Genomic DNA, 42,799 nt, shown 5'->3' with positions numbered 1-42,799 from the left:
GGGGGGGCGCGCCCCGGGGCGCCGCGGCGTGGGCCCCCCGCCGGCCGGGGGGGGGCGCCCCCCCCCGGGGGGGGGCGGCGGCGGGGGGGGGGGCCCCCCCCGGGGGGGCCCCCCCCCCGGCCCCTCGGTCGTTCCCGGGTCGGTGGGTACGGCCCCGGCCCCTCGGTCGTTCCCGGGTCGGCCCATCAGGCCATGCCGTGACCGTGTACCGGCCGGGCAGGCTCGCCGCCGAGCGGATCTCGCGGCGGAAGCGCAGGAACGTCTCCTCCTCGCCCATGTCCGGCAGCGCGGTGACGAGTTTGACCGCCACGTCCCGCTGCATGCGCCGGTCGAGGGCGCTCCACACCTGTCCCATCCCGCCGCGCCCGAGCCGGGTCTCCAGCTCGTACCGCCCGTCAAGCACCGTCCCCCGCATCGTGCCCCTCCCCGATGGCCCCTCAGGCTCCATGCGCCCTGGGCCCCAGTACGGGTGGCAGGGTGGGGGGTATGCGTGCCGCCCGGCTGATCAAGATGGTCCTGTTGCTCCAGTCCCGCCCTTCGATGACGGCGGCCGAACTGGCCGAGGAGTTGGAGGTGTCCGAGCGGACCGTCACCCGTGACGCCCTCGCACTCTCGGAGGCCGGGGTTCCGGTGTACGCGGACCGGGGCAGGGCCGGCGGGTACCGGCTCATCGGCGGGTACCGCACACGGCTTACGGGCCTGGCGCGCGGGGAGGCCGAGGCGCTGTTCCTGTCCGGACTGCCGGGCGCGCTGCGGGACATGGGCCTGGAGGACGCGGCGTCGGCGGCCCGGCTCAAGGTGTCGGCGGCGCTGCTGCCCTCGCTGCGTCACGCCCCGGACTCGGTGGCGCAGCGCTTTCTGCTGGACGCGCCGGGCTGGTACCAGGAGCCGGAGACACCGGAGTTGCTGCCGCCGGTCGCGGAGGCGGTCTGGGACGACCGGACGATCGCCGCCCGCTACCGGCGGGGCGACCGTGAGGTGGAGCGGGAGCTCGCGCCGTACGGCCTCGTCCTGAAGGCGGGCGTCTGGTACCTGTGCGCGCGGTCCGGCACGGCCTTCCGCACCTACCGGGTGGACCGCTTCGCGGCGGTGGCCGTGGGCGAGGAGCGGTTCGTACGGGACGAGGGTTTCGACCTGGAGGCCTTCTGGGCCGAGCGTTCGGCGGAGTTCGCCCGTTCGCTGCTGCGGGCGGAGGTGGTGGTGCGCCTGTCCGAGGCGGGGGCGCGGCACCTGCCGTACGTGACGGACCGGATGGCGGCCGAGGAGGCGTTGGCGGGCGGGGAGCCGGCGCCGGACGGCCGGGTGACCGTGACGCTCCGGGTCGAGAACGAGGAGGTGGCGTTCGGGCAGCTGCTCGGGTTGGGACCGGAGGCGGAGGTACTGGCCCCGGACTCGCTCCGCGCGCGGTTCGCGGAGGCGGCCCGGGGCCTGGCGGAGCTCTACCGGTAGTCCTCCACGGACGCGTTCTCGTCCGTCTCCTTGGCGATGATGAAGCCCCAGCCGTCCGGCCGTGACCCGTCGGCGTCCGTGAAGTCGTACTCCTTCGCCAGCTGCCCGCTGGAGAGCGACTGTCCGTTCCAGCGCGCCCGGTCGGGGTCGGCGGCGAGGGCGGCGACGGCCCGGCCGACGTAGACCGGGGACTCGGCGACGGCGAAGTCGGGCAGCTTCTCGGTCGCGTCCCGCCAGTTCTCCTCGGTCACTCCGAAGTGGTCGAGCATCTGCTCCGAGCGGAGCCAGCCCGGGGTGATCGACACCGCCGTGCCGCCCACCGGCTTCAGGTCGTGCGAGAGCGCGAACGCCATCCGGATCGGGGCGTTCTTCGCGAGGTCGTAGTAGATGTTCTCCCGGTACCGGGTGCCGTTGTACTCGGCCGTCCCGTCCGTGACCTCCACGACAAGGCCGCCCGGGTTGCGGATCAGCAGCGGCATCGCGGCCGCGCTGGTGACGAGGTGGGTCTTCACGCCGAGCTCCAGCATCCGCAGCCCGTCGGCGAACTCCATCTCCCAGATCTTCTTGCCGAACCCGGCGATGACCAGGTGCTCGCCGCCCCAGACGTCGTTGACCAGGACGTCCAGCCGGCCCTGTTCGCGGTCGATCCGGTCGACGAGCGCCCTGACCTGATCGACCTCCAGGTGGTCGGTGGGTACGGCGATGCCCTCGCCTCCGGCTGCCGTCACCAGTTCGGCGGTCTCCTCGATGGTCTCGGTCGCCCGGCCGACCTCGCTGAGCTTCTCGCGGGTGGTGCGGCCGGTGACGTACACGGTCGCGCCGGCGGCCCCGAGCTGGACGGCGATGGCCCGTCCGGCTCCTCGGGTGGCGCCCGCGACCAGGCAGATCCGTCCGTGCAGCGGCTTCGTCTCAGTCGTCATGGGAACCAGCGTGGCAGGAAAATACGACACCTTCTGTCCGGATTGATTTCGTGGTTTCCGGGTGCGTCGCCTCCTCCGAGCCACGATGCTGGTCCCGTGATGGACGAGACCGAGTTCTGGCAGATCATCGACGCCACCCGCGAGGAAGCCGAGGGCGACCCCGAGGAGCAGGCGGATCTGCTCGTGGAACGGCTGACCCGGCTGGACCCCGACTCCGTGCTCGACTACGCACGCCATTTCGAGGCCCGCTACAACCGCGCGTACCTCTGGGATCTCTGGGGCGCGGCGGCCGTGCTGTTCGACGGCGCGGGGGACGAGACCTTCGACTCGTTCCGCTGCTGGCTCATCGGCCAGGGCCGGGAGGTGTACGAGGGCGCGGTGCACGACCCGGACGCGCTGGCGGAGCTGCTCGGCGACTTCGACATGGAGATCGACGGGGACGGGGAGGAGATCGGCTTCGCGGCGGACGAGGCGTACGAGCGGCTGACCGGCGCCGAGACCCCCGACCTGGGCATCCCCGTGCCGGGCGGGGAGCCGCTCGGCACCCCCTTCGACCTGGCGGACGACGACACGCTCGCGAGCCGCTTCCCCCGGCTGTGGGAGCGGTTCGGAGCGGGGTAGGGCGAGGGCGGCGGTCGGTGCCGTCCGTCAGAAGTGCGTTCCGCCGTCGACGCGGATCTCGGTGCCGGTGATGAACTTCCCGTCCTCGCTCGCCAGCATGGCGACGACACCCGCGACGGTCTCCGGTCCCGCGAAGCCCTGGCCGAGGGCGGGGGCGAGCTTCGCGAAGAGGGTCCAGTCGGTGTCCTCGGGCAGGCCGGGGCCGACGCTCTGACGGCTGGCGCCTGAGCCGTCGGTCATGCCGGAGGAGATGGAGCCGGGCTGGACGGCGGTGAAGCGGATGCCCTGCTTGGCGTACTCGGCGGCGAGCGCGTGGGTCATGGACTGGATGCCGCCCTTGCTGGCCGCGTAGGCCGCCATGTAGGGGTGGGCGAACATCGCGGAGGTGGAGGAGAAGTTCACGACGGCGGAGCCGTCGCCCTCCAGGAGGGCCGGGATCGCCTCGCGGATCACGAGGAAGGTGCCGGTGAGGTTGGTCCGTATCACCTGCTCGAAGGAGTCGAGGCTCGTCTCGTGGGTGTGCGAGGAGCGCAGCACCCCGGCCGCGTTGACCAGGACGTCCAGGCCACCGAGCGCCTCGACGGCGGCGCTGACACCGGCGCGTACGGAGGCCTCGTCCGCGACGTCCACGACGACGGTGGAGAGGCGCTCGGCCGCGTCGCCCGCCTTGGCGACGGTGTCCTTGAGGCCGTCCTCGCTGATGTCGGCGGCGACGACCCGGCCGCCCTCGGCGAGCACGCGGAGCACGGTGGCCTGGCCGATGCCGGAGCCGCCGCCGGTGATGAGGGCGCGGCGTCCTTCGTAACGGGTCAGCTGGTTCATGGCGGCCACCTTTCAGGTCGGTTTCTGGTCGAGCGGTGTGCGGAACGCTGCCACCGTACGCTCAGGTGGCACGTTTTGCCATAGTTGCACGTCGTGCGCTTCTGGCGGGCGCGGGCGTACGCTTCGTACGGTGAGCACCAAGCCCGAGGGCGCCACGCCCCCCACCCGGACGCTGACGGAGCGCCGCAAGGCAGCGACGCAGCTGGACATCGCGCGCGCCGCCGCCGAGCTCTTCACCGAGCGCGGCCCCGACGGCACCACGGCAGAGGACATCGCCCTGCGGGCCGGGGTCGCGCTGCGCACCTTCTACCGGTACTTCCGCTCCAAACAGGACGCCGTGGCCCCGCTGCTCGCGGGCGGCGCCGACCGCTGGCGGGAGACCCTCGCCGCGACGGAGCCGGGCGCGGGCCTGCCCGAGGCCCTGGAGCGCTCGATCGCCGCGTCGCTGACCCCGGCGGACGAGGCGGGCGAGGAGGGCCTGCGCTGGACGCGCGGTCTGCTGCGGGCGGCCGCCGAGGACCCCGCGCTGCGGGCCGTCTGGTACCGGGTCAACCAGGAGTCCGAGGAGCGGCTGCGCGAGGTCGTCGCCGGGCTCGCGGGGCCGGACGCCGACCCGCTGGAGGTACGGCTCGCGGCGGCGGCGGCCACCGACGCCATCAGGATCGCCCTGGAAGCCTGGGCGGAGACGGACGCACCGGCGCGCGGCGAGGGGGCGCCGGCGGAGCTGGCGGTCCGATGCCTGCGCGAACTGATGGGCGGGATGATGCTGTTGCACCCGCGGACAGTTGATCAGGGGGTCAGCGACCGGCCCATGAGCACGTCGTCCACGGACACGCCGTCGAACAGGAACTCGCCCGGCAGTACGCCCTCGACCGCGAAGCCCTCGGAGGCGTAGAGCGCCCGGGCCGGGGCGTTGTGGCCCAGGACCCGAAGGGTGATCCGGGCGGCACCGTCCGCGCGCGCCTTGTCCATCGCGGCCCGCAGCAGCGCCCGCGCCACACCCCGGCCCCGGGCCGACCCGGCCACGACGAGGCCCTGGATCTGGCGTACGTGCGCGTTGGACGCGAGCGGGGTCGGCGGCACCACCCGGACATAGCCGACGACGGTTCCGCCGCGCACCGCGACGAGATAGTCCTCGGGCCGGTGGCGCTCGTCGAAGAAGGGCTCGTACGGCGGGACGGGCGCGGGCAGCACCGCGTGGAGGGTCGACCAGGTGTCCCGGTCGAGCGCGCCGAGGGCGTCCTCGTCGCCGCCCGCGGCCTGGCGTATCAGCGTCTCCGACACCTTCATGACAGTCACTGTGTCATGTGTACGACCGGGGAGGGCAGGATGGCCCCATGCAGCGTTCCGCCACCCGCAAGCGTGTCGCCGTCACCGGGGCCTCCGGGCTCATCGGCTCGGCCCTCGTCCGCTCCCTGCGCGCCGACGGCCATGACGTCCTCCGGCTCGTCCGCCGCCCGGCCCGGACGGCCGACGAGGTCGAGTGGGACCCCAAGCGGCTGTACGTCGACGCCGCCGGGCTCGTCGGCGTGGACTCCGTCGTACACCTGGCGGGCGCCGGGGTCGGCGAGCGCCGGTGGAACGAGGCGTACAAGCAGGAGATCCGGGACAGCCGGGTGCTCGGGACGACGGCCATCTCCCAGGCCCTCGCCTCGCTCGCGCAGCCGCCCGAGAGCCTGGTGTGCGGCACGGCGCTCGGGTGGTACGGGGACACCGGCAGCCGCGCGGTCGACGAGAGCGCCCCCTCGGGCACGGGTTTCCTGCCCGAGGTCTGCGTGGAGTGGGAGGCGGCGGCCGCCCCCGCCGAGGAGGCGGGCATCCGGGTCACGTACGCCCGCACCGGCCTGGTGGTGGCGCGCGAGGGCGGGGCGTGGGGACGGCTCTTCCCGGTCTTCCGTGCCGGGCTCGGCGGGCGGATGGGCGACGGCCGCCAGTACTGGTCGTTCATCTCCCTCCACGACGAGGTGGCGGCGCTGCGCCACCTCGCCGACACCCCGTCGCTCTCGGGCCCGGTGAACCTGACGGCTCCCGATCCGGTCACCAACCGCGAGGTGACGGCGGCGATGGGCCGGGTCCTGCGCCGCCCGACCCTGTTCACGGTGCCCGCACCGGCCCTGAAGGTGGTGCTCGGGGACTTCGCCCAGGATGTGCTGGGCAGTCAGCGGGTGCTGCCGGGGCGGCTGTTGGAGACCGGTTTCGACTTCGCGTTCCCGACGATCGAGGACTCGATCAGGGCGGCGGCGGGCTGAGCGAGGCGGTGGCCGTTCGGGCGGCGGCGGACTGAGTGCGGCGCCGCCCGCACAGGCGGCGACGGCTGAACGCGGCGGTGGTCGCACAGGCGGCGACCGGCTGAACGAGGCACTGGTCGCTCCCCTTTGGCCCGCCGGCCACCGCGCCCCTGCGCTCCCCCGTGCCGCACGCACCCCCGGTGCGCGCGGCTGGCACCCGCGGGGGTGCTGCCTAGGCTCGACCCGAACCGCGAACTCGGGCATTCCGGGGGCCCGTTGGGGGCATAGGCCTCCCACCGGCCGCGCCGACCTGGGGAGGGGCACGTGCTCAGCAGCGCAGACAGCGCAAGGACCGCACAGCGTACGGACGTCGTGGAGGCCGCGGAGGCCGTCGACGTCGTCATCGTGGGAGCCGGGGTCGCGGGGCTCGCGGCCGCCCACCGGCTGACCGGCGCGGGGCTCTCCGTCGCCGTCCTGGAGGCGGAGTTCCGGATCGGGGGCCGGATGGCGACCGAGGCCGTCGACGGGTTCCTGCTCGACCGGGTCGGGCCGGTGCTCACCCTGTCGCAGGAGGAACTGCGGGCCACCCCGGGGCTGGACGGCCTCGTGCTGCGCCCGTTCGCACCGGGGGTGCTCGTGCACAGCGACGGCCGGTACGCGCGGTGGGGCGCTCCGCATCCGCGGCGGGCCGTCGGAACGGCCAGGAGTGGGGGGTCCCGGAGCGTGGGGGGAGCATTCAGTGTGGCGCGCGCCCTCGCGAGCGCCCCCCGTCATCCGGCGGCCTCGCTCGACCAGGCGCGGCTCGGCGCCTCCCTGGTCCGGCTCGCCGCGACGCCGACGCAGCGTCTCCTGGCCCGGCCGGAGCGGACCGCGCGGGAGGCCCTCACCGCCCGGCTGCCCGCCAGGACCGTGCAGGGGGTGTTGCGGCCGCTGCTCGCGGCGCTCCTCGGCGACCCGGACCTCGGGGTGTCGAGCCGCCACGCGGACCTGGCGCTCCGTGCGTTCGCCCGGGGCTGGGCGGCTGTCCCCGAGGGGGGTTCGGGGGCGCTGCCGGAGCGGCTCGCCGCCGCGCTGCCGCCGGGGACGGTCCGTACCGGTGTACGGGTCACGGAGGCGTCCATCGCGCGGGTCACGACGGCGGAGCACGGGGTGTTCCGGTGCCGTTCGGTGGTGCTCGCCACGGGGGCGCGGACGGCGGCCGCGCTGCTTCCGGGCCTGCGGACGCCTGCCTTCCACGCCGTGACGGTGCTGCACCACACGGCGCCCGTGGCGCCCACCGGGGACCCGACGCTGCTCCTGGAGGCCGACCCGGGCGGGCCGGTGGCGCACACCGCTGTGATGAGCGCGGTCGACCCGCGGCGCGCGCCGGAGGGACGGGCGCTGATCACCTCGACGGTGCTGGGAACGCCGCCGGACGACACGGAGCGGCGGGTCCGCAAGCACCTCGCGACGCTGTACGGCACGTCGACGGACGAGTGGGAGCTGCTCGGGCTGCGTCACACGCGGGACGCGTTCCCGGCGATGACGCCGCCACACGACGCGGACCGCTCGGTCCGGCTGCTGTCGGGCCTCTACGTCTGCGGCGACCACCGCGCGACGAGCACGCTCCAGGGGACCCTCACGTCGGGCACTCGCGCCGCGCAGGCGCTCCTGAGGGACCTGGGCGTACGCGTAGGCCGGGAGGAGAGCCCGTACAGCGAGGCGGCGTGACCCCACACGGGCCTCACGCGGCCCCGCCGGACCAGGAGGCCCGCCGCCGGGTTGTGGGCATCTGTTCCGCTGGGGCGGCACGGGTGGGCACAACCCACGACGGCGCCGCACCCGTGGTGCACGTTCAGGCCCAGGAGCCTAGGCCCGGCAAGGGGGCGCCGTCCCGTGTGCCCACCCGTCCCGCCCTGCGGGACGATTGCCCACACGGTGGGGGGGGGCGGGCGGGCGCGGGCCCAGGCGGGGCACAGCGGGGCCCCCGACCGCAGGCCTAGCGGGCGGCCACAGCGGGCCCCCGGGTCCGGTGCGGCGCGGGCCCGGGGGCCGCGCGGTGGCGGCCCGCCCTGGCCTCGGGCCCCGAGGGCAGGGGCCGTCAGCCGATGGCTGCTACGCGGTCTCGGTACGTGCGGGCCGCCGCCGCGTCGCGGTACGGCTCCAGGCGTCGTTCGAAGTCGCGTACGTACTCCACCGCCCGCGCCGACCTCATCTCCGACGCCTGCTGCGCCGCCTCCGCCCCCAGCGCGCACGCCTGGTCGAGTTCGCCGAGGGCGAGCCGGGACGTGGCCAGGACGACCCGGCAGAAGAGCCGGCTGCGGGCGAAGCCGGGCGCGCGCAGCTGGAGGGCACGTTCGGCGTGCTGGGCGGCGGAGCGGTACTGCTGGAGGTCCCGGTGGCAGTGCCCGAGCTCGTCGGCGAGCTGGGCCTCGTCGAACATCCGGGCCCAGTACGGCACCTCGTCCCCGGGCCGCGCCGCTTCGAGCGCCCGCTCGGCCCGTACGAGCGAGGCGCTGCACACGCGCGCCTCGCCGAGGACCGCGTGCCCCCGCGCCTCCACCGCGTGCAGCATCGCCTGAACAACGGGCGGCGCCGCGGGCCCCACGCCCTGCTGGGCGACCCGCGCGAGCTGCACGGCCTCCCTGCCGTGGCCGAGGTAGACGGCCTGGCAGCTCATGGTGAGGAGCACGTACGAGCCGTAGGCCCGGTCCCCGGCGGCCTGGGCGAGACGCAGCGCCTGGACGAAGTAGCGCTGGGCGAGACCGTGGGCGGCGATGTCGTACGACGTCCAGCCCGCGAGCCGGGTGAGGTCGGCCGCGGCGGCGAAGAGGCGCCGCCCCACCGCCTCCCCGTACGTGCCGCGCAGCATCGGCTCGGTCTCGTGCTCCAGGTACCGGACGAGGGCCTGACGGGCGTGGCCACCGCCGTAGGCGTGGTCGAGGGTGCGGAAGAGTTCGGCGACCGAGCGGAGGGCCGCGATGTCGCCGCTGGAGACCCGCTGACCGGGCCCCCGGTCCGTACCGCGCTGCCGTGGCACGGAGAAGCGACCCTGCGCCGGAACCCGGAGGTCGTGGGGGGCCCGGGGGTCGTGGGACGCCCGGAGGTCGTGGGAGGCCCGGGCGTCGTGCGGGCCACGCGCGTCGTGGGAGGCCCGGGGGTCATGCGGGACCCGCGTGTCGTGCGGCGCCCGGGGGTCGTGCGAGACGCGCGTGTCGTGCGGTGCCCGGGGGTCGTGCGAGCCCCGCGAGTCGTGCGTCGGCCGTGCCTCCGCGCTCACGCTCATACGCGCCGTCGCCGGCGACGGCGACGTCCGAGGACCCGGCGGCGCCTCCCCGCGTGCCACCCGGTCGTCGGCCCGGCCGATCAGCCAGTCGCGGCTGGGGACGACCAGGCCCGCCGGCGTGAAGGCGATCTTGCGGAGTTCGGCATGGCTGCCGGAGTCCTTGCGCCACAGGCCGCTGACGATGTCGACCGCTTCCTCGGGGGTCGCGGCGAACTCCAGCCCCGCGTACACGGGCGCGCAGGCGTCCAGGCCGAGGTCCTGGGCGGAGAGACGGCGGCCGAGACGCCGGGTGAAGACCTCGGCGATGAGCGCGGGCGTGGTGCCGCGCGGCTGCTGCCCGCGGAGCCAGCGGGTCACGGAGGTCTTGTCGTACCGCAGGTCGAGACCGTGTTCGAGGCCGAGCTGGTCCACCCGTCTCGCGAGCCCCGCATGGGAGAACCCGGCTTCGGCGATGAGCGCGGCGAGCTGGCGGTTCGGGATGCGCTGCGGTGGTCGTTCCGTCATCAGCTGTGCGGTCTCCTGCCTTCCGGGTCCGGGCGGCAGCCCCGTCGGACCCTCATGGAACGGCGCGAATTTAGCGGTCCTCACGGCCCGTACCGCCACCTTCGCCCCACATTCATCCGATCGTGTGAGGATTGACGGCACCGCTGACGTAGGCGCCCCCGTCCACCTGCCGGAGGGGTGTCCCCGCCACCGCCGTACAGTGGCATGGGCGCGAATGACGCATCGGTGCCGAGCCGGCCCGGGATGATCCCCGGTCCCCGGCCCCGGCGCCCAGGAGGAGGCATGGCCGTGAGTGAGCTGCGATTCGTCCGCCTTGGGTTCGGCGAGGAAGCCGTCGACTACCAGGTGGCCTGGGACAAGCAGCGCGAGGTGCACGCCGCGCGGTTCGCGGACGAGATCGACGACACCTGCCTGCTCCTCGAGCATCCGCCGGTCTACACGGCCGGCCGGCGTACGGCGGAGAGCGAGCGCCCGCTCGACGGGACGCCGGTGGTGGACGTCGACCGCGGCGGCAAGATCACCTGGCACGGCCCCGGCCAGCTCGTCGGCTACCCGATCATGAAGCTGCCCCGCCCGGTGGACGTCGTCGCGCACGTCCGCCGCCTGGAGGACGCGCTGATCCGCACGGCCGCCGAGTTCGGCGTGGAGACCAGTCGGGTCGAGGGCCGCAGCGGGGTCTGGGTCCTCGGTGACCCGGTGGAGCAGCGCCCCGCGCTCGGCGGACTCTCGCTCGACTTCGACCCGCGTCTGAACGACGAGGAGTTCGACCCGCGCCTGAACGGCCCCGAGTACGCTCCGTCCAACGCCGGCCAGCGCCGCGAGGACCGCAAGCTCGCCGCCATCGGCATCCGGGTCGCCAAGGGCGTCACGATGCACGGCTTCGCACTCAACGTGAACCCGGACAACGCGTGGTTCGACCGGATCATCCCGTGCGGCATCCGCGACGCGGGCGTGACCTCGCTCGCCAACGAGCTGGGCCGGGACGTCTCGATCGCGGACGTGCTGCCCGTGGTGGAGCGCCACCTGCGGGAGGTGCTCGAACAGGCGGACCTGAAGCCGCGCGAGATCGAGCGTCCGGTGGAGACGGCCTCGGCCTGAGGAACGCCCTGAAGGAATGCGGGGCGCTGGCCAGAGGTTGGCCAGACGTAGTAAGGCATGGGAAGCAACGGCGTACCCTGGTGTGCGCCGAAGAATCGAAGCTACAGGAGCCGATGTGTCCGCAGTCGCACCCGACGGACGCAAGATGCTGCGCCTGGAGGTCCGGAACGCCCAGACCCCCATCGAGCGCAAGCCCGAGTGGATCAAGACCCGGGCGAAGATGGGGCCCGAGTACACGAAGATGCAGGGCCTCGTGAAGAGCGAGGGTCTGCACACGGTCTGCCAGGAGGCGGGCTGTCCCAACATCTTCGAGTGCTGGGAGGACCGCGAGGCGACCTTCCTCATCGGCGGTGACCAGTGCACCCGGCGCTGTGACTTCTGCCAGATCGACACGGGCAAGCCCGAGGCCCTCGACCGTGACGAGCCGCGCCGCGTGGGCGAGTCCGTCGTCACGATGGACCTGAACTACGCCACCATCACGGGCGTCGCGCGCGACGACCTGGAGGACGGCGGCGCCTGGCTGTACGCGGAGACCGTGCGCCAGATCCACCAGCAGACGGCTGAGCGCGCCGAGGGCCGTACGAAGGTCGAGCTGCTCGCGCCCGACTTCAACGCGGTGCCGGAGCTCCTGGCGGAGGTCTTCGCCTCCCGCCCCGAGGTCTTCGCGCACAACGTGGAGACGGTGCCGCGGATCTTCAAGCGGATCCGTCCCGGTTTCCGTTACGAGCGTTCGCTCGACGTCATCACCCAGGCGCGGGACTACGGTCTGATCACGAAGTCGAACCTGATCCTCGGCATGGGCGAGACCCGCGAGGAGGTCAGCGAGGCGCTCCAGCAGCTGCACGACGCGGGCTGCGAGCTGATCACGATCACCCAGTACCTGCGCCCCTCGGTCCGGCACCACCCGGTGGAGCGCTGGGTGAAGCCGCAGGAGTTCGTGGAGCTGAAGGAGGAGGCCGACGAGATCGGCTTCTCCGGCGTGATGTCGGGCCCACTGGTCCGTTCCTCGTACCGCGCGGGGCGTCTGTACAAGCAGGCGATGGAGAAGCGCAGCCGAGCTGAAGCGTAGGTTGCGGGTCCGCCCGAGGAACGAGGGCGGGCACGCGGCCGGAGCGGTAGCGAGGCGGAGCTCGACCAGAAGATCGGAGAAGCGCGGTGCCGTGGACAACGCCACCCAGGCTGTGTGAATCCGAGCACAAGTAGTTACCGGTCAGTAGTGGCCGGATCCGGCGCGGCCCGTACGCTCCCGCAGCTCAGCGGGGACGCACGGGCCGCGTCGGCGTCCGGGGTACGGCCGCTCGGCCGCATCAACCTTTCATCAGTGTTGACCACCGGGTCACGCCCTGGTAACACCAATCTGTGAGCCTGGTTTCACTCACCGCCACCTCCTGCTCACACCCCCGCCTCGTCTCACCCGCAATCGAGGGAGGACCCCGCCCATGCCGGCCGCATCGACGCACGTCCGCGTCACCGCGATCCCGTCCGTCACCGACGCCCTGAAGGCCGTGGAGGCACTGCTCCTCGGCGCCGGGCAGCGCACCGCACGGCGCAACGCCTGGAATTCCGTCCTGGAGGACCGGCGCCGCGCCAAGGACCGGGTCGAGGCCCAGCACGTGATGGAGGTCGCGTCGGGCCGGACTTCCCGGGCCACGTAAACTTCAGGACATGGCGAGGAAGGCAAACACGGGCAGCGCTGACGCTGCGAACCAGGGGCGGCTCAAGCAGATCGCCCTCACGTACAAGATGACCCGAAAGGCCGACCCTAAGGTCGGACTTGTCGTCGCAGGCGTGGGCATCGTCGTACTCGGTGTCCTCCTCGCGATCGGCTTCCTGATCGGGCACCCGGTCTACCTGGGCATCCTGGGCTTCGTCCTGGCGCTCCTGGCGGCGGCCATCGTGTTCGGGCGGCGCGCCGAGCGCGCGGCCTTCGGACAGATGGAGGGACAGCCGGGCGCGGCGGCGGCGGTCCTGCAGAACGTCGGGCGCGGCTGGACGACGACCCCCGCGGTCGCGATGAACCGCAGCCAGGACGTCGTCCACCGGGCGGTCGGCCGGGCCGGCATCGTCCTGGTGGCCGAGGGCAACCCGAATCGGCTCAAGCCGCTGCTGGCGGCTGAGAAGAAGCGGATGAGCCGCGTCGTGGTGGACGTGCCGGTGCACGACATCATCGTCGGCGACGGCGAGGGCCAGGTGCCGCTGAAGAAGGTCCGTACGACCATGCTCAAGTTGCCTCGGGTGCTCACCGGCCCGCAGGTGACGGCGGCCAACGACCGGCTGCGGGCGATGGGCGACCTGATGAGCAACATGCCGCTGCCGAAGGGTCCGATGCCGAAGGGCATGCGGATGCCGCGGGGCGGAAAGATGCGCTGACGCGCCCGACCGACTACATGAGAAGGGCCCCGGACCACACGGTCCGGGGCCCTTCTCGCGTACGGGGTGCTCAGATGCGGACCTGGACGGCGCCGGAGAGGCGGTCGTGGAGGCCGCGCCCGTCACGGTCCCAGATGAGGGCCGGGATCGCCAGGCAGACGAGCAGGGAGCGGAGCGCCACGCGCGGCAGGCCGAGGCGGCCGCCGCGCACCGAGACGACCCCGAGGCCGAAGAGTCGCTTGCCGGGCGTCGAGCCGATGGTGCCGACCGTCAGCACGCTCAGGACCAGGAGGATGCCGAGGGCCCAGTTGCCCGTCGCCTGGTTGTAGCCGTCGGTGATCAGGCCGTATGCGATCAACGTACAGAGGGCCCAGTCGACGGCGAGGGCGCCGAGGCGCCGCCCGGGGCGGGCGATGGAACCGGGGCCCTCCTCGGGCAGCCCCAGCTGCTGACCGCGGTAGCCGAAGTCGACGCCTGCGTCCTCGGCCGCCGCGCGGGGGCCGGAGAGCCAAGATCCGAGTGCTTGCCTGTTGTCCACCCGACCACGGTACTGCGCCCGTTTTTGATCACTTCCGCCCGGGTCGGCGAACACGGGCCGAATCGGGCGCCGGGCGGGCCCGGGCACCGGAACGGCACCCACCCCGGTTAACTTCGACGAAACAAATGGGTCATGCTTGAGAAATCCCGTCTGCCTATGGTCGGGTCCAGCGTGTGCCACCGCACTGGCCGCACGACCGAGCTGCAAGCCCGCCCCTCCCCGGGCCGGGAGTAGGAGGAGTTGGATGTCCGAGAAGCACGGGTTCCAGAACGCCGACGAGGTCCAGAAGTTCATCAAGGACAACGACGTCAAGATGGTCGACGTCCGCTTCTGCGACCTTCCGGGCGTGATGCAGCACTTCACGATCCCCGCGACGGCGTTCGACCCGTCCGAGGAGCTCGCCTTCGACGGCTCGTCGATCCGCGGCTTCCAGGCCATCCACGAGTCCGACATGGCGCTCCGCGCCGACCTGTCGACGGCCCGCGTGGACCCCTTCCGCCGCGACAAGACGCTGAACATCAACTTCTTCATCCACGACCCGATCACGGGCGAGCAGTACAGCCGTGACCCGCGGAACATCGCGAAGAAGGCGGAGGCGTACCTCGCCTCCACCGGCATCGCCGACACCGCGTACTTCGGCCCGGAGGCGGAGTTCTACGTCTTCGACTCGGTCCGCTTCGAGACCTCCGCGAACCAGGGCTTCTACCACATCGACTCCGAGGCCGGCGCCTGGAACACCGGTGCGGAGGAGAACAACCGCGGCTACAAGGTCCGCTACAAGGGCGGCTACTTCCCGGCCCCGCCGGTCGACCACTTCGCCGACCTGCGCTCCGAGATCTCCCTGGAGCTGGAGAACGTCGGCCTCCAGGTCGAGCGCCAGCACCACGAGGTCGGCACCGCCGGCCAGGCCGAGATCAACTACAAGTTCAACACGCTGCTCGCCGCGGCCGACGACCTGATGCTCTTCAAGTACATCGTGAAGAACGTCGCCTGGCGCAACGGCAAGACCGCCACCTTCATGCCGAAGCCGATCTTCGGCGACAACGGCTCGGGCATGCACGTCCACCAGTCGCTGTGGGCGAACGGCGACCCGCTGTTCTACGACGAGACGGGCTACGCGGGCCTCTCGGACACCGCCCGCTACTACATCGGCGGCATCCTCAAGCACGCCCCGTCGCTGCTCGCCTTCACCAACCCGACGGTGAACTCGTACCACCGCCTGGTCCCGGGCTTCGAGGCACCGGTCAACATGGTGTACTCGCAGCGCAACCGCTCCGCGGCCATGCGCATCCCGATCACGGGCTCGAACCCGAAGGCCAAGCGCGTCGAGTTCCGCGCGCCGGACCCGTCCTCGAACCCGTACCTCGCCTTCTCGGCGCTGCTCCTCGCGGGCCTCGACGGCGTCAAGAACAAGATCGAGCCGATGGAGCCGATCGACAAGGACCTGTACGAGCTGGCTCCCGAGGAGCACGCCAACGTCCCGCAGGTCCCGACCAACCTGGAGGCCGTCCTCTCCGCCCTGGAGGCGGACAACGAGTACCTCCAGGCCGGCGGTGTCTTCACCTCCGACCTGATCGAGACGTGGATCGACTACAAGCGCACGAACGAGATCGCCCCGATCCAGCTGCGCCCGCACCCGCACGAGTTCGAGCTGTACTTCGACCTCTAAGCCGCGGACGGCCACGTGACGAAGGCCGCCGCCCCGGAACCCGGGGCGGCGGCCTTCGCCGTTTCGCGGAGCGGGTCAGCTCGCCCGTCAGCGGCCGTAGCGGATGAACGTGCGGACCATGCGGCAGGTCGTGTCCGAGGGCGGGTGGATGCCGAGCTGGGTGGCCGTGGTGCGTATCGTCGCGTTCGTGGCTTTCGACGGGACGTAGACGCCGGCGTCGAGGAGGGCGATCGCGAGGCGCATGGCCTTCAGGCGCCGGTTGTGCGTCACGTACCACTCGCGGGGGCGGCCCGCGGGAAGGGGCTTCCTCTGGAGGGGCTTCCAGGGTTCGATGGACGGCGTCCGGATCACGGCGAGAGCCATGGGCTACCTCCTGGCGAACGGTGGTGGGGGCCCTCCCCGGGACCCTCACCTTCACCCCCCATTCTAGTGGCCCCCACTGACAATCACCCCTGGCCAGACAGGGTTTGAGGGGTAGTGGAGGAAGGTTCGGCGGGTACCGTGGTGCGCATGGAGATCTGGATCAATCCCGCCTGTTCCAAGTGCCGCAGCGCCCTCACCCTTCTCGACGCCGAGGGGGCCGACTACACCGTGCGGCGCTATCTGGAGGACGTGCCCTCGCCGGAGGAGATCTCGCGCGTGCTCGAGCGGCTCGGGCTTGAGCCCTGGGACATCGCCCGGACCCAGGAGGCCGTCGCCAAGGAGCTCGGGGTGAAGGAGTGGCCCCGGGACGCCGACAACCGCGACCGGTGGATCGAGGCGCTCTCCGCGCACCCCAAGCTGATCCAGCGGCCGATCATCACCGCCGAGGACGGTACCGCCGTCGTCGGCCGATCCGAGGAGGCCGTGCGGGACGCGCTGTCCCGCTGACACGGAGCGAGGACATGGTGCTCGGGAGCGACCTGCATCTGGAGCTCGGCGCCGGTGGGGGGCGGCGGGCCGCGCTCATCGGGGCCCTGCGCGACGCCGTGCGCCGCGGGCGGCTCGCCCCCGGGACCCGGCTGCCGCCCTACCGGGCGCTCGCCGCCGACCTCGGGATCGCCCGGAACACCGTCGCCGACGCGTACGCCGAGCTGGTCGCCGAAGGCTGGCTCACCTCCCGGCAGGGCTCCGGGACCCGCGTCGCCGACCGGGTCGCCGCGCCCGCCCCCGGGCCCGTGCGGACCGCCTCGCCGCCGCCGCTCCCGTACGACCTCGTCCAGGGCAAGCCCGACCCCGGTGCCTTCCCCCGCGCGGCCTGGCTCGCGGCGGCCCGGCGGGCCCTGACGGACGCACCGCACGAGGCCTTCGGGATCGGCGACCCGCAGGGCCGGATCGAACTGCGCCGGGCCCTCGTCGAATACCTCGCGCGGGTACGGGGCGTGCGGACCTCCCCGGACCGGATCGTGATCTGCTCGGGCGCCGCGCACGCCCTGCGGCTGCTCGCGCCCCTGCTCGGCACGGCGGCCCCCTGGGCGGTCGAGGCCTACGGGCTCCCCTTCCACCGCGGGCTCCTCGCCGGGGCCGGCGTCACCACGGTGCCGGTGGCCGTCGACGAGGACGGGGCGCGGGTCGGGGAGATCCCCCGCCACGCGGGCGCGGTGCTGCTCACCCCCGCCCACCAGTTCCCCACCGGAGGGCCGCTGCATCCCGAGCGCAGGGCCGGCGTCCTGGAGTGGGCGCGGGCCTCCGGTGGCCTGGTCGTCGAGGACGACTACGACGGGGAGTTCCGCTACGATCGGCGGCCGGTCGGCGCCGTCCAGGGCCTCGACCCCGAACGGACCGTCTTCGTCGGCTCCGTCAGCAAGAGCCTCTCCCCCGCGCTCCGGATCGGCTGGATGTGCCTGCCGGCGGCGCTCGTCGACGGGGTCGTCGCGGCAAAGGGCGAGCGCGAGCCGTACGCCTCCGCGACGGAACAGCTCACCCTCGCGGACTTCCTCGCCGCCGGCGCCTACGACCGGCACGTCCGGCGGATGCGGCAGCGGCACCGGGGGCGGCGCGACCGGCTGACGGCGGCGCTCGCGGAGCGGGTGCCGGGGGTACGGGTGACGGGGATCGCCGCCGGTCTGCACGCCGTCCTCGAGCTGCCCCTCGGCACGGAGGCAGCCGCGCTCGACGCGGCGGCCCGGCACGGGGTCGCCGTGGAGGGCCTCGCCTCCTACCGTCACCCCGAGGCCCCTGACCCGGCCCACCCGGACGGCCTGGTCGTCGGCTACGCCACCCCGCCGGAACGGCTGTACGGGGCGGCCCTCGACGCGTTGTGCGAGGCGCTGCGGGATGCGCTGCGGGACGGGACCTAGCGCGTCGTCGCGCCCCCCGCCGCCTCCCTCTCCGCCTCCGTCAGGATCTCCGTCAGGCGCAGGCCGAAGCGGGCGTCGCACGCGTGGGGTTCTCCTGTGCGGGCCGCCGTGACGAGGGCGTCCACGGCCGCGCCGAAGGCGTCCACCGCGCCGTCCCAGCGGGGCAGTTCGGCCCTGCCCCCGCTGCCGTACAGCGTGAGGGCCGCCTCCGCCGCCTCCGGTGGGGCGCTGAGGGTGAGGGTGGCGGTGCTGCTCGCGCCCGAGGTGTGCCGCAGGACCAGGTGGTGGGTGTCGCCAGGTCCCGGCACCGCGGTGATCGCCGTGACGTCGCCGAGGACCGGCAGGTAGACCGAGAGGACGTGCGGGCCCACGTCCCACAGGCCGCCCTTCTCCCGCCGCCACGGGGAGGCCGCGTACGCGCTCGCGGAGCCCGGCCCGTAGAGCGAGCCCAGCCAGTGCGCCTCGCCGAGGAACCAGCCGCCGGCCGCCGCCTGTTCCTCGATCCAGCGGGCCGTCGGCTCCGCGAACCGCAGCGTGCAGAAGACCACCGAGGCCACCCCCGCGGCCTCGACCGCCTCGGCCACCTCGCGCGCCCCGGCGACCGTCGTCGCGACCGGCTTGTCGAGGAGGACGTGGCACCCGGCCTCCGCGGCCCGTACCGCCAGCGGGGCCTGCACGTCCGGCGGGAGCGCGAGGGCGACGGCGTCGCTGGCCGCGAAGAGGGCGTCCACGTCGTCGTACGCGCGCGTGCCGGACGCGGCGGCGAGCGCGGCCGCCGCCTCGGGGCGTCTGCCCCACACCCCGCTGAACTCGATCCCCGGATGCCGGGTGAGCGCGGGCGCGTGCGTGCGGCCGGCCCAGGGGCCGGTGCCGAGAAGTCCGATACGGGGCTTCGCGCCCAGGTGCTTCGCCATGCCCCCAGTCTGCCGGGTGGCAGTGACAACCCGGCCGCCGCCTGTCGTTTCCCGCCTGACGTACCCCGCCTGTCGTTCCCTTCCCTGCCGAAATCCGCTGGCGGTCCTCCCCCCGCCCGGTGTTAGCGTTTCCGGGCCGGCCGCGGGACTCCGGTGCGACTTCCGGAACCTGCCTCTGAAGCAACGTCTTCGCTGTTCGTGCCCTCATTCCCCGGCCGGCGCCCACAAGAAGGGGAGAGCCTTGTCCGAGCTCGTCGCCGCCGAGGACGTGCTCCTCTTCGTGAACGCCGCCGTGACCGCCACCGGTCAGCGCGAGTTCCGTTCCACCGCCGCCGCGCAGCACTTCTCGCTCCGCTTCGTCCACGAGTACGTACGGGTCAACTACCGGCCCGTGTACGCCGCCGCCCTCGCGCTCGACATCAACCACCACAACGCCGCCCTCATCGTCGAGCAGCTGCTGCGCACCGCCGACGAGGCGGGCGGGGCCGAGGAGAAGCGGGCCGAGGGGCGGCTGATCGCCGCGCGGCTCGCGCTGCTCCCGCCGCAGCGGGTCTACCGGCTGTTCCGCGCGCTGCGCTCGGCCGGGGTCAACAACCGGCGTACGCGCGCGATCACGCGCGCGTGGCTGGCGGCCCGCCCCGATCCGGCCCTGGACGCCGTGAAGTACCGGAGCGGTCTGAAGGCCGCCCTGCGGCACGTCCACGGGCGTCTGCCCGATCCCGAGACGGGTGACTTCCTCTTCGCACCGGGCCGCCGGGTCCGGTACGAGAACCAGACGCTCGACGCGTTCCGCCGGGCCCGCTACGAGCAGGGCGCGCTGTACGAGCTGCCGTTCACGGTCGCGGAGGGGTTCGCCGCGAAGCACGGCGTGCCGCGCGCGGTGTTCCTTGAGCGGATCGCGCCCCGGATGACCCGTCTCGAACAGCTCCGGACGGAACGGGCCGCCGATCTGTCGGTGATGCCGCTGACCCGTCTCGCCCTGTACGTCCTCTCGCTGCCGTTCGGCGAGCGGGTGGAGCGGCGGGCCGAGCTGACGGGTGCGCTGCGGGCGGCGGCCCGGCGCGCGGCGGGCCCGTACGCCGGGAGCTGGGGGCGGGTCGCGGCCGTGCTCGACGACAGCTTCTCCTCCTCGGGTTCGGCGGTGAAGCGGCGCCGTCCGCTGGCCGTGGCGCTCGGTTGCCACTACCTCCTGGAGGCCCTCGCGGCGCCGGGGGCGTACACCCCGCTGTGGACCTCGGGCGGCAGCGATCCGCTGCTCGTGCGGCCGTACGGGCCGACCCCGCTGGGCCTGCGGATCCTCGACGCGCTGGAGAGCGGCCCCGACCGGCTCGTGATCGTGTCGGACGGCTGGGACAACGCCCCGCCGGGGCTCGCGGGCGAGGTGCTGCGGGTGTGGCGGACGCGGCTCGATCCGGAGCGGCGGACGAGCGTGACGCACCTGAACCCCGTATACGACGCGGAGGGGTTCGACGTACGGCGGCTCGCCCCGAGCGTGCCCGCCGCCGGGATCCGGGACGCGGAGGATCTGGCGGCGCTCGTGGAGATCGCGCAGTTCGCCGAGGGGCGGACGGGGTTCGCGGAGCTGCGGGCCTATCTGGACCGGCGGGTGGAGCTGTTCCTGGGGGCGACGGAGGACGGGGCCGGAGGATCGGCGGGAGACGGGGCCGGGGAATCGGCGGGAGAGGGGGCCGGGGGATGACCCGGATCGATCTGACCGGGCTTGACGTGCGGCCGGCGCAGGTGTGGGGCGGGGTGCGGCTCGTGCCGCTGGTGCGGACCGAGCCGGTGCCGGGGCTGCGGCTGAGCCGCGAGGTCTACGAGGGGTTCGGGGCCGTGGATCTGCCCGACCGCACCACCTACACCTCGTACATCCCGCACGGTTTCGTCGCCGACTGGACGGGGACCGAGGCGGGGACGGGGCAGGGGCCGGGCGCGGAGTCCGCCGCGTACGGGACCCGGCTCGGCGGGGAGGGGGCGCCGCCCTCCTGTGTGCCCGTGCGCCGGATCCAGCGGATGGCCAAGCGCCGCCAGGGGGAACGGAGACTGCGGTTCCTGCCGCTGCACCTCGCCCTGGAGGGGTATCTCGCGCTGCACTTCGGCGGTCCTTCCGTGGTCTGGGACGACTGGTCGCGCGAGGCGCTGCGGCACGGGCTCTCGCCGCGTGCCGAGGCGGCGTACGCGGGGTGGACGGTGCCGGGGCTCGCGGAGGCGCTGCGGATCTTCGAGCTCCACCCGGGGCAGTGCGGCATGCTCCTGTACGTGGCCGACGCGCTGGCCGCGGCCTTCGTGGCGCCGCACCCGGACGACTACCGGCTGCTGCATCCGACGCTCGTGGAGGACCTGTACGGGGAGCTCGTGCACCAGTACGCGTACTACGGCGGGCCCGTGCCCGAGTTCACGGCGCGGATCCGGGACGGGGCCGGCGGCATCCGTACCCTCGCCGACCTGCGGGCGGCGGCCCGGGAGCAGGAGCGGGCCTGGGCGGTGGCGCACGACGGGCTGATGGCACGGGACCTCATGGAGACCTCGTACGCCTTCGAACGGGTGTACCGGGCGGGTCCTTTTGACCTGCACCGGTTCCTGCCGCCGTTCCAGCGCGGCGGGCGGGAACAGCACATCGGCGAGCTGATCACCGACCGCAAGGGCCGGGCGGCCTATCTGAAGACGTTCCGGCTGTCGGAGAACCAGATCCGGAAGGGTCATCTGCTCCAGCGGCTGGCCTCCTGCGACTGGCACCTGGAGCGGACCGCGGAGGCGCTCGGGACCTCGTACGCGGAGATGGTGATGCGGGTGCGGGGCGCGGGGCTCGACGCGCTCCTGGACGCGCACACCGTCGCACAGCGGCTGCGGGAAAAACAGGAAAGCTGAGTAACACGGGGTTCACATTCGGGCAACCGACGGGAAATGCCGTGTTGCGAAGCTGCGACCGGACACAGACACACCGCAGCTTCTCGCAGCGCCGCGAGCCGTTGCGATTCCCGCAGCAGCACGCCCAAAGGATGAGGCCCGTGACCTTCAAGGCTGAGTACATCTGGATCGACGGCACCGAGCCGACCGCGAAGCTTCGTTCGAAGACGAAGATCATCGTGGGCGGCGGCGCCGCGCTCGACGAGCTGCCGATCTGGGGCTTCGACGGTTCCAGCACGAACCAGGCCAAGGGCCACGCCTCGGACCGCGTCCTCAAGCCGGTCTTCGTCTGCCCGGACCCGATCCGAGGCGGCGACGACATCCTGGTGCTGTGCGAGGTCCTCAACACGGACATGACGCCGCACGAGTCCAACACGCGTGCCGCGCTCGCCGAGGTCGCCGCGAAGTACGCCGCGCAGGAGCCGATCTTCGGCATCGAGCAGGAGTACACCTTCTTCGAGGGCGACCGCCCGCTCGGCTTCCCCGTCGGCGGCTTCCCCGCCGCGCAGGGCGGCTACTACTGCGGCGTCGGCTCGGACGAGATCTTCGGCCGTGACGTCGTCGAGGCGCACCTGGAGAACTGCCTCACCGCGGGTCTGGGCATCTCCGGCATCAACGCCGAGGTCATGCCGGGCCAGTGGGAGTTCCAGGTCGGCCCGCTGGCTCCCCTCACGGTCTCGGACCAGCTGTGGGTGGCCCGCTGGCTGCTGTACCGCACGGCCGAGGACTTCAAGATCTCCGCGACCCTGGACCCGAAGCCGGTGAAGGGCGACTGGAACGGCGCGGGCGCGCACACCAACTTCTCCACGAGGGCGATGCGCGAGGGCTACGACGCGATCATCACCGCCGCCGAGTCCCTGGGCGAGGGCTCGAAGCCGCTCGACCACGTCAAGAACTACGGCGCCGGCATCGACGACCGCCTCACCGGTCTGCACGAGACCGCCCCGTGGGACCAGTACTCCTACGGTGTCTCGGACCGCGGCGCCTCGGTCCGCATCCCGTGGCAGGTCGAGCAGGACCAGAAGGGCTACATCGAGGACCGTCGCCCGAACGCGAACGTGGACCCGTACGTGGTGACCCGCCTCCTGGTGGACACCTGCTGCGAGGCCCTGGAGAAGGCCGGCCAGGTCTGATCCCGCTGTTCTTCCTTCCGGAAGGGGCGCCCACCGTTTCGTACGGTGGGCGCCCCTTCCGGCATGTGGTCAGGACGACACGGATTCCGGCCGGTTGAGGGCTGCTCACCGGCATTCCCTTCTGGTTGAATAGGGATATGGCCATCACACGGAACGACAGCGCGACGGGTCGTCACGACCTCGAGCCGTTCTGGCCTTCCCGGCAGCATCATGACTTCGACCGGGTGTGTTGCCGCGCGAGGAACGCGTCGGCCCTCTAAAGCCCCGATCGGTACGGTCCGATCCACGGCCTTCGGCCGACGCGCACGACGTACGACTCCTGTCCGTCCGTTTCTCCGCGCGAAAGAGCTGATCTCCCATGGCCCCCACCGCTCACACCACCGCTCACGCCCAGAGTGCTTCCCTCACGGCCGTCCGTCCCGGGCGGCACCGGCTGCGCGCCGTCGACCCCGACGAGGACGTCGCCTTCGCCCGGGTCGCCGACTTCCTGCCGCCCGGCGCCACTTGGCTGCCCGCTCCCCCGCACACCCTGCCGACGCTGCCCGGGCGGCCGCCGATGGTCGGATACCTGGTTCTCGTACCGGCCGATCAGCAGCAGCCGGAGCCCGCCGCCGCCCCGGTGGAGGCCCAGGGGCCCGTCGCCGTCGACGGCGTCCGGCGGATCGCCGTCGTGGACGGGCAGGCGCTCGACCTCACCTATCTGGAGTTCGAGCTGCTCGCCCATCTCGTGGCGAACCCCCACCGGGTGCACACCCGCGACCAGTTGGTCACCACCGTGTGGGGGTACGGGCACGTCGGCGACGGGCGTACGGTCGACGTGCACGTGGCCCGGCTGCGTCGCAAGCTGGGCGCCGAGCACCGCCACACGATCCAGACCGTGCGGCGGGTCGGCTACAAGTACACACCTTGATCAGCTCGTTCGCGACCTCGCCCGAAGCCTGGACGCCACGCCCAGGGCGAGGTCCGCCGCCAGGAACAGCAGCAGGCTGAGGCCGAGCAGCGGGACGAACCAGGCCACGAGCGCCGCGCCCGCCGCGAGGGGCAGCAGCAGGGTCACCGGGACGCGTCGCCACGCCCCGCGCGCCGCCGGGCGGCCCGGGCGGCGCAGCCACCACATGCGGTAGCCCCAGAGGATCAGCAGGATCAGGGCGAGCGCCAGCGCCGCGAGCGCCAACTGGTTGAACAGGCCCAGGAAGACCCCGGTGTGGGCGTCGATGCCTATCCGGGTGAGCTTCGCGAGCAGCGGGTGGTCGGCGAAGGCGAGCCGGTCGAGGACGGCTCCGTCGGCCGGGTTCACGGCGACGGAGTCCAGCTGGAGCGGGAACTGCGTGTCGGTCTCCTTGACCACGTACCCCTTGCCCTCGACGGGCAGGACCACCGAGATCCTCGGGCTGTCGATGCCGGCCTCGCGGGCCGCCGCGAGCGCCCTGTCGAGGCCGATGTCCGGGCCCTGGGCGGTGGCGCCGCCGCCGGTGTGGGACCCGCCGTGGCCCTCGTGCTCCGAGGGGCCGCCGGCCGCTCCGCCGACGGTCGCGGAGAGCGTGGGGGTGGCGCCGCCGAGACCGTCCTGGACCGCGCCGATGTTCTCGCCCGCGTACCGCGACCAGGTCAGGCCCGTCGCGGAGAGCAGGACGAGTCCGGTGACCGCCCACAGGCCGACCGAGCCGTGCCAGGACAGCGTGCGGCGGCGCGAGGCCGGGCCGCCCTCGGGGACGAACAGGGCGCGGCGGTTCCCGCGGCGCCTGCCGAGCCAGAGCAGCAGGCCGCCGAGCGCGATGACCCAGAGCCAGCTCGCGGCGAGTTCGCTGTAGTTGCGGCCCAGGTCACCGAGGTGCAGATCGCGGTGCAGGCCGTCGATCCAGGTGCGCAGCGGGAGTGCGCCGGAGCCGCCGTAGCTGGGCAGCTGCCCGCGTACGTCTCCGGTGTACGGGTCCACGAAGACGGCCAGCGAGGTGCCCTCGGGGACGTCGGGGTCGGCCATCAGGACCCGGGTGGTCGCCCCGGGTTCGGCGCCGGGCCAGACGGCGGTGACGGTGCCGTTCGGGTTGACCTTGCGGGCGATGTTCACCTGCTGGGACAGCGGCAGGGCCGTCTCGCCGACGGGGACCTCCAGCTCGTGCGCGTACACCACCTTCTCGGCCTGGAAGGAGAGCGCGTAGAGCAGGCCGCTGGCCGCGGCCACGAGGAGGAACGGGGCGACGAGGACGCCCGCGTAGAAGTGGAGGCGGAGGACGAGGGGGCGCAGGGCGCTCCAGGTCCCGGGCTTGTGGGAGGCGGGAGCGGCGGGGGTGGCTTCCGACGGTGGCGCCTCGGGGGTTTCCGGGCGTGCGGGATCGTCGATGGTCATGACTGTCCTAGGACTCGGTGCAGACAGGGGGAAGGACCCCCGGGTCAGACGTGTGCTCCGAGGGCCGTGGCGCGGGGTGGGGACAGCCGGGGCGGGCCGCGCCGGGACAGGGCGTGCGCGAGGACGACGGTGTGCGGCCGGTGGGGGGTCCGCCGGGACCGGCGGACCGGGAGGCGCGGGGCCTCGGGCACGCGCACGCGTGCGGACAGCAGGCGCAGGGGGGTGAAGGCGTACGCGAGGGCGGCTCGGGCCAGCGTGAAGAACGCGGCCTCGCCGTGGGCCAGCCAGAGTCCGCAGAGGACCGCGGCGATCAGGTGCACGGCGAGCATGCCGGCGCCGGGGGCCATGGCCGGGTCGAGGACGGCGGAGTCGAGGACGGCGGGATCGAGGACGGCTGGGTCCGTTACGACGGGGGTGCCGCCGTGCGTGGGGTGGGTGGCGCCGTACGTGGCGGGGGTGCCGCCGTCTGTCGCGTGGGTGGCGTGCGTCGCCGCGTCGTGCGGGTGGGTCGTCGGTCCGTGGCCCGTGTCCCCGGCATGGGAACCCGCCGCAGAGAAGATCAGGTGCAGGGCGCCCTGGAGGGCGAACAGCGCTCCCGCGATCGTCGGCGCGCCCCGGCGGCGGCCCGCCGCGGCCCACGCGGCGGCCGCCGTCACGGCGAAGGTGCCGAGCAGCGCGGGCGCCGGGAGCTGGTGGTCAGACATGGACGAATGCCCCACCGCGGCCAATGACACGCACACCACCGCGAACAGGGCGGCTCGCAGCGCGCGCAGAGGCGACCGGGCATCCGTCATCGCCCGTCATGGTGTCACCCCTTCGTGCGCCCGACGAGACCCCCTCCCGGTCCGATGAAAATCCTCGCCGGACCGCCGGCGTTCCTCCCGTGGCGGAATCCTCCGGGAGCGGAAAGTCCTGTTCCCGCGCGGGGCCGCCGGAGAGGATCGGATCATGAAGCTACTGATGCTCGGCGGTACGGAGTTCGTAGGTCGCGCGGTCGTCGAGGCGGCGCTCGCGCGGGGCTGGGAGGTGACCGTCTTCCACCGGGGCCGGCACGCGCCGCCGGCGGGGGTCACCTCGCTGCTCGGTGACCGCACCACAGGACCTGACGGACTCGCCGCCCTCGCCGAAGGTTCCTGGGACGCCGTCGTGGACACCTGGTCGGCCGCCCCCTCGGCCGTACGGGACGCGGCCCGGCTGCTCGCAGGACGGGTCGGGCGGTACGCGTACGTGTCGAGCCGTTCCGTGTACGCCTGGCCGCCCGCCGCCGGACTCGCGGAGGACGGGCCGCTGGTGGAGGGTTCGCCGGACGCCGGGGACGTCCCGTACGCGGAGGCGAAGATGGGCGGCGAGCTCGCCGTCACGGACGCCTTCGGCGCGGACCGGGCGCTGTTCGTCCGCGCGGGCCTGATCATCGGCCCGTACGAAAACGTGGGCCGGCTCCCCTGGTGGCTCGGCCGGATCGCGCGCGGCGGCCCGGTCCTCGCGCCCGGGCCCGCCGACCTTCCGCTCCAGTACATCGACGCCCGCGACCTGGCCGAGTGGACGCTCGACGCGGTGGCCGCAGGGCTCTCCGGTCCGTACAACCTCGTCTCGCCGCCCGGGCACACGACCATGGGCGAGCTGCTCGACGCCTGTGTACGGGCGACCGGCTCGGACGCCGAGCTCCGCTGGACCGACCCCGAGGCGCTGCTCGCGGCCGGGGCGGAGCCGTGGTCGGAGCTGCCGGTGTGGCTGCCGCCGGGCGAGATGTACGACGCGATGCACACCGCCGACGTCTCGCGGGCGCTCGCGGCCGGGCTGCGCTGCCGGCCCGCGGAGGAGACGGTCGCCGACACGTGGGCGTGGCTGGAATCGCTGGGCGGGGTCGCGCCGCGCCGGCCGGACCGACCGGAGGTCGGGCTCTCCCCGGAGCGGGAGGCGGAGCTCGTGGCGAAGGTCTCGGCGGGGGCGTAGGCGGGGGCGGCGGCTCGGTGAACGCGTCGACCGGCGCATCGGCGGACGGCCCGTCGGGCGCGTCGGCGATGCTCTCGGCGGAGTGAGGAATCGCCCGGACCTGCCCGAACCGGGGTGATCCCTTACCGTCGAGAACGAACGCGCCGCCGAGGAGCGTGCGTACGAACCGGAGGAGTCGCCGCATGCCCGCCATCCCCGCCGCCTCCGTGGCCAACCTCCGCGATCTCGGCGGTCTGCCGCTCGGCGGCGGGCGTTCCGTCCGTCCCGGCCTGGTCCTGCGCTCCGCGCAGCTCGACCGGCTCGACCCGGCCGAACCGGTCGTGGCCGACCTGGGCATCCGTACAGTCGTCGACCTCCGTACGGAGGTCGAGCGCACCGACCGGCCCGACCGGCTGCCCGCCGGCGCCCGGCACCTCGTCGCGGACGTGCTCGCCGACCACCTGGCCACCAGCGGGCTGCCGCCCGCCGCCCGGCTCAAGGAACTGCTCACCGACCCGGCGCTCGCCGAGGAGTACCTCGGCGGGGGCCAGGTCAGGGCGGCCTTCGCCCAGACCTACCGGACCTTCGTCTCCAGCGACTCCGGGCGCGCCTCGTACCGCGCCCTCCTCACCGAGCTGGGCACTCCGGACGCCGGGCCGCTGCTCTTCCACTGCTCGGCGGGCAAGGACCGCACGGGCTGGGCCGCGACGGTCGTCCTGTGCCTGCTCGGCGCGGACGAGGAGACCGTGCGCAGCGAGTACCTGTCGGCCAACACGGCGGTGCGGCAGGCGTTCGCGCCGATGATCGAGGGCTTCACGGCCCAGGGCGGCGACCCCGACCTCGCGCTCGACCTGATCGGGGTCCTGCCGGAGTACCTGGAGGCGGCGCTCGACGAAGTCGCGGTCCGGCACGGGTCGATGGAGAAGTACGTACGGGAGGGGCTCGGCGTCCCGGACGAGGTCACGAGGGTGATGCGGGAGCGGCTGACGGGTGGTTGAGGGTCTGCGGGGCTCGGGCCCGGGGTGATGGGCTGGGACAACGGGCCGGGGTGACCATCGGAAGAATCGCTCGTTCTGCTGAACGTGAGCACCCAGGATCTCGTCCCCTCGCCCGTGGGTCCCGTCGACGTCGAGCAGGCCGAGGCCGCGCTCGTCGAGCGGTATCCGCGTCTCGTCCGCATCGCGTATCTCGTACTGCCGCCTTCGCTCGGCCGGAACCGCCGGGTCCTGACCGCGCACGCGCTCGTCCAGCGTGCGCTGCCGCGCCGGCGGGTGCCGGGCCCGGCCGTACCGGAGCCGCGGCTCTCGGAGGACGCGGTCGATCCCGGTTACGCGTACGTACGGGCCGAGGTGCTGCGGCAGGCGCTGGTCGCCGGGCTGCCGCTGCGGCGCCTCGCGCTGCCGCGCCGGGCACAGTTCCCGCCGCTGCTCCCGCACGTGTGGGGGCTGCGGTTGTTCCCCCGGGTGGGCGGCGCCGACGAACTCGCCCTGGACCAGCGGCTGTCCCGGCTCTCGGGCCCGGGCCGCGTGGCCTACGTCCTGCGCGGCCTGGAACGCCAGGGCGACCCGGAGGTGCTGCGGGTACTGGCGACGGCCGGGGTCGAGGACCCGACGGCGGCGCTGGCGGAGGCGGATGCCGTGGACGCACTGGCTGACCTGGGCGAACCGGATGAACGGGAGACCGAGGCCCCGACCGGCCCCGCCGCACCCTCCGGACCCACCGGACCCACCGGAGACGCCACGGCCAGGGTCGGCGAACAGGCCGGCCCCGGCCGGGGCGGCGGTCGGCACGGGCAGGGCGCGGGCGGCGTCCGGCCCGGGGCCGGCGCCGGCTCCCCGGGCCCAGCCGGCCGCCCGTCCCGGAACGACCGCGACGGCATCCCGTCCCTGAACGACACCACCGCCCCGGGCCCCGCCAGCACCGGCGGGCCCGTCGGTGGTGCCGTGTACCACGGCCTGCCCCGGGATGCCGGGCGTACCGGGGCCGAGGGCCGCGTAGGGCCCGCTGCCGTCCCCGCGCGCCCCATCCGTCCCCGCCGTCTCAGTGGGGCCGCTCTGCTCGAGTCCGACGAGTTCGATCCCTGTGCGCTTCAGGCGCGGCCCACCGATCTTCTGCGGCGGCGGCAGCACGCCCGGGCCGCGGCGGTCGCCGTCGCCGCGCTCGTCGTGTGCGGGACGCTGCTCGGGCTGCCCGGGGACGGCTGGGGCAGAAACGGTGCGGCAGCGCCCTCGTACGCCCGTAACCCCGCCGCCGAGGCCGCCCTCGACCCCGGCGCGCTCAAGCGGGTCGCCCCGGCGGCCTGGCCCGGTTCGACCCGGCGGGACTTCTCCGTGTGGCCCGCGCGCGGCGGTCTGACCGGTGACAGCGCCCTGCTGCGGCGGGCGCTCGCCGTCTGGGCCAGGCCCGGCGCAGCCGTGCGGTCCTCGGCGACGCCCGGGACCCCGGTGGGTCCGCCGATGGGCCCCCCGCAGCTGCTGTTCGCCGGCGTGGTCGACGGAGCCCGGGTGGTGCTCCTCCACGACGGGCTGCGGGCGGTGCGGTACGCGGAGCCGGTCGAGGGCGCGGCGGGCGCGGCGCTCGACTTCGCGCGGACGGACGGCGCCGACACGGTCGGCTCGGCCGCGCTCGTCCTCTCCCGCGCGGCGGGCAACGTCCGTTATCTGACCGCCCCTTGGGTGAAGGAGACGGTGGTACGGGATCTCCTCGCGCCCGCCAAGGAGCCCTGGCCCCTGGTGCGGGACGCGCACGGGACGACCGAACCCGTGCCGAGTCCCGCCCTGGCGAAGGGCTGCACCCGCTGGAACGTTCTACAGGTGCGCGACGGGTCGGGTCCGCGACTCCTCGCCGACCTGGGCGAGCTGGCCCCCGCCCGGCTCCTGTGGGGCCCGCCGGACGCGCCGGTGGACGCGACGGGCCCGGAGGCGCGGGAGGCGTGGGCCAGGACGGTCTGCCAGCTCACGGCGGTACGCGCGCACGGCGTGCGGTCGGTGCACGCCTGGCAGTTCGCCCGGCAGCCGCTCCCCGAGGGCGCCGGGCGCGGCACCTGGCTGTGCACGCGCGCGGAGACCTGGCGGGGCACGGGCAGCAGGGTCCTCGCCCAGTTCCTGGTCCCGTCGCCCGCCGTCCCGGCCGCGCTCGCGGCCCGCTCCGAGGGTTCACCGGCCTGCGGGGTGCGGGATCCCCGGGTCCTGGCGGGCGTGCTGTGGCAGGCGCCGAGCGGCGGCTGGTACGTCCTGGCGGCGGGCAGTCCCGACTTCACCGCCCTGGAGACCTCGGGCGGTGTGAAGGGCCGGTCGGACGGTCCGGTCCTCGCCGTGAAGGCGGCCGCGGGGGCCCGCGCGGACCTGGACGGCACCCTCCGGGACGGCACACGGGTGGGCGCCCTGAGGTGACCCGCGAGCCCCGCCTGCGGTCGCCCTGGGATGCCCCCGCCAGCGTCACCCTGGGCGACCCCGCCAGCGGTCGCCCTGAGGTGGCCCGCCAGCGGTCGCCCTGAGGTGGCCCGCCAAGGGTCGCCCTCAGGCCCGCGCCCCGACGCGACCCCGCGCATCACCGCCCCCAAAAAGACCCCGCACACACCTGTCGCCCCCGCCTACCCCTCAGTACATTGACGGCATGTCTAATACGCAGCCCGCACCGGTGGCGTCGGAGCACGTCGAGCTCAAAGCCCGCAAGGTCTCCTTCGACTGGGAGGAGACCCCGCTCCACTGGGTACCCGGCGATCCCTTCACCACGCACACCATCAACGTGCTGCACCTGCTCCTCCCGGCCGGCGAACGCTGGTTCGTGCACGTGTACAAGCAGGCACTCCCGTTCATCACCGACGACCGGCTGCGCGCGGACGTCATCGGCTTCATCGGCCAGGAGGCCGTCCACTCCCAGGCCCACGACGACGTCCTCCCCCACCTCCGCGAGCAGGGCCTCGACCCCACCCCGTACACCGCGCAGGTCGACTGGTTCTTCGAGAAGCTCCTCGGGGACCGGACCCTGCCGCCCGGCCGGCCGCGCCGCTGGTGGCTGATGGAGCGGGTCGCGATGATCGCCGCCATCGAGCACTACACCGCGTTCCTCGGCAACTGGGTCCTCAACGCCGACGCGCTCGACCGGGCCGGCGCCGACCCGACGATGCTGGACCTGCTGCGCTGGCACGGCGCGGAGGAGGTCGAACACCGCTCCGTCGCCTTCGAGCTCTTCATGCACCTCGACGGCGGCTACCGGCGCCGCGCCCGTACCTGGGCGCTCGCCTTCTCCGCGCTCGTCTTCCTCTGGCAGCGGGGCATCCGCTTCTTCATGGAGAACGACCCGAGCCTCCCCGACGGCGACGGCAAGGCCTCCTTCGGCCAGTTCGTCCGCAAGGGCCGGCAGGGCGTGCTGCCCTCCACCCCCGCCATGCTGCGCTCCATACCCCGCTACCTCAGCCGCGCCTACCACCCCTCCCAGGAGGGTGACACCGCGCAGGCCATGGCCTACCTGGCCTCCTCCCCCGGCGCCAACGGAGGCCGCTGATGCCCCGGTTCACCACCGTCGCCCTCGTCGCCGGCGCCGCCCTGCTCGCCCGCCGCGCCGTCCGCCGCCACATGTCGACCGCCCCCCTGTGGCCGATGCCCGCCCTCGACGAGCCCGTCTCCGGGTACGGCCGGGGCAGCACCGTCCCCCGCAAGGTCCGGGTGACCGGCCGCGCCACACCCGCCGATGGCGTCGTCGAACTACGCCTGGAAGGGCGCGGGTTGCCCGCCTGGCAGCCGGGCGCCCATGTCGACCTCGTCCTGCCCTCCGGCCTCGTACGGCAGTACTCGCTCTGCGGCGATCCGGCCGACTCCACCAGCTACACCGTGGCGACCCGGCTCATCGACGAGCGACAGGGCGGGCTCGGCGGGTCGCGCGAGGTCCACGAGCAGCTGCACGTAGGCGTGGAGATCGAGATCCGGGGGCCGCGCAACCGCTTCCCGCTGATCGCGGCCCCCGCGTACGTCTTCGTCGCCGGCGGCATCGGCATCACCCCGGTCCTGCCGATGCTGCGCGCCGCCGAGGCGTCCGGGGCGGACTGGCGGCTCGTGTACTGCGGGCGGAGCCGCGCCACCCTGCCGTACCTCGCGGAGATCGAGGCGCTGGGCGGCGGCGACCGGGTGACCGTCGTCCCCGAGGACGAGTCGGGCTACCCCGACCTCGGCTTCCTCGCGCACACCCCCGCCGAGACCCTCGTGTACTGCTGCGGCCCCGACGGTCTGATGGACGCGGTGGCGGCGGCGATGCCGGAGGGCCGCGCGCCGCTTCTCGAGCGCTTCTCGGCTGCGGCGACGACCGGCGGCACCGCCTTCGCACTCGAACTGCGCCGCTCCGGCCGTACGGTGACGGTGGCGGCCGACCAGTCGGTGCTCGCGGCGGTACGCGAGGAGGTGCCTGGCCTCATGTACTCCTGCCGGCAGGGGTTCTGCGGGACCTGCCGGCAGCGGGTCCTGGAGGGCGAGGTCGACCACCGCGACGAACTGCTCACCGACGCCGAGCGGGGCGACTCGATGCTGATCTGCGTCTCGCGCTGCGCGGGCGACCGGCTCGTGCTGGACCTCTAGGGGTCAAGGCGGGGTCAGGGCAGGATCAGCCAGTCGAAGGCCAGCGCGGCGGCCAGGCCTCCCACCAGGAGCCAGGTGGCGAGCCGCGTACGGCCGTTGCGGGACAGCTCGATCACGATCCCGCACAGGATCATGGCGAGGCCGTACACGCCGACGACCAGGACCGACGTGCGGCTCGCGAGACGGACGACGAGGACCACGGCCATCGTCACGAGGAGCACGGACGCGACGGCGACCCGCAGCCGCCGCGCCTGCTTCGGTGTGAGCCCGTCCACGGAGGCGTCCTCCTCGGACTCCTCGGACTCCTCGGACTCCTCCAGCTCCTCGGACTCCTCCGGCTTCCCGGGCTCCTCCGGCGCGGACGTCTCGTCGTCGGTCTCGTCGGAGGCCGCGGCGGCCGTGGTGTCCTGGTCGGGGGAAGCGCTCATGGAGCAGCAGCGTAACGGACCCCGTTAGGCTGTTCGTATGACGACCGGGGTGCGCCGCAGGATGGGCGTCGAGGAGCGCAAGCAGCAGCTGATCGGGGTGGCTCTCGAACTCTTCAGCCACCGCTCTCCCGACGAGGTCTCCATCGACGAGATCGCCGCCGCCGCGGGCATCTCGCGGCCGCTGGTCTACCACTACTTCCCCGGCAAGCAGAGCCTCTACGAGGCGGCGCTGCGGCGGGCGGCCGACGAGCTGGCGGCCCGGTTCGTGGAGCCGCCGCAGGGGCCTCTCGGGGCGCGGCTGCTGCGGGTGATGGGCCGGTTCTTCGACTTCGTGGACGAGCACGGTCCGGGGTTCGCGGCGCTGATGCGGGGCGGTCCTGCCGTGGGTTCCTCCACGACGAACGCGATGATCGACGAGGTGCGGCAGGCCGCGTACGAGCAGATCCTGGCGCATCTGGAGGTCGGGAAGCCCTCCGCCCGGCTCGAACTGGTCGTCCGTTCCTGGGTGTCGCTCGCCGAGTCGACGGCGCTGCTCTGGCTGGACGGCCGCCGGATCCCGCGCGGGGAGCTGGAGTTGCAGCTGGTGCACGACTTCGCGGCGCTGGCCGCGGTGAGTGCCGCGTACGACGAGGAGATGGCGGAGACCCTGGTCCGGATCCTGGCGGACGAGCCGGCGGACGGCCCGTTCGGGGAGCTGGTGGCCCGGCTCTCCGCGTTCGTGCTCCAGGTGCCGGATCAGCGCTTGCGGTAGGACGGTTCGAGGTCGCGGACCTCGACGGAGAGCCGTACGCCGTCGGTCGTCTTGAGGTGCGCGGGCAGCAGGCCGAGCACGCCTTCCGAGAGCCGGGCCTTGAGCTCGTCGGTGCGGCCGGGCAGCAGGGCGATCTCGACGTGCACGATGACGTCGTGGTCCGTGCCGTCGCCGGCGACGAGTTCCTCGACCTCGCGGAAGCGGGTCTTGCAGGCGTCGAGCGTCGTGTCGACCGTCTCCACGACGAAGGGGTGCAGGGCCAGCGCGAAGCCGCGCCGGTCGAGGGGGGCGGAGTAGTCGACGGTGATCTGCGGCATGAGGGTCTCTCCCCGGTGATACGGATGTCTGGCCACACCCTTGCGGTGATCGCCACGCCGGCACAAGTGCCCTTCCGGCAAACGGACACGCCCGACCCGCGCCCGCTGGGGTGGGCACACGGGACGGCGCCCAATGCGGCGCCTCCGCCCCCTGTGCCTGGACCCGCACCAGCAGGTGCGGGTTCAGGCGCGGAAGCCTAGGCCCGGCAAGGGGCGCCGTTCCGTTGTGCCCACCCGTTCCGCCCTGGGGGTCCCCCCGGACGGAGTCTGGGGGAGGAACAGTTGCCCACAACGGGGGTGGGCGGGGGATGGGGGGCCGGCCCTGTGGGGCGGCCCCCCATCGGCGGGGGTCAGCGGATGGTGAAGACCGCCACCGTCCGTGCCGGGACCGTGAAGGTGCCCGAAGTCGGGTCGTAGGACGACGACTTCACGACCGGGTCGGAGCCGGCCTCCTGGACCGGGTGGAGGGCGTAGCCCTTGCCCGCCAGGTCGGTGACCTTCTGGGAGGTGCTCGCCGGGGTCGCGTTGAGGACGACGACCAGGTCACCGAGGCGCATCGTGATCACGCCCGGGGTCTCGTCGCGGCCGGAGAGCGGGAAGGACAGCGCGGACTGCACCTGCCCGGTGGTGGCGAGTGAGAAGACCGGCTCGGTGGTACGGATCTTCTGGAGGTCCCGGTAGGCGGCGGAGGTGCCGTCGATCTCCGCGCAGCCGACCGTCAGGGCCGGGTTGACGAGCAGCGGCTTGCCGTAGCCCCACTTGGCCTTGTTGTCGGCGGCCGGCGGGAGGCCGATGCCGAAGCCGTTGCCCTCGCGGCAGTCCCAGTGGATCGCGTTGAACCAGTCACCGCTGTCGTACGAGTTGCGGTCGAGAGACTTGGAGCGCAGCAGGTCCGAGCCCGCCTGGGAGAGCGCGGGGCCCTGGGAGAGGGTCGCGGTCGCCATGGCGAGGAGCTGCATCCTCGACCGGTCGGCCGGGGACGTGCCCGCCGGGAGCTTGAAGGCGAGGGCGTCGTACAGGGTCTCGTTGTCGTGGGCGTCGGCGTAGGCCAGGGCGTCGCCGGGGGCGGCGGCGTATCCGGCGGGGGCGCCGTTGTAGTCGACCTCGGAGCCCTTGACCGTACGCCCGGAGGTGTCGGTGAAGGTGTACGCGGCGAGGTTGCCGGTCAGGCCGACCTTGATCAGGTCCTGGTAGTGGAGGAGGCGGGCCTTCTGCTGCTCCGGGGTGCCGTTGGCGGTGGAGGTGTTGGGGTCGGTGTAGAGGCCGGAGGCGAAGCCCTGGACTCCGGGGTCCTCGTCGAAGGGGCCGCCGCCGCGGACGGCGTCGCGGGCCCGGTCGGAGAAGGTCGCGATGCCGGTGCCGGCCATGTTCTTCTGGGTGGCCTGGACGAAGCGGGAGTCGTCGGCGATCTCGCCGAAGTTCCAGCCTTCGCCGTAGAGGACGATCGCCTTGCCGTCGACGCCGTCACGAGCGAGGGTCAGCTCGTCCAGGGCCTTGCGCACCGCCAGGATGTTCTCCTTCGGGTGGTGGCCCATGAGGTCGAAGCGGAAGCCGTCGACCTTGTACTCCTTCGCCCAGGTGACGATCGAGTCGACGACGAGCTTGCCCATCATGGCGTTCTCGGGCGCGGTGTTGGCGCAGCAGGTGGAGGTGGCGACGGAGCCGTCGGCCTGGAGGCGCTGGTAGTAGCCGGGCACGATCCGGTCGAGGACGGACTTGTCGGACTGTCCGGCGGCGACGGTGTGGTTGTAGACGACGTCCATGACCGTGCGCAGGCCCTGGCCGTTGAGGGCCTGGACCATCTGCCGGAACTCGACCGTGCGGCGGGTGCCGTTCGGGTCGGTGGCGTAGGAGCCCTCGGGGACGGTGTAGTGCAGCGGGTCGTAGCCCCAGTTGTAGGCGTCCTTGGCCGCGGCGGCGGCGACGCAGGCCTGCTGTTCCTCGGAGTCGGGGGCGTACACCTTGAGGTCGCAGGCGGGGGTGGACTGGTCGGACTTCTTCTCGGGGATGGTGCCGATGTCGAAGGCCGGGAGGAGGTGGACGTAGGAGGTGCCGGAGTCGGCGAGGGCCTTGAGGTGCTGGGAGCCCTTGCTGTCCTTGTCGGTGAAGGCGAGGAAGGTGCCCTTGTGGCCGGCCTTCGCCGTCGGGTCGGCGATCGAGAAGTCGCGGACGTGCAGCTCCTGGATCTGGGCGTCGCGCAGCGGCACGGCGGCCGGCTTCTTCAGGGACGTCCAGCCCTTGGGGGCGAGCCGGGGGTCGGTGAGGTCGACGGCGAGGCTGCGGGCCGAGTCGGCGGTGAGGGCGGTGGAGTAGGGGTCGGTGACCTTGTTGGTCACGACCTTCTGGACGGTGGGCGCCCAGACCTTCACCACGTACCGGTAGGGCTTGCCCGTCCAGGACTTCGGGCCGGTGACGGACCAGACGCCGGAGGCGTCGTCCCGCCGCATGGGGACGGTCTTCCCGTCGAGTTCGAGGGCCACGGTCTGCGCGGTGGGGGCCCAGACGGAGAGGCTGGTGCGGCCGCCCGGGAAGACGGGCCCGAGGGCCGCCTTCTCGGCCGTCTTCGCGTACAGGTCGTCGAGGATTCCGGCGGTCTGCACGCCGGTGGCGGCGAGCAGGGCGCCGTTGGCGGCGCGCTGGGTGGCGATGATCTGGCCGCGCAGGGAGTCGCGGACGCGGTCGGCGTCGCGCGGGTCGACGGTGAAGGCCGGGTACTCCCTCAGGTGCGGGAACTTCGCCTTCTGCGCGTCGGTGAGGGCGGCCTGGTTCAGCCGGAGCCACTGGCCCTCGGTGTTCAGGGCGCCGTCGATGGCGGTGATCCCGCCGTCCTTGGCGTACACCAGCTGCTGGCTGGTGGCGTCGGTGGCCTTGACCTTCCAGACCACGGTGTTCCGGTCGATCCACTGGGCCTCGGCCTTGGTGAGGTCGAGGTTCGGGGCCGCGCCGACGGTCGGGAGGAGGTACTTCTGCTGTCCGGAGAGCGTCCAGATCTCGTGGCCGTAGGTGGCGAGGTCGAGGGACTGGTCGGTGGGCAGGTCCTTCTCGTCGCCCTTGTGGAGGATGTACGAGAGGGAGCTCGCGCCCTCGGTGAGCGGCACCTCGTAGACGGCGCCGTACGCGTCGGTGCGGACCGGCATCAGCGGCTTGGACCAGTCGGTGGGCTGGGCGGCGCCGGTCCAGGTGTGGAGGCCCCAGCCGTCGTAGTTCCCGTCCGGGCGCTGGTAGTGGATGACGGCCTTGGTCCGGTCCGGGGTGACCGGGGCCGGGTTCGTGTCGGACTGGCCGTCCTGGCCCTGCGTGATCCAGACCTCGCCGGTGCGGCCGAGGCTGATGCTGCGCTGCGGACCTTCGGCGGCGCCGTCCTTCTCGACGGTGTACGTGACGGTGGAGGCGCCTTCGGGGACCTTGACCCAGGCGAAGGCGCCGTGGGCGTCGCGGCCGGTGAACGCGGCCTCCTGGCCCGCGGCCTTCAGGGTCCAGCCGTCGTAGTTCCCGTCCTCGCGCTGGTAGTGGACGATCGCGTGGGTGCGCTCGACGGCGACCGGCTTCTCGGGCGCGGGGGCCTGTCCCGCGGTGCTCGCGGCGGTGGCGCTCGCGGTGCGGCCCGCGCTGTCGACGACGACGGCCTTGTACCGCAGGGCGGTGCCGGCGGGGGCGGTCACGTGCTGGGTGACCTTGTAGGGGGCGTGGTCGGCGGTGCCGAGGGTCTGCCAGCGGCCGTTGCCGGTCTGGGCGGCGAAGACGACCCGGTTGAGGCCGCCGCCGCTGACGTCGGCGGTGAGTTCGACGGTGCCGGTGGCTCCGGCGGCCGGGGCCTTCAGGGACACGGCGGGCTTCGCGGCCGGGGCCGCGAGGGGCTTCTCGGCCCGGAGGACGAGGGAGGAGAGCGCCGGGACGGTGACGGTGACCTTGCCGCCCGATGCCGCGACGCCGCCCTGACCTCCGTACAGGACACGGAAGTTCGCGGAGTCGACGGGGACGGTCACGGTCTTCGCGGTGGTGGCGCTGTTGGTGGCGACCAGGTACTCGGTCCGCTGCGCCGCGTCCGTACGGGAGAAGGCGTAGACGGAGCCCTCGGCGTACCGTTCCTGCTGGACGCCGTCGCGGAGGGCCGGGTGCGTCTTCGTGAGCCGGGACAGCTCGGCGACGGAGGTGTACACCGGGTGCGTGGTGTCGTACGCGTCGGTGGCGTGGGTGCGGTCGGTGCCGAGCTGGTCGTCGTCGAGGTAGTCGGCGGAGTGTGCGGCGAAGAGCGGCTGGCGGGCGTCCTTGTCGCCGCCGGCGCCGGTGAAGCCCTGCTCGTCGCCGGAGTAGATCACCGGGTTGCCCCGGGACAGGAACATCAGCTCGTTGGCGAGGCGGGCCCGCCGGACGAGTTCGGAGTCGGAGGCGTTCGGGTTGTCCTGCTTGAGGAAGGCCCCGATGCGGCCCATGTCGTGGTTGCCGAGGAAGGTGACCTGCTCGTAGGCGTTGGCCTTGTCGGTGGTGTACCGGTAGTCCTCGGCGAAGACCTTGGCGAGGCGGTCGGCTCCGGCGCCCTGGGAGGCGAAGGCGCGGGCGGCGTCCTGGAAGGGGAAGTCGAGGGTGGAGTCGAGCCGGCCCCGGGTCACGTAGGGGGAGGTGACGGTGGGGTCGGCGGAGTACACCTCGCCGAACATGAAGAAGTCCTCGCGGCCCCGCTTCTCGGCGTAGGCGTCGAGGGCGGTGGCCCACTCGGTCCAGAAATCCAGGTCGACGTGTTTGACGGTGTCGATGCGGAAGCCGTCGATCTTGAAGTCGCGGACCCACTTCTCGTAGATCCGCTTCATGCCCTCGACGACCTCGGGGCGCTCGGTCCACAGGTCGTCGAGGCCGACGAAGTCGCCGTACTCGGCGGACTCACCGACCCAGGTGGAGTCGCCCCGGTTGTGGTACATCGTGGGGTCGTTGAGCCAGGCCGGGACCTTGGCGTTCGCGTTCTCGGCCTTCTGGACGGGCGTGTACGGGAAGGAGTCCGCGTCCACCTTCCCGATCTTCGCCCGGTCGTCGAAGGGGCGGCCGGTGGTGTCGAGGTAGGGGTGGGAGCCCTTGGGGCGGTAGCCGTACTTCTTCTCGGCGTAGTCGACGGTGTCGGCGGTGTGGTTGGTGATGACGTCGAAGAAGACCTTCATGCCCTTGGCGTGGGCGGCGGCGATCAGCTTCTCCAGGTCCTCATTGGTCCCGAAGTGCGGGTCGACCTGGGTGAAGTCGGTGATCCAGTAGCCGTGGTAGCCGGCGGAGGCGTCCTTCCCCTCCCCCTGCACGGGCCGGTTCTTGAAGATCGGCGCCATCCAGATGGCGGTGGTGCCGAGCCCCTTGATGTAGTCGAGCCGCTGGGTCAGGCCCTTGAGGTCGCCGCCCTGGTAGAAGCCCTTGTCGGCGGGGTCGAAGCCGGTCTGCGTACGGCTTCCGGTGAGGCCGCCCCGGTCGTTGGAGGTGTCGCCGTTGGCGAAACGGTCGGGCAGGACGAAGTAGAACTGCTCGCGCGTGAGGTCCTGGCGGGCGGGCTCGGCCGCGAGGGCACGGTCGGACGGCGGGGCGGGGGGCCGGGGCGCGGCGGCCGCGGGGACGGCGGGCGCGAGGGCGGCGCACAGGGCGGCGGCGAGCGCGACCGCCGTTCTCTTGCGTGTCACGGGGGAGCTCCCTGGAGGTACGGGAAGGGGGGCCGCCCCGGCGGGGCGGCCCTGAGGGGGAGACGGACTCAGCTGCGGAAGGTGTCGTTCAGGACGATCTGGCCGGAGGCGGGGACGGTCGCGGTGCGGTTGGCGCCGGACTCCCAGGTGACGTTCCCGGCGGCGTCCTTGCGGACGTACTTGTACTCGAAGGCCGTGCCGGCGGGGAGGCCGAGGGTCAGCTTCCAGACGGGGTACGTGGCCGGGTCGAGCTTCAGGGCGGCGGCCGGGGACCAGTTGCCGAGCTCGGCGCGGTTGCCGGTGACGTAGATGTTCTGGCCGACCGCGGTGGTGGCGGTGACGTTGAACGAGGCGCCCGCGGTGGCGGGGGGCGTCGTCGGCGGGGCGGTCGGGGTGGTGCCGCCGCCGCAGTTCGCGGCGTTGACGTGCAGGGCCAGGGCGGTGTTGGCGCCGAGGGTGGCCGTGAACTGGCCGGACGAGTTCACCGTCACGGGCGTGTTCGACTGGACGTCGCAGTAGGTGCCGCCGGGCAGGGAGGTCTGGTAGGTCCGGGTGAGCGCCGAGGACTCGTGGTTGATCGCCACGTACGCCTTGGAGCCGCGGCCGAACGCGATGGCGTTGCCGCCGTTGTCCCACCAGTGGGTGACGGCGGTGCCGCGGGCGGTGTTGCGGAAGGCCACCATGGAGGAGATCTCGCGCCAGGCGTGCTGGCACTTCCAGCCGTCGGTGTAGCAGGCGTTGACCTGGCCGCCGCCCGGCGGTCCTGCGTCCTTGTCGGTCCACTCGTAGCCGGAGTGGACGTCCGGGGAGCCGTAGGGCCAGGCGAGGGCGAAGACGGAGGCGAGGGTGTAGTTCGCGCCGTCCTTGTAGGAGAGGGTGTCTCCGCCGCGCTCGGTGTCGTGGTTGTCGACGAAGACACTCGACTGGCCGGAGGACATGTAGCCCCAGGCCTCGCCGAAGTTCTTCAGGTGGGCGAGCTTCTCGTTCTGGAGGATGCGCTTGAGGTCCCGGGCGTAGCGGAACTCCTGGACGTCTCCGCTGCCGAGGTACTCGCTCGGGGAGACGGCCTCGCCGGCGCCGTGGATGGCCTCCAGCTTCCAGTACGCGTTCGGCTTGCTGAGCCGCGACTTGATGTTGGCGAGGTCGGCGGCCGGCATGTGCTTGGCGGCGTCGACGCGGAAGCCGTCGACGCCGAGCGAGAGGAGGTCGTTGAGGTAGCCGGCTATCTTGCCGCGGACGTACTCCTCGCCGGTGTCGAGGTCGGGGAGCTGGACGAGTTCGCAGTTCTGGACGTTGCCGCGGTCCTGGTAGTTGGTGATCGAGGAGCGGCAGTCGTCCATGTCGGAGCCGGAGTACAGGCCCGGGTAGTCGTACTTCGAGAACGGGGTCCCGCCCGTTCCCGTGCCGGAGCCGTTCGCCATGTGGTTGATGACGGAGTCGGCCACGACCTTGACCCCGGCCGCGTGGCAGGTGTCGATCATGTTCTTGAAGGCGGTGCGGTCGCCGAGGCGTCCGGCGATCTTGTAGCTGACCGGCTGGTACGAGGTCCACCACTGGCCGCCCTGGAGGTGTTCCTGGGGCGGGGAGACCTGGACGTATCCGTATCCGGCGGGGCCGAGGCGGTCGGTGCACTCGCGGGCGACGGAGGCGAAGTTCCATTCGAACATCACCGCGGTGACGTCCTTCTCGCCGGGCGGGGCGGCCTGCGCCGGGGTGTATCCCGTGACGGCCACAGCGGCGGCTCCCGCCACGAGGGCGAGTGCAGCGGCCACGGTTCTTCTGGCCATGCTTCCTCCTGTACGACGTCGGTGTCGCAGTCGGGTGTCGAAAGAAGTTGCCGAAAACTTCAGCAACTGTTTTCAGCCGTGACCGTACGAGTGCCCCGACGCCCGGTCAACCCTCCGGACACCGCAACGCAAGTTGTTACGAAAGGACTTGCGACTCGTGGTGGGCGTGCGCGGGAGGCTGCGCCGTGGAGCCGCGTACCACCAGCTCCGGCTGGAAGACGAACTCCGTGCGCTGCACGGGATTGCCCTCGATCTCCTCGAGGAGCGCGCCGACGGCCGCCGTCGCCATGGCCTGGACGGGCTGGCGCACGGTGGACAGCGGAGGGCTGGTGAAGGCGATCAGCGGCGAGTCGTCGAAGCCGACGACGGAGACGTCCCCGGGCACGTCGAGGCCGCGGGCGCGGACGGCGCGGATGACGCCGAGCGCCATCAGGTCGGAGCCGCAGACGATGCCCGTACAGCCTTCGCGGAGCAGGATGTCGGCGGCGGCGTGCCCGCCCTCGACGCCGAAGAGCGTGGGCCTGATGAACCGTTCCGCTTCGGCCCGTTCGACGCCGAGGAGCTCGTACAGCTCGGCGGTGAAGCCCTCGGCCTTGCGGCGCGAGGGTACGTACCGGGTGGGGCCGATGGCGAGGCCGATCCGCTCGTGGCCGAGCTCGACCAGGTGGCGTACGGCCATGCGGGCGGCGGCCCGGTCGTCCGGCGAGACGAAGTTGGCGTCGATGTGCTCGTTGTAGCCGTTGATGAGGACGTACGGCACGCCCCGGGCGGTCAGGCGGGCGTAGCGGACCGGGTCGGCGGAGGCGTCGGCGTGCAGGCCGGAGAGGAAGACGATGCCGGCCACCCCGCGGTCCACCAGCTGCTCGACGAGCTCGTCCTCGGTGGCGCCGCCGGGCATCTGGGTGCAGAGCACCGGGGTGTAGCCGTGCCCGGCGAGGACCTGTTCGACGACCTGCGCGAACGCCGGGAAGATCGGGTTGGTCAGCTCGGGCACGACGAGCCCGACGAGGCCCGCGCTACGGCGTTTGAGCCGTACGGGACGCTCGTACCCCAGGACGTCGAGCGCCGCGAGCACCTTGTGCCGGGTCGCGCCGGCCACCCCCGCCTTGCCGTTGAGGACCCGGCTGACGGTGGCCTCGCTGACGCCGGACTGGGCCGCGATGTCCGCGAGCCGCGGGGGGGCGGGGCCCGCGCCCCCCCCCCCGGGGGGGGGGGCCCCCCCCCCCCCCCCCCGGGGGGGGGGGGGGCGCGGGCGGCGAACGCGCGGCTAGTGGAGGGGAGTGTTGGGGGTGTGGTAAA

The 42,799-nt window shown here is 73.1% G+C and carries 35 protein-coding genes and 1 pseudogene; 22 read left to right on the top strand and 14 right to left on the bottom strand.

Annotation, left to right across the window (positions count from 1 at the left end; translation table 11 throughout):
- Nucleotides 1-486 precede the first annotated feature (486 nt).
- Nucleotides 487-1,449: a helix-turn-helix transcriptional regulator gene (locus ACIRB7_RS26895; protein WP_403603357.1), complete on the top strand. Its 963-nt coding sequence runs from the start codon at nt 487-489 to the stop codon at nt 1,447-1,449.
- On the opposite strand, the gene ACIRB7_RS26890 is transcribed toward ACIRB7_RS26895, so the two are convergent.
- Nucleotides 1,440-2,369, bottom strand: coding sequence for an SDR family oxidoreductase (locus tag ACIRB7_RS26890; RefSeq protein ID WP_403603355.1), 930 nt, complete (start codon nt 2,367-2,369; stop codon nt 1,440-1,442). The genes ACIRB7_RS26895 and ACIRB7_RS26890 overlap by 10 nt on opposite strands.
- 99 nt (nt 2,370-2,468) lie before the next feature.
- Here ACIRB7_RS26890 and ACIRB7_RS26885 point away from each other — a divergent pair, with 99 nt between their 5' ends.
- Nucleotides 2,469-2,990 carry a DUF4240 domain-containing protein gene (locus tag ACIRB7_RS26885; RefSeq protein WP_403603749.1) on the top strand — a complete coding sequence of 174 codons (522 nt, stop codon included), beginning with the start codon at nt 2,469-2,471 and terminating at the stop codon, nt 2,988-2,990.
- A 27-nt stretch (nt 2,991-3,017) separates the two neighbouring features.
- Here ACIRB7_RS26885 and ACIRB7_RS26880 read toward each other — a convergent pair whose 3' ends face one another.
- Complete coding sequence (locus ACIRB7_RS26880) at nt 3,018-3,812, bottom strand: SDR family NAD(P)-dependent oxidoreductase (RefSeq protein WP_403603353.1); 795 nt, start codon at nt 3,810-3,812, stop codon at nt 3,018-3,020.
- On the opposite strand from ACIRB7_RS26880, the pseudogene ACIRB7_RS26875 reads away from it, so the two are divergent.
- Nucleotides 3,811-4,590, top strand: a pseudogene (locus tag ACIRB7_RS26875) (TetR/AcrR family transcriptional regulator); the annotation flags it as partial. The gene ACIRB7_RS26880 and the pseudogene ACIRB7_RS26875 overlap by 2 nt on opposite strands.
- 11 nt (nt 4,591-4,601) lie before the next feature.
- Here ACIRB7_RS26875 and ACIRB7_RS26870 read toward each other — a convergent pair.
- The gene (locus ACIRB7_RS26870) at nt 4,602-5,102 is read right to left on the bottom strand and encodes a GNAT family N-acetyltransferase (RefSeq protein ID WP_403603351.1); all 501 of its coding nucleotides are present in this window, start codon (nt 5,100-5,102) and stop codon (nt 4,602-4,604) included.
- A gap of 47 nt (nt 5,103-5,149) precedes the next feature.
- Here ACIRB7_RS26870 and ACIRB7_RS26865 point away from each other — a divergent pair, with 47 nt between their 5' ends.
- Nucleotides 5,150-6,061: a TIGR01777 family oxidoreductase gene (locus ACIRB7_RS26865; RefSeq protein ID WP_403603349.1), complete on the top strand. Its 912-nt coding sequence runs from the start codon at nt 5,150-5,152 to the stop codon at nt 6,059-6,061.
- Nucleotides 6,062-6,364: 303 nt separating this feature from the next.
- A complete protein-coding gene (locus ACIRB7_RS26860) occupies nt 6,365-7,750 on the top strand; it encodes an NAD(P)/FAD-dependent oxidoreductase (RefSeq protein WP_403603347.1) in 1,386 nt (461 codons plus the stop codon).
- Between the two features lie 370 nt (nt 7,751-8,120).
- On the opposite strand, the gene ACIRB7_RS26855 is transcribed toward ACIRB7_RS26860, so the two are convergent.
- Nucleotides 8,121-9,809 (bottom strand): regulator, encoded by a 1,689-nt coding sequence (locus ACIRB7_RS26855; protein WP_403603346.1) that lies wholly within the window; start codon nt 9,807-9,809, stop codon nt 8,121-8,123.
- 288 nt (nt 9,810-10,097) lie between these two features.
- Between ACIRB7_RS26855 and lipB the strand changes: the two genes are divergently transcribed.
- From lipB to ACIRB7_RS26835, 4 genes are all read left to right on the top strand, one after another.
- Nucleotides 10,098-10,907, top strand: a complete 810-nt coding sequence (lipB, locus tag ACIRB7_RS26850; RefSeq protein ID WP_403603344.1) for a lipoyl(octanoyl) transferase LipB — start codon at nt 10,098-10,100, stop codon at nt 10,905-10,907.
- Nucleotides 10,908-11,022: 115 nt separating this feature from the next.
- Nucleotides 11,023-11,976, top strand: coding sequence for a lipoyl synthase (lipA, locus tag ACIRB7_RS26845; RefSeq protein ID WP_403603342.1), 954 nt, complete (start codon nt 11,023-11,025; stop codon nt 11,974-11,976).
- A 370-nt stretch (nt 11,977-12,346) separates the two neighbouring features.
- Nucleotides 12,347-12,562 (top strand): hypothetical protein, encoded by a 216-nt coding sequence (locus ACIRB7_RS26840; RefSeq protein WP_030208220.1) that lies wholly within the window; start codon nt 12,347-12,349, stop codon nt 12,560-12,562.
- A 10-nt stretch (nt 12,563-12,572) separates the two neighbouring features.
- A complete protein-coding gene (locus ACIRB7_RS26835; protein ID WP_403603340.1) occupies nt 12,573-13,277 on the top strand; it encodes a DUF4191 domain-containing protein in 705 nt (234 codons plus the stop codon).
- Between the two features lie 70 nt (nt 13,278-13,347).
- Here ACIRB7_RS26835 and ACIRB7_RS26830 read toward each other — a convergent pair whose 3' ends face one another.
- Nucleotides 13,348-13,815, bottom strand: a complete 468-nt coding sequence (locus ACIRB7_RS26830; protein WP_403603338.1) for an RDD family protein — start codon at nt 13,813-13,815, stop codon at nt 13,348-13,350.
- 244 nt (nt 13,816-14,059) lie between these two features.
- On the opposite strand from ACIRB7_RS26830, the gene glnA reads away from it, so the two are divergent.
- Nucleotides 14,060-15,484 (top strand): type I glutamate--ammonia ligase, encoded by a 1,425-nt coding sequence (gene glnA, locus ACIRB7_RS26825; RefSeq protein WP_351220323.1) that lies wholly within the window; start codon nt 14,060-14,062, stop codon nt 15,482-15,484.
- A gap of 87 nt (nt 15,485-15,571) precedes the next feature.
- Here the strand turns inward: glnA and ACIRB7_RS26820 are convergent, their stop codons facing one another.
- Entirely contained in the window at nt 15,572-15,847 is a 276-nt protein-coding gene (locus tag ACIRB7_RS26820) for a hypothetical protein (protein WP_403603335.1), read from the bottom strand.
- Between the two features lie 147 nt (nt 15,848-15,994).
- Here ACIRB7_RS26820 and ACIRB7_RS26815 point away from each other — a divergent pair, with 147 nt between their 5' ends.
- Entirely contained in the window at nt 15,995-16,354 is a 360-nt protein-coding gene (locus ACIRB7_RS26815) for an ArsC/Spx/MgsR family protein (RefSeq protein WP_403603333.1), read from the top strand.
- Nucleotides 16,355-16,368: 14 nt separating this feature from the next.
- Nucleotides 16,369-17,763 (top strand): PLP-dependent aminotransferase family protein, encoded by a 1,395-nt coding sequence (locus ACIRB7_RS26810; RefSeq protein WP_403603331.1) that lies wholly within the window; start codon nt 16,369-16,371, stop codon nt 17,761-17,763.
- Here ACIRB7_RS26810 and ACIRB7_RS26805 read toward each other — a convergent pair.
- Entirely contained in the window at nt 17,760-18,677 is a 918-nt protein-coding gene (locus tag ACIRB7_RS26805; RefSeq protein WP_403603329.1) for a Gfo/Idh/MocA family protein, read from the bottom strand. The two genes, ACIRB7_RS26810 and ACIRB7_RS26805, sit on opposite strands and share 4 nt — an antisense overlap.
- Before the next feature lie 241 nt (nt 18,678-18,918).
- On the opposite strand from ACIRB7_RS26805, the gene ACIRB7_RS26800 reads away from it, so the two are divergent.
- The 4 genes from ACIRB7_RS26800 (at nt 18,919) to ACIRB7_RS26785 (ending at nt 23,627) form a co-directional block, all read left to right on the top strand.
- Nucleotides 18,919-20,376, top strand: a complete 1,458-nt coding sequence (locus tag ACIRB7_RS26800; RefSeq protein WP_403603327.1) for a hypothetical protein — start codon at nt 18,919-18,921, stop codon at nt 20,374-20,376.
- Nucleotides 20,373-21,545, top strand: a complete 1,173-nt coding sequence (locus ACIRB7_RS26795; RefSeq protein ID WP_403603325.1) for an ARPP-2 domain-containing protein — start codon at nt 20,373-20,375, stop codon at nt 21,543-21,545. The genes ACIRB7_RS26800 and ACIRB7_RS26795 overlap by 4 nt, the downstream gene beginning before the upstream one ends.
- 140 nt (nt 21,546-21,685) lie before the next feature.
- Nucleotides 21,686-22,717 carry a glutamine synthetase gene (gene glnII / locus ACIRB7_RS26790; RefSeq protein WP_403603323.1) on the top strand — a complete coding sequence of 344 codons (1,032 nt, stop codon included), beginning with the start codon at nt 21,686-21,688 and terminating at the stop codon, nt 22,715-22,717.
- A 358-nt stretch (nt 22,718-23,075) separates the two neighbouring features.
- Nucleotides 23,076-23,627, top strand: a complete 552-nt coding sequence (locus tag ACIRB7_RS26785) for a winged helix-turn-helix domain-containing protein (protein ID WP_403603321.1) — start codon at nt 23,076-23,078, stop codon at nt 23,625-23,627.
- On the opposite strand, the gene ACIRB7_RS26780 is transcribed toward ACIRB7_RS26785, so the two are convergent.
- On the bottom strand, nt 23,628-25,064 hold the full coding sequence (locus ACIRB7_RS26780) for a PepSY-associated TM helix domain-containing protein (RefSeq protein WP_403603319.1): 1,437 nt from the start codon (nt 25,062-25,064) through the stop codon (nt 23,628-23,630).
- A gap of 44 nt (nt 25,065-25,108) precedes the next feature.
- A complete protein-coding gene (locus ACIRB7_RS26775) occupies nt 25,109-25,768 on the bottom strand; it encodes a hypothetical protein (protein WP_403603317.1) in 660 nt (219 codons plus the stop codon).
- 244 nt (nt 25,769-26,012) lie between these two features.
- On the opposite strand from ACIRB7_RS26775, the gene ACIRB7_RS26770 reads away from it, so the two are divergent.
- The 5 genes from ACIRB7_RS26770 (at nt 26,013) to ACIRB7_RS26750 (ending at nt 32,566) form a co-directional block, all read left to right on the top strand.
- Nucleotides 26,013-27,017: an NAD-dependent epimerase/dehydratase family protein gene (locus ACIRB7_RS26770; protein WP_403603315.1), complete on the top strand. Its 1,005-nt coding sequence runs from the start codon at nt 26,013-26,015 to the stop codon at nt 27,015-27,017.
- Nucleotides 27,018-27,199: 182 nt separating this feature from the next.
- Entirely contained in the window at nt 27,200-27,994 is a 795-nt protein-coding gene (locus tag ACIRB7_RS26765; protein ID WP_403603313.1) for a tyrosine-protein phosphatase, read from the top strand.
- Nucleotides 27,995-28,078: 84 nt separating this feature from the next.
- Nucleotides 28,079-30,388 (top strand): hypothetical protein, encoded by a 2,310-nt coding sequence (locus tag ACIRB7_RS26760; RefSeq protein ID WP_403603311.1) that lies wholly within the window; start codon nt 28,079-28,081, stop codon nt 30,386-30,388.
- A 223-nt stretch (nt 30,389-30,611) separates the two neighbouring features.
- Nucleotides 30,612-31,502, top strand: coding sequence for a metal-dependent hydrolase (locus ACIRB7_RS26755; RefSeq protein ID WP_403603309.1), 891 nt, complete (start codon nt 30,612-30,614; stop codon nt 31,500-31,502).
- On the top strand, nt 31,502-32,566 hold the full coding sequence (locus tag ACIRB7_RS26750; RefSeq protein ID WP_403603307.1) for a PDR/VanB family oxidoreductase: 1,065 nt from the start codon (nt 31,502-31,504) through the stop codon (nt 32,564-32,566). The genes ACIRB7_RS26755 and ACIRB7_RS26750 overlap by 1 nt, the downstream gene beginning before the upstream one ends.
- Nucleotides 32,567-32,580: 14 nt before the next feature.
- On the opposite strand, the gene ACIRB7_RS26745 is transcribed toward ACIRB7_RS26750, so the two are convergent.
- The gene (locus ACIRB7_RS26745) at nt 32,581-32,994 is read right to left on the bottom strand and encodes a hypothetical protein (protein WP_403603305.1); all 414 of its coding nucleotides are present in this window, start codon (nt 32,992-32,994) and stop codon (nt 32,581-32,583) included.
- A gap of 37 nt (nt 32,995-33,031) precedes the next feature.
- Between ACIRB7_RS26745 and ACIRB7_RS26740 the strand changes: the two genes are divergently transcribed.
- Nucleotides 33,032-33,745 carry a TetR/AcrR family transcriptional regulator gene (locus ACIRB7_RS26740; protein WP_403603303.1) on the top strand — a complete coding sequence of 238 codons (714 nt, stop codon included), beginning with the start codon at nt 33,032-33,034 and terminating at the stop codon, nt 33,743-33,745.
- Here ACIRB7_RS26740 and ACIRB7_RS26735 read toward each other — a convergent pair.
- The 4 genes from ACIRB7_RS26735 to ACIRB7_RS26720 form a co-directional block, all read right to left on the bottom strand.
- Nucleotides 33,730-34,062, bottom strand: a complete 333-nt coding sequence (locus tag ACIRB7_RS26735) for a 5-carboxymethyl-2-hydroxymuconate Delta-isomerase (RefSeq protein WP_403603301.1) — start codon at nt 34,060-34,062, stop codon at nt 33,730-33,732. The genes ACIRB7_RS26740 and ACIRB7_RS26735 overlap by 16 nt on opposite strands.
- Nucleotides 34,063-34,412: 350 nt before the next feature.
- Nucleotides 34,413-39,713, bottom strand: coding sequence for a pullulanase-type alpha-1,6-glucosidase (gene pulA / locus ACIRB7_RS26730; protein WP_403603299.1), 5,301 nt, complete (start codon nt 39,711-39,713; stop codon nt 34,413-34,415).
- Nucleotides 39,714-39,781: 68 nt separating this feature from the next.
- Nucleotides 39,782-41,500: a carbohydrate-binding module family 20 domain-containing protein gene (locus ACIRB7_RS26725; protein WP_403603297.1), complete on the bottom strand. Its 1,719-nt coding sequence runs from the start codon at nt 41,498-41,500 to the stop codon at nt 39,782-39,784.
- A 136-nt stretch (nt 41,501-41,636) separates the two neighbouring features.
- Entirely contained in the window at nt 41,637-42,662 is a 1,026-nt protein-coding gene (locus ACIRB7_RS26720) for a LacI family DNA-binding transcriptional regulator (RefSeq protein WP_403603747.1), read from the bottom strand.
- Nucleotides 42,663-42,799: the final 137 nt, after the last annotated feature.

This window comes from Streptomyces sp. NPDC093795 (assembly GCF_044764665.1).
Lineage (GTDB): Bacteria > Actinomycetota > Actinomycetes > Streptomycetales > Streptomycetaceae > Streptomyces.
Note: the sequence above shows the minus strand (reverse complement) of the source record. Positions and strands in the feature narration are given on the sequence as shown.

What these genes read in the sequence shown, in the direction of transcription:
- glnA (WP_351220323.1), top strand. Translation starts at nt 14,060, where the DNA reads ATGTCCGAGAAGCACGGGTTCCAGAACGCCGACGAGGTCCAGAAGTTC.
- ACIRB7_RS26805 (WP_403603329.1), bottom strand. Translation starts at nt 18,677, where the DNA reads ATGGCGAAGCACCTGGGCGCGAAGCCCCGTATCGGACTTCTCGGCACC.
- ACIRB7_RS26880 (WP_403603353.1), bottom strand. Translation starts at nt 3,812, where the DNA reads ATGAACCAGCTGACCCGTTACGAAGGACGCCGCGCCCTCATCACCGGC.
- ACIRB7_RS26890 (WP_403603355.1), bottom strand. Translation starts at nt 2,369, where the DNA reads ATGACGACTGAGACGAAGCCGCTGCACGGACGGATCTGCCTGGTCGCG.
- ACIRB7_RS26785 (WP_403603321.1), top strand. Translation starts at nt 23,076, where the DNA reads ATGGCCCCCACCGCTCACACCACCGCTCACGCCCAGAGTGCTTCCCTC.
- ACIRB7_RS26770 (WP_403603315.1), top strand. Translation starts at nt 26,013, where the DNA reads ATGAAGCTACTGATGCTCGGCGGTACGGAGTTCGTAGGTCGCGCGGTC.
- ACIRB7_RS26775 (WP_403603317.1), bottom strand. Translation starts at nt 25,768, where the DNA reads ATGTCTGACCACCAGCTCCCGGCGCCCGCGCTGCTCGGCACCTTCGCC.
- ACIRB7_RS26810 (WP_403603331.1), top strand. Translation starts at nt 16,369, where the DNA reads ATGGTGCTCGGGAGCGACCTGCATCTGGAGCTCGGCGCCGGTGGGGGG.
- ACIRB7_RS26835 (WP_403603340.1), top strand. Translation starts at nt 12,573, where the DNA reads ATGGCGAGGAAGGCAAACACGGGCAGCGCTGACGCTGCGAACCAGGGG.
- ACIRB7_RS26865 (WP_403603349.1), top strand. Translation starts at nt 5,150, where the DNA reads ATGCAGCGTTCCGCCACCCGCAAGCGTGTCGCCGTCACCGGGGCCTCC.
- ACIRB7_RS26895 (WP_403603357.1), top strand. Translation starts at nt 487, where the DNA reads ATGCGTGCCGCCCGGCTGATCAAGATGGTCCTGTTGCTCCAGTCCCGC.
- ACIRB7_RS26755 (WP_403603309.1), top strand. Translation starts at nt 30,612, where the DNA reads ATGTCTAATACGCAGCCCGCACCGGTGGCGTCGGAGCACGTCGAGCTC.
- ACIRB7_RS26815 (WP_403603333.1), top strand. Translation starts at nt 15,995, where the DNA reads ATGGAGATCTGGATCAATCCCGCCTGTTCCAAGTGCCGCAGCGCCCTC.
- ACIRB7_RS26820 (WP_403603335.1), bottom strand. Translation starts at nt 15,847, where the DNA reads ATGGCTCTCGCCGTGATCCGGACGCCGTCCATCGAACCCTGGAAGCCC.
- ACIRB7_RS26745 (WP_403603305.1), bottom strand. Translation starts at nt 32,994, where the DNA reads ATGAGCGCTTCCCCCGACCAGGACACCACGGCCGCCGCGGCCTCCGAC.
- ACIRB7_RS26765 (WP_403603313.1), top strand. Translation starts at nt 27,200, where the DNA reads ATGCCCGCCATCCCCGCCGCCTCCGTGGCCAACCTCCGCGATCTCGGC.
- ACIRB7_RS26780 (WP_403603319.1), bottom strand. Translation starts at nt 25,064, where the DNA reads ATGACCATCGACGATCCCGCACGCCCGGAAACCCCCGAGGCGCCACCG.
- ACIRB7_RS26870 (WP_403603351.1), bottom strand. Translation starts at nt 5,102, where the DNA reads ATGAAGGTGTCGGAGACGCTGATACGCCAGGCCGCGGGCGGCGACGAG.
- ACIRB7_RS26840 (WP_030208220.1), top strand. Translation starts at nt 12,347, where the DNA reads ATGCCGGCCGCATCGACGCACGTCCGCGTCACCGCGATCCCGTCCGTC.
- ACIRB7_RS26750 (WP_403603307.1), top strand. Translation starts at nt 31,502, where the DNA reads ATGCCCCGGTTCACCACCGTCGCCCTCGTCGCCGGCGCCGCCCTGCTC.
- ACIRB7_RS26885 (WP_403603749.1), top strand. Translation starts at nt 2,469, where the DNA reads ATGGACGAGACCGAGTTCTGGCAGATCATCGACGCCACCCGCGAGGAA.
- ACIRB7_RS26735 (WP_403603301.1), bottom strand. Translation starts at nt 34,062, where the DNA reads ATGCCGCAGATCACCGTCGACTACTCCGCCCCCCTCGACCGGCGCGGC.
- ACIRB7_RS26795 (WP_403603325.1), top strand. Translation starts at nt 20,373, where the DNA reads ATGACCCGGATCGATCTGACCGGGCTTGACGTGCGGCCGGCGCAGGTG.
- ACIRB7_RS26725 (WP_403603297.1), bottom strand. Translation starts at nt 41,500, where the DNA reads ATGGCCAGAAGAACCGTGGCCGCTGCACTCGCCCTCGTGGCGGGAGCC.
- ACIRB7_RS26740 (WP_403603303.1), top strand. Translation starts at nt 33,032, where the DNA reads ATGACGACCGGGGTGCGCCGCAGGATGGGCGTCGAGGAGCGCAAGCAG.
- ACIRB7_RS26855 (WP_403603346.1), bottom strand. Translation starts at nt 9,809, where the DNA reads ATGACGGAACGACCACCGCAGCGCATCCCGAACCGCCAGCTCGCCGCG.